Consider the following 56,961-nt stretch of genomic DNA (forward strand, 5'->3'; position numbering starts at 1 on the left):
ACTGCGATTCGATTGGCAGCCATTCCAACACCTTGACGGTGCCGCGGCGCCACAGGCCGACGCCGGGTTCGTGGTCCCAGGTCCGCGGCGGGGTCACCGAACCGTCGTCCCAGCGCAGCTTGCCGTCGGCGAGCCGCAATTGGTAGCTGTACGCGGGCGAGGTCTTGTCGCGGTAGCGCTGGGCCAGTTCGGCGGCGGTGTCGGCGTCCTCGAAGAACACGCCCATCTCGGTATTGAGGCTGACCGAGCGCGGATCCAGGTTGAACGAACCGACGAAGCCGGAAGCGCCGTCGACCACGAATGCCTTGGTGTGCAGGCTCGCGCCGCTGGACCCGAACAGGCTGCTGTCCTCCTGCGCGCCGCGCGGCATCAGCTCGTACAGCTTCACGCCCTCGCGCAGCAGCGGCACCCGGTAGGGCGCATAGCCGCTGTGCACGGCGGTCACGTCGGTGGCCGCCAGCGAATTGGTCAGCACGCCCACCTCCACGCCGCGCCGGCGCAGCCCGGCCAGCCACGCCACGCCGTCACGGCCGGGCACGAAGTACGGCGAGATCAGCCAGACCCGTTCGCGCGCCCCGGAGACCGCCGGCACCAGCCGGTTGATCAGCCAGCCGTCGCCGCCGTTGCCCTCGCCTTTCTCCGGCGGGTCGGAATGCACCTGGGTCGACGCGGGCCAGTGCAGCGGCATCTGCCCCTCGACGAAGGCGCGCACGCCGGGGGAGTTTTCCACCCGCTTCAGATACGGCGCGGCGCGGCGCGATCGCTGCGCCTTGTCCACGTCGGCGCGCAGTTCCGCCAGCGCGTTTTCGTCCGCGCGCGCCAGCGCATGCAGCGGGATCACCGAGCCGCTGTTCCAGAACGCGTCGAAAATCGCTTCGGTCTGCCGCACCGCCGGTCCCAGCAGGGCCGCGTCCAGATCCAGAAAATTGGTATCGGTGGCCGCGTCGAAATACTCGTCGCCGATATTGCGTCCCCCCACCACCGCAATCCGCCCATCGGCAATCCACGCCTTGTTGTGCATGCGCCGGTTGAGGCTGACGCCGCGCAGCAGCATTTCCATGCCGCGTCCCAGGAAGCCGGCCCGGTTGCGCGACGGATTGAACATCCGCACCTCGATGTTGGAATGCTGGTCCAGCGCCACCAGCAGCGAATCACGGCCATGCGCGTTCATGTCGTCCAGCAGCAGGCGCACGCGCACGCCGCGGTCGGCGGCGCGCAGCAGTTCGCGATCGAGCAGTTGTCCGGTGAGGTCGTCGTGCCAGATGTAGTACTGCAGATCCAGGCTGCGCCCCGCCGCCTGCGCGGTCAGCGCGCGGATCGCGAAGGCATCGAGGTTGTCCGACACCAGGCCAAGCCCGCTCCGATCCGGATGCGCTTCGGTCAGCGGCGCGATTGCGCGATCCAGCGCGGTGGCGTTGGCGGCGATCGGCAGGGCCTGCGTCGCCGGTCCGTGCACGCGCGCGGCGAACCGGCCGTAGCTGTAGAGCGACACCAGGCTGGCGATGACCAGCGTCAGCAGGATCAGGCCCAGCAGGCGAAGCTTGCGTGCCATCATGGGCTCCTCGGTGACATGCATCGATTCTACCGGGTGTGTCCTGACGGATGTGTTGGCGCCTCCCCGGCGGCCGGCCTCGCCGGTTCGCTGCCGCCACCGCAGGACCGCCCGCCAGGACGCCTGCGATATGCTGCGTGCGTCTTCGCCGGAGTTCTCCATGACGATCCCGCTGAACCGCTTCCTGTGCCTTCTGCTCGCGGCGGCCGCGTTGGCCCTGTCCGGCTGCGCCAGCACGCCGTCTTCCGACGGCACCACCTTCGTGGTGGTCCGGCATGCCGAGAAGGCCACCGACGATCCGGAGGATCCGCAACTGTCGGAGATTGGCCTGCGCCGCGCGCAGCGGCTGGCCGAGGTCCTGGCCGACGCGCCCGTGGTCGCGGTCTACGCGACCGAGTTCAAACGTACCCGCCAGACCGCCCAACCCACCGCGGATCGCCGGCATATTCCCGTCAACGCCTACTTTTCGCGTGGCCCCGCCGCCGAAAGCGCCGCCCGCTGGCGTCGCGATCACGATCACGGCACGGTGCTGATCGTCGGCCACAGCAATACCGTGCCGGATCTGGTGACCGCCCTCTCCGGCCAGCCGGCCGCGCCGATGCCGGACACCGAGTACGACCGCCTGACCCGCATCCACGTCGGCGCGGATGGCCGCGTGCGGGTCGAGATCGCGCGCTACTGACCGCGCGCGCCGCCTGCACGGAGCGCACAGGCGGCATCGGTTACCCTGCATCGATGAACGACGCGACCAACGTGTTCGGCGCGTGGGACGGCAGCGCCCGCCACGCCCGCCTGCTGCAGAAGGAACTCGCCCGCCAGGTCCGCCTGCGCGACGACTTTGATCCACCGCGTCACCTGGCGGGTTTCGATGTCGGTTTCGAGGATGGCGGCGCAACCACGCGCGCGGCGGTGGTGCTGCTCGATGCGCGCGATCTGCAGCCGATCGAAACCCATGTCGCGCGCGTACCGACGTCGATGCCCTACGTGCCGGGCCTGCTCAGTTTCCGCGAACTGCCGGCGTTGGTCGCGGCGCTGGCGATGCTGCGGCAGGCTCCGGATCTGGTGATGATCGACGGCCAGGGCATCGCCCACCCGCGCCGGCTCGGCATCGCCGCGCATTTCGGCGTGGCGACCGGCCTGCCCAGCATCGGAGTGGCGAAGAAACCGCTGTGCGGCCGCTTCGATCCGCCCGGCGATCGCGGCGGCGACCACACCCCCCTGATCGATGGCGGCGAACAGATCGGCTGGGCGCTGCGCAGCAAGCCGCGTTGCCTGCCGCTGATCGTCTCGCCCGGCCACCGCGTCTCGATGGCCGGTGCGCTCGACTGGACCCTGCACTGCCTGCGTGGTTACCGCCTGCCGGAACCCACGCGCCTGGCAGACCGGCTGGCGTCGCGGCGCGGCGACGTCCCGCTCGCGCCCGCCTCGCGATAGCCAGGTGGGTAGGAGCGGCCTCCGGCCGCGAGCTTTTCCGCTGAATTCGCGGGGGACACGTTCATGCCGTTCGTCCCCCTCTCATGGCGAACGAAGAGCTCGCGGCCGGAGGCCGCTCCTACCCCTTCCAGGTCGGGCGACGGGGATGGATGCGGGGCGATGCGTCCATCACGGAAACAATCCGTTGCCGCCGCCGGCCCTGCGCGCGTCATGACGCTGTGCCATCCTGCGCGCAGCCACCCACGGAGGACGCCATGACCCTCATCATTCCCCCCCGCACCCACGATCTGGGCGGATTCCAGGTCCGTCGCGCGGTGCCCAGCCTGCAGGCGCGCAGCGTCGGTCCGTTCGTGTTCGTGGACCACATGGGTCCGGCGACCTTCGACGAGGGCCGCGGCGTGGACGTGCGCCCGCACCCGCACATCGGTCTGGCCACGGTGACCTTCCTGTGGAGCGGCGCGATCAATCACAAGGACACATTGGGTTCGGAGCAGGTCATCCTGCCCGGCGACGTCAACTGGATGACCGCCGGCCGCGGCATCGCCCATTCCGAGCGCACGCCTTCCGACGTGCGCGCGCATCCGCATCCGCTGCACGGCATGCAGACCTGGGTCGCGCTGCCGAAGGCTTACGAGGAGGTCGCGCCCGAATTCCACCACCACAAGGCCGACACCCTGCCGCAGCGACGCCATGACGGCACCTGGCTGCGGGTGATCGCCGGCCGCGCCTATGGCGAGGAATCGCCGGTGCGGGTGTTCGCCGACACCTTCAACGTGGCCCTGGATCTGGAGCCCGACGCCGAGCACGCCATCGATGGCGGTCATGCCGAGCGTGCGCTGTACGTGCTGGAGGGCGACGCGCAGCTCGACGGCGCCGACATTCCCGATAAGCACCTGGTGGTGCTGGATCCCGGCACCCGGCCGGTGCTGCGCGCGAAGACACCGGTGAAGGCGCTGCTGCTTGGCGGCGAACCGCTCGACGCGCATCGGCACATCTGGTGGAACTTCGTCTCCAGTTCGAAGGAGCGGATCGAACAGGCCAAGGAGGATTGGCGCGAAGGAAAATTCGGCCAGGTGCCCGGCGAGACCGAGTTCATTCCCTTGCCCGATCATTAATCAAGAGTGATGGCTGTCACACTTTTTTGAGTTACCCAAGGCATACTGGGGCCGCACCCGCGCGATCCTCGTGCGCGTGCGGCCCGTCGGACGACGGTTCCATCCATTCCTTGGGGGATTACAGATGAGTCTTGGAAAGAAACTCGCGGCGGAGTTCCTGGGTACTTTCTGGCTGGTGCTGGGCGGTTGCGGAAGCGCCGTGCTGGCGGCCAAGTTCGGCGGTGACGCCAATCCACTCGGCATCGGATTCCTCGGCGTGGCGCTGGCCTTCGGCCTGACCGTGCTGACCGGCGCCTACGCGTTCGGCCACATCTCCGGCGGCCATTTCAATCCGGCGGTGAGTTTCGGCCTGTGGGCCGGTGGCCGCTTTTCGATCAAGGAGCTGGTGCCCTATATCGTCGCCCAGGTGCTGGGCGGCATCGCGGCCGGATTCATCCTGCTCCAGATCGCCGGCGGCGCCAGCGGCTTCGCGATTGATCCGAATGCAGCCGGCGCGTTCGCCAGCAATGGCTATGGCGCGATGTCGCCGGGCGGCTATTCGGTAGCGGCGGCGTTCCTGACCGAAGTGGTGCTGACCGCGTTCTTCCTGATCGTCATCATGGGTTCCACCCACGGCCGCGCCCCGGCGGGTTTCGCGCCCATCGCGATCGGCCTGGCCCTGACCCTGATCCACCTGATCAGCATCCCGGTCACCAACACCTCGGTGAATCCGGCCCGCTCCACCGGCGTGGCGCTGTTCGCCGGCCCGACCGCTATCAGCCAGTTGTGGCTGTTCTGGCTGGCGCCGATCCTCGGCGGCCTGCTCGGCGGCGTGATCTACAAAGCGATTGGCAAGGACTGACTTCGCCGCATCCGTTGCAAAAAAAGCCGGGCATTGCCCGGCTTTTTTTCTCCGTTCATCTCTTCCCTGTGGGAGCGACGTAAGTCGCGATGACCATCAGCCGCGGGATGGCGGGAAGTAAGGCTCCCTTCTTTCGGAACTCGATGCCGGAAACGGTTCGCGACTTACGTCGCTCCCACAGGCCGGCATCTCGGGATGCGATCAGAACCGCCCTTCCTGGAAGTCGACGAAGGCTTGCATGATTTCCTGCTTGCTGTTCATCACGAAGGGGCCATGCCGCACCACCGGTTCGCGCAGCGGGCGCCCGGCCACCAGGATGGCGCGGGCCGGCTGGTTGCCGGCGCGCAGGCTGAGTCCACTGCCACCGCCGAGCACGCCCATCTCATGGGTTTCCAGTGCGCGCGCATCCTCGCCCTCGCCCACCGTCAGCGCGCCCTCGAACGCATACACGAACGCGTTGTGGCCTTCGGGCAGCACGTAGTCCCATGCCTTGCCGGCGTCGAGCGCGATGTCGAGATAGACCGGATCGGTGGCCGGTTGCAAGATCGGACCTTCCACGTCGCCGACCCGGCCGGCGATCACCTTGATGCCCACGCCCGGTCCGGGCGAGGCGGTCGGAATGCGTTCCGGCGCGAATTCCTGGTACTTCGGCGCGGTCATCTTCTCGCGCGCCGGCAGGTTCACCCACAGTTGGAAACCGCGCATGCGCCCGGATTCCTGCTCGGGCATTTCCGAATGCACCAGGCCGCGGCCGGCGGTCATCCACTGCACCGAACCCGGCGTCAGCAGGCCCTCGTTGCCGTGGTTGTCGCGATGGCGCATGCGCCCGTCGAGCATGTAGGTGACGGTCTCGAAGCCGCGATGCGGATGTTCCGGGAAACCGGCGAGGTAGTCCTCGGCGCGATCGGTGCCGAACTCGTCCAGCAGCAGGAACGGATCCAGATCCGGCAGGTCCGGGCCGCCGATGACGCGGGTCAGCTTGACGCCGGCGCCATCGGAGGTGGCGCGACCGCGCACCTTGCGCAGGACGCGGGCGGGATGGATATCGACGGGGGTGTGCATGGTGACCTCCTGGGCAACGCCGGAAAGATGGCAGCGCGGCACCGGTTTCGGAATGCCGGCACCCGTAACCATCTGTTCCAGCCATGGAGCCGGTAGCCAAGGAGCCGACCCGCCCGGTAGGAGCGGCCTCCGGCCGCGAGCTTTCGGCGGAATGCCCGCACACGCGGTTCGTCCGCCTGGCACGATGAGAAAGAGCTCGCGGCCGGGGTCGCGCCTACCATTCGCGGCGATCAGGCCACGTAGACGGACTTGATGTTCATGAACTCGTGGATGCCGTGCTCGGCCAGTTCACGCCCGAAGCCCGAACGCTTGGTGCCGCCGAACGGCAGGCGCACGTCGCTGCGCACGATCGCGTTGACGAAGGCCGCGCCGACCTGCAACTGGCGCGCCACCCGATCGCCGCGATCGGCATTGCCGGTCCAGACGCTGCCGCCCAGGCCGAACGTGGTGTCGTTGGCGACCCGCACCGCTTCGGCCTCGTCGCGCACCCGCAGGATGCTGGCGACCGGGCCGAACAGTTCTTCCTCGTAGGCCGGCATGCCGGGCTTCACTCCATCCAGGATCGAAGCGGGATAACCGGCGTGCGAGGCATCCGGCTCGCAACCCAGCAGGGCCTTCGCACCCCTGGCGATGCTCGCCTGCACCTGGCGATGCAGTTCGTCGCGCAGATCCTGGCGCGCCATCGGCGCCAGCGTGGTAGCGTCGTCCTGCGGGTCGCCCAGGCGCAGTTTCGCCGCCGCTTCGCTGAAGCGCTGCACGAAGCGATCGGCGATCGCCTCGACCACGATGAAGCGCTTGGCGGCAATGCAGGTCTGCCCCGCATTGCCGAAGCGGGACGCAATCGCGCCGGCCACGGTCTTGTCCAGATCCGCGTCCTCCAGCACCACGAAAGCATCGCTGCCGCCCAGCTCCATCACGCACTTCTTGAGCTGCTGGCCGGCGTTTCCCGCCACCGAGCGGCCCGCGCGCTCGCTGCCGGTCAGGGTCACCGCGGCGACGCGAGGATCCCGGATGACCTCGGCGGCCTGGTCGTTGTCGATATGCAGCACGCCGAACACGCCGGCCGGAACGCCCGCGCCATGCAGCGCGTCGGCGATGACGTCGGCGCAGCCCGGCACATTGCTGGCGTGCTTGAGCACGGCGACATTGCCCGCCATCAGCGCCGGCGCCAGGAACCGGAACACCTGCCAGATCGGGAAGTTCCACGGCATCACCGCGAACACGCAGCCAATCGGTTCGTAGCGCACGTAACTGCGGCTGCCATCGGTGTTGATCGGATCGTCCCTCAGGTAATCGGCCGCATGGTTGGCGTAGTAGTCGCAGGCGCCGGCGCACTTGTCGATTTCGGCCAGGGCCTCCTTGCGCAGCTTGCCCATTTCGACGGTCATCACCCGCTGGATGTCGTCGCGACGGCGGCGCAGTTCCGAGCCGACCCGGCGCAGCAGTTCGCCACGCTCGGCCAGCGGACGCGCCGACCAGGCACGGAAGGCCGGCTGCGAGGCCGCAAGCACGGCCTCGACCGCGGCGGCGTCCATCAGCGGTTGGGAACGGTCGACCTTGCCGGTCGCGGGATTGACGATGTCTACCTTCATGACGATCTCTGGGTTCTCGGGCAGGTGCCCATTCTGGCGCCCGCCGCGTTAGCGCCGGGTGGGCCCGGTCAGCCGTTTTCCTGCAACGCCAGTTGCATGTCGCGCTGGCGGCGCTTCTCCTCGCGGTACATCAGCCACCAGCCGGCCAACGCCGCGAGCGAGACGATCGCGATCATCAGCGTCGCCAGCGCGTTGATCTTGGGACTCAGGCCCAGGCGCACGGAGGAGAACACCTTCATCGGCAGGGTGGTCGAACTGGGGCCGGCGACGAAGCTGGCGATCACCACGTCGTCCAGCGACAGGGTGAATGCCAGCAACCAGCCCGACACGAGCGCCGGCGCGATGATCGGCAGGGTGATCAGGAAGAACACCTTGAGCCGGTTCGCGCCCAGGTCCATCGCCGCCTCTTCCAGCGACTTGTCCAGTTCGGACAGGCGCGAGGAGATCACCACGGTGACGAAGGAGACGGTCAGGGTGACGTGGGCGATCCAGATCGCGATGACGCCCTTGGACGGCAGGCCAAGCAGTTCGCCCATCGAGACCAGCATCAGCAGAATCGACAGGCCGATGATCACTTCCGGCATCACCAGCGGCGCGGTGATCAGCGCGCCGAACAGGGTCTTGCCGGGGAAGCGTCGCATCCGGGTCATCACCAGCGCCGCCAGCGTGCCCAGCACCATCGCCGCGGTCGCGGTCCAGAACGCGATCTTCAGGCTGATCCAGGCCGCCTGCAGCATCTGTTGATCGCGGAACAGCTCGCCGTACCACTTCACCGAAAATCCCGACCAGACCGTGGCCAGGCGCGACTCGTTGAACGAGTACACCATCAGGATCAGGATCGGCAGGTACAGGAAGGCGAAACCGAAACCCAGCACCAGCCAGGTCAGGCTACGTTGGCGCAGGCGGCTCATGTCAGCCTCCCTTCCAGCTCGCGCTGCTGCACCCGGTTGAAGATCAGGATCGGGATCATCAGCAGGATCAGCATGACGATCGCCACCGCCGAGGCCGCCGGCCAGTCACGGTTGTTGAAGAACTCGTTCCACAGCACCCGGCCGATCATCAGCGTGTCCGGACCGCCCAGCAGTTCGGGGATGACGAATTCGCCCACCGCCGGAATCATCACCAGCATGCAGCCGGCGATGATGCCGGCGCGCGACAGCGGCAGGGTGATGGTGAAGAACGCCTTCCACGGCTTGGCGCCCAGATCGTAGGCCGCTTCCAGCAGGCGCTGGTCGTGCTTGACCAGGTTGGTGTAAAGCGGCAGCACCATGAACGGCAGGTAGGCGTAGACGATGCCGATGTAGGCGGCCATCGGCGTGTACAGGATCTGCAAGGGCTCGCTGATGATGCCCAGCTTCATCAGCAGGTTGTTGAGCAGGCCGTTGTTCTTGAGGATGCCGATCCAGGCGTAGATGCGGATCAGGAACGAGGTCCAGGACGGCAGCACCACCAGCATCATCGCGATGTTGCGGCTGGAGGGCGGCAGGCGCGCGATCACGTAGGCGATGGGATAGCCGATCAGCAGCGCGAAGAAGGTCGAGATGGCAGCGATCTGGATCGAGCTCAGGTAGGCCTGGATGTACTGGGAATCGGTGAACAGCGCCGCGTAGTTGCCCAGGTTGAGCTTGAGCGAGAGCGCCTCGTCCACGTATTCCAGGATCGGCGTGTACGGCGGCATGGCGATGGCCAGCCGCGAGAACGAGATCTTCAGGACGATCAGGAAGGGAATGGCGAAGAACAGCAACAGCCACAGGTAAGGGACCGAGATCACCGCCCAGCGCGGGCCCGGCGTGGCTTTCTTGATCAGGTCGCGGAGTTTCATGAGGTCAGCACCACCCCGTCGTTGTCGCCCCACCACACCCAGACCTCGTCGTTCCAGGTCAGGCCTTCGCTGGCCCAGCGCTGCACGTTGGCGAAGTTGGCCATGAACTTGTAGCCGCCCGGCAGGCGCACGTGATAGACCGAATGGCTGCCGAAGTAGGCGATGTCCTCGATCACGCCCTTGGCCTTGTTGTACTCCTGCGCCGGTTCCGCCTTGCCGATGCCCAGCTTCTCCGGGCGAACGGCGAACGAGACTTCCTGGCCCTCGAAGCCGGAGATGCCATGGCCCACGTAGACCGGCACCGGCAGTTGCGGGCTGCGGATGGTGACGTAGTCGGACTCGTCCTCCTCCACCACGCCATCGATCAGGTTGACCGAGCCGATGAACTCGGCGGCGAAGCGGCTGGTCGGTTGTTCGTAGATTTCGTCCGGTGTGCCGACCTGGCGGATCCAGCCCTGATCCATCAGGGCGATGCGGGTGGCCATGGTCATGGCCTCTTCCTGATCGTGGGTGACCATCACGCAGGTCACCCCGGATTTCTCGATGATGTTGACCAGTTCCAGTTGCATCTGCGAGCGCAGCTTCTTGTCCAGCGCGCCCATCGGCTCGTCCAGCAGCAGCAGCTTCGGCCCCTTGGCCAGCGACCGCGCCAGCGCCACGCGCTGTTGCTGGCCGCCGGAGAGCTGGTGCGATTTGCGCCTGGCCAGCTTGCCCAGCTGCACCAGCGCCAGCATTTCCTCGACCCGCTTCTTGATGGCCTCCCTGGACAGGCCGTCCTGCTTCAGGCCGAAGGCGATGTTCTGTTCCACGGTCATGTGCGGGAACAGCGCGTAGGACTGGAACATCATGTTGAGCGGCCGCTCGTAGGGCGGCAGGTCGTTGAGCAGTTGCCCGTCCAGGTAGATCTTGCCGGCCGTGGGCTTCTCGAACCCGGCCAGGCAGCGCAGCAACGTGGACTTGCCGCTGCCGGAACCGCCCAGCAGGGCGAAGATCTCGCCCTTGCGGATGGTCAGGTTGGTGTCGTCCACGGCGACGAAGCCGTCGAATTCCTTGCGCACGTCGACGATGCGCAGGTAGGCATCGACACCGGCCTTGGCGGTCGCGGTGTCCTTGCCGTTGCCGGGAGGTGGGTTGTCAGCCGCCATCGGGTTCCCCTGTACCGCGCCGTGCATGCGGCGCCGGTATTTTCTTGAAAATGGAAACGCTCCGGGGCGGGCGTCGTCGCCCGCCCCTTCGCATGGGTTACTTGCCGGTCTTCAGTTCCGTCCAGATCCGGGTGTACTGGCGATCCACTTCCGGCGGGAGCACCGCGAAGGTGAACAGCTTGGCTTCCACTTCCGGTGGCGGATACACGGTCGGATCCTCGACGATCGCCTTGTCCATCAGCGCCTTGGCCTTGGGAATGGCGTTGGGGTAATGGATGAAGTTGGAATTGTTGGCCATCACCTGCGGATCCAGCAGGTAGTTGATGAAGGCATAGGCGTTGTCCACGTGCTTGGCGTCCTTGGGGATGGCCAGCATGTCGAACCACTGCGGCGCGCCTTCCTTCGGGATGGCATAGGCGATCTTGATGCCGTTGCCGGCTTCCTCGGCGCGATCGCGCGCCTGGATGATGTCGCCGGACCAGCCCACCACCAGGCAGGTGTCGCCGTTGGCCATCGCGTCGATGTACTGCGAGGAGTGGAAGTTGGTGATGTAGGGGCGCACCGACTTCAGCAACGCGGCGGCCTTGTCGATGACCTTGGGATCGAAGCTGTTGGGGTCCTCGCCCAGGTAGTTCAGCGCCATCGGGATGATTTCCGACGGGGTGTCCAGCAGGGTCACGCCGCAGTCCTTGAGCTTGGACACGTTCTCCGGCTTGAACACGATATCCAGGCTGTTGGCGATGTCGGTGTTGCCGAACGCCGCCTTGACCTTGTCGATGTTGTAGCCGATGCCGGTGGTGCCCCACATGTACGGAATGGCGTACTGGTTGCCGGGATCCTGCCGCTCGATGCGCTTCATCAGCTCCGGGTCGAGGTTGGCGTAGTTGGGAATCCTGCTCTTGTCCAGCGGCATGAACACGCCCGCCTGGATCTGCCGGCCGAGGAAATTCAGGGTCGGCACCACGATGTCGTAGCCGCTGGAGCCGGCCAGCAGCTTGGTCTCGACCACCTCGTTGCTGTCGAACACGTCGTAGGTGACCTTGATCCCGCTCTGTTTCTCGAAATTCGGGATGGTGTCCTCGGCGATGTAGTCCGACCAGTTGTAGACGTTCACTTCCTTGGCCCCTTCGGCCTTGGCGGTGCCGGCCGCCCCCTTGTCGGCATCGGGCTTGCCGCCGCAGGCGGCCAGGGTGGTACAGAGGAGGACAGCGGTGGCCAGGATTCGCAGTTTCATCAAGCTCTCTCCAGAGTTGCGCCAGGCATGGCAGTGATGAGTGGTGCGTTCTTGCGGTTTGACTGCGGGCATTCCGGGGAATGCCCTGTTCGTGCCCGGGACCGAGGCCCCGGCAATCCCCCCCAAAGACCAGGGCCGCGCGAGGCGGCCCTGCTCCGGTTTACTTGCCCGTCTTCAGTTCCGTCCAGATCCGGGTGTACTGGCGGTCCACTTCCGGCGGCAGCACCGCGAAGGTGAACAGCTTGGCGTCGACCTCGGCCGGCGGATAGATGGTCGGATCGTTGGCGATCGACGGCTCGATCATCGGCTTGGACGCCGGCACCGCGTTCGGATAGGTCACGAAATTGGTGTTGGCCGCCGCCACCTTCGGGTCCAGCATGTTGTTGATGAAGGCATAGGCGTTGTCCACGTGCTTGGCATCCTTGGGAATGGCCATCATGTCGAACCACTGCGGCGCGCCTTCCTTCGGAATCGAGTAGCCGATGTGCACGCCGTTCTCCGCCTCGTCGGCGCGATCGCGTGCCTGGATGACGTCGCCCGACCAGCCCACCACCAGGCACACGTCGCCGTTGGCCAGGTCGTTGATGTAGGACGAGGAATGGAAGTTGCGGATGTAGGGACGGATGCCCTTCAGCAGCGCCGCGGCCTTGTCGATGACCTTGGGATCGAAGCTGTGCGGATCCTCGCCCAGGTAGTTCAGTGCGATCGGGATCAGCTCGGACGGGGTATCCAGCACGGTCACGCCGCAGTCCTTGAGCTTGGACAGGTTCTCCGGCTTGAACACCAGGTCCCAGCTGCCGGTGACGTCGGTGTTGCCGAACGCGGCCTTGACCTTGTCCTCGTTGTAACCGATGCCGCTGGTGCCCCACAGGTACGGCACCGCGTACTGGTTGCCCGGATCCTGCAGGGCGATGCGCTCCAGCAACTTGGGATCGACGTTCTTCAGGTTCGGGATCTTCGACTTGTCCAGCGGCAGGAACACGCCGGCCTGGATCTGCCGGCCAAGGAAGCTCAGCGAGGGCACCACCACGTCGTAGCCGCTGGAACCGGCCAGCAGCTTGGTTTCGACCATCTCGTCGCTGTCGAACACGTCATAGGTGACCTTGATCCCGGTCTGCTTCTCGAAGTTCGGGATGGTGTCCTCGGCGATGTAGTCCGACCAGTTGTAGACGTTGACGACCTTCTCATCGGCCGCCTTGGCCGCCTTCTTTTCCCCGTCCCCGCCGCCACCACAGGCCGCCAGGGCACCGGCCGCGGCCAGCGCAATCGTCAATGCTCGGAACTTCATGGGGCTTCTCCTGGAAGCAGAAAGGTGATGGCGGACATGATACGCCCCGCCACCCGCCTGGGAACCCGTTGACGGGCCGGCGTTCCCACCGTCAGCGGCCCAGCGCCTGGGCGGTGTCGTCCAACGCCTTCCAGGCCTTGTCGAACAGTTCGTCGACCTGATCGCGGGTGATCACCAGCGGCGGCGACAGCAACATCGCATCCCAGGTGGCGCGCAGGATCAAGCCGCGCTTGAGGGCGAAGTCGCGGCACATCACCCCGACCGAACCGCGATCCGGGAAGAACCCGCGCCCGCCCTTGTCCGGCACCAGTTCCAGCGCCCCGACCAGGCCGGCGATGCGCGCCTGCCCGACCAGCCGGTGTTCGCCCAGCTCGGCCCAGCGCTGCGCCAGATAAGGCGCGATCTCGCTCTTGGCCCGTTCGACGATCTTTTCTTCCTGCAGGATGCGGATGTTCTCCAGCGCCACCGCCGCGCACACCGGATGGCCGGAATAGGTGGCGCCATGCGCCAGCTCGCCGCCCTGCGCCTTGAGCACGTTCGCCACGCGGTCGTTGAACATCGCCGCGCCCAGCGGGATGTAGCCGGAGGTGATGCCCTTGGCCACCGGCATGATGTCCGGCTGGAAACCGAAGTATTGCGAGCCGAACCATTCGCCGGTGCGGCCGAAGCCGCAGATGACCTCGTCGGCGATCAGCAGCACGTCGTACTTGCGGCAGATGCGTTCGATTTCCGGCCAGTAGGTGCGCGGCGGGATGTATACGCCGATGGCGCCCATGATCGGTTCGCCGATGAAGGCGGCGACCCGTTCCGGCCCCAGCTCCAGGATCTTGTCTTCCAGCCGGCGCGCCGCGACCCGACCGTACTCGTCCTCGGACAGCTCGCCGCCGTCGGCGAACCAGAACGGCGGATCGATGTGGTGGATGTCCGGAATCGGCAGCCCGCCCTGCTTGTGCATGCCCTTCATGCCGCCCAGGCTGGCACCGGCCATGGTGGTGCCGTGGTAGCCGTCGTGGCGACCGATGAAGATGTTCTTGCGCGGCTGGTCCTGCACCGCCCAGAAGTGCCGCACCAGCCGCAGAATGGTGTCGTTGGCCTCGGAACCGGAATTGACGAAGAAGGAATGGTTGATGTCGCCCGGCGCCAGTTCGGCCAGCTTGGCCGCCAGTTCGATGGTCGGCTCGGTGGTGCACTGGAAGAAGCTGTTGTAGTACGCCAGTTGCGTCATCTGTTTCGACGCGACCTCGCCCAGTTCCTTGCGCCCGTAACCGATGTTGACGCACCACAGGCCGGCGAAGGCGTCGAGCAGTTGGTTGCCTTCGGCGTCCCATACATAACAGCCCTCGCCGCGGGTAAGGATGCGGGTGCCTTTCTTGGCCAGGGCGGCGTTGTCGTTGAAGGGGTGCAGGTGGTGTTCGGCGTCGAGTTTCTGGAGGGTGCGGATGTCGAGGTGTTCCATGGGGACTCCGGGACGGTGTTCTTGTGGGATCTGCGCTCAGGCGCATGCGGATGGTGAGCGGGCGCTGCCGCGCAGGATTGCTACCGACGATTCGTCATGGCGCGCTCGCCGCGGGGCGTCACTTTCTTTGCTTGTGCAAAGAAAGTAACCAAAGAAAGCACACCCCGGCCTTCGCGCCCCAACGGCTACGCCGTCGGGGTCCGTGTCGCCGGCGGGAATTTTGGGAAGGCACATCCCTGTGCCTGCCCAAAACGCCGCGCGTCGTGCGCGGCGCCCTTCGGGTTTACCCACCGTCGCCACCGCTGCGGAAGGGGCCCCCGGAGCAAAGGCAGGAGCACAAGCAAAGGCGGGCGAATGCTTGAACGCCACCGCTGTTGTCGTTGCTCCTGCTTTTGCTTCCCGGGCCCCCGTTAAGGCGTGGCAAGCGGGCCGGGTCAAACCCGCAGGGCGGCGCACAGGACGTGCGCCGTTTTCGGCAGGGGCAGGATGCCCCTTCCGAAAATTCCCGGAACGATTGCGAACCCTTCGCGAAGCGAAGGGCACGCCGCCAGGGGTGTGTTTCTTTTGGTTACTTTTCTTTGCACAAGCAAAGAAAAGTGACGCCCGCGGCAGCGCGTGCGCCGCAAGCGAACGGGCGCTCCGCCGCGCCAGCGCCCGGACATGCGTTCTACGGCAACCCAAAAAATCTCGCACCATGAACACTCAGACGTTCAACAACAGGAATTCCCGCTCCCACGAACTGATCACGCGGAAGAAGGTCTCGTACTCCTTGCGCTTCACCGACACATACGCCCGCACGAACCGCGGTCCCAGCATCTCCTGCAGCGGCTTGCACGCTTCCAGCCCGTCCAGCGCCTCGCCCAGCGAACGCGGCAGGTCGTAGCCGATTTCCTTGGCGCTGCCGGCGGTCGGCGCGGTCGGCTTGAGCTTCTCGCGGATGCCCAGCAGGCCGCAGGCCAGGGTCGCGGCCATCGCCAGGTAGGGATTGGCATCGGAACCGGCGAAGCGACTTTCCACCCGCATGTTCTCCGGAGTGTCCATCGGCACGCGCAGGCCGCAGGTACGGTTGTCGTAGCCCCACTGCACGTTGCTGGGCGAGACTTCGCCGAACATCAGCCGGCGGTAGGAATTGACGTTGGGCGCGAAGAACGCCATCGCCATCGGCACGTACTTCTGCAGGCCGGCCAGGTAGTGCCCGAACACCGGACTGAACTTGCCCGGATCCTTGCCGGTGAACACGTTGTGGCCCTTCTTCGCGTCCACCACGCTCTGGTGGATGTGCATCGCGCTGCCGGGCTCGTTCTCCATCGGCTTGGCCAGGAAGGTGGCGTAGACGCCGTGCCGCATCGCCGCCTCGCGCATGGTGCGCTTGAACAGGAACACCTGGTCGGCCAGCGCCATCGCCCCGGCATGGGTGAAGTTGACTTCCAGCTGGGCCGCGCCGGATTCGTGGATCAGCGTGTCCACGTCCAGCTCCATCGCTTCGCAGTAGTCGTACATCAGATCGAGGATCGGGTCGAACTCGTTGACCGCGTCGATCGAGTACGACTGGCGCGCGGTCTCCGGGCGCCCGGAGCGGCCGGCCGGCGGCAGCAGCGGGAAATCCGGGTCGGTGTTCTTCTGCACCAGGAAGAATTCAAGCTCCGGCGCGACCACCGGTCGCAGGCCGGCCTTTTCGTACTCGGCCAGCACCCGCCGCAGCACGTTGCGCGGCGCCAGTTCGTGCGGCTGTCCGGCCTTGGTGTAGCAGTCGTGGATGATCTGCGCGGTGGGATCGGCCGCCCACGGCACCATCCGCACCGTGTCCGGATCCGGGCGCAGCATCATGTCCGAATCCGACGGCGAGGTCAGTTCGTAATAGTCGTCCGGATAATCACCGGTGACGGTGGTGGCGAAGATGCCTTCCGGCAGGCGGGTGCCGTAGTCGTGCGAGAACTTGTCGGCGGGAATGATCTTGCCGCGCGCGTTGCCGGTGATGTCCGGCACCAGGCATTCGACCTCGGTGATGCGGCGTTCCTTCAGCCAGCGCCGCAGCGCGCTCTCTTCGGCCTGCTGCGGCGTGGTCTGTTTTCGGGAGTTCTTTTTCTGGCTCATGGGATTACGGTTCGGAGAGGGGAACGGGAAGGACGCAATCGCTTCACGCCGCGCGGGGCGGCGGGCGTTCCCGCGCGCGCCGTTCGGCGCGCTCCCGGCAGGCGGCTCCGAACGCCTGGAAGATCGACAGGTAGAACGGGTTTTCGGCGACCCGCCATTCCGGATGCCACTGCACGCCGAGCAGGAAGCCCGGGCCGGCGTGGCGGAAAGCTTCGATCAGCCCGTCCGGCGCGGTGGCTTCCACGATCAGATCACGGCCGAGCCGGCGCACGCCCTGTCCATGCAGCGAATTGACCTTCACCCGTTCCACGCCGGCCCAGTGCGCCAGCAGGCCGTCCGGCGCCAGCGCGACGTCGTGCGCGGGGCCGTACTGGACGTCGAGCGGATCGTCCGGGCGTTCGCGGTGATCCATGAAGCCCGGTTGCTCGTGCACCTTTTGGTACAGGCTGCCGCCCAGGGCGACGTTGACTTCCTGGAAGCCGCGGCAGATCGCCAGCAGCGGCACGCCCATGTCCATCGCCAGCGGAATCAACGCCAGGTTGGTGGCGTCGCGGCGCGGATCCAGCAGGTTGCCTTCGTAGCTGGATTCGTCGCTGTAGTGATGCGGTTCGATGTTGCTGACCGAGCCCGTCAGCAGGATGCCGTCGACGCCGCGCAGGAACTCGCGCAGCGGCAACGCCGGGTCCAGGGTGGGCAGCAGCACCGGCATCGCGCCGGCGCCGTCGACCACCGCGCGGATGTACTTCTCCCCGACCGCGAGGAAGGGATGCGCGCCGATTTGTTTGTGATCGGTCGGCAGGCCGACCAGCGGCTGGCTGGTCATGCAGGGGGCTCGGGATGGCTTGGAGCCACCTTAGCCCGGCCGTTTTATTTTTACAACACAGGGGGCGAATCAGCGCCCGTGCGCCCCGTAATGGTGCGCAGCAGCACCGGTTTCGGGCGTTTTCGGGGTATGAGGCCGCGAGTGTCGTTGAGTATTCTTGACAACGCACCTCCTCTGCTAAGCTGCCACCGGCCTTCCGGAGCGCCTGCATGAACCTCCCTTCCCACCCCGAATCGACTGCCGTCCCGGGCCTTCCCGAAGACGACGCCGCCACCCTGCGCGGCATCGACGGCTGCGAACTGATCGACCTCATCCTTCCCGACATGAACGGCCTGCTGCGCGGCAAGCGCATCACCCGCGACGCGCTGGACAAGGTCTACGCCGACGGGGTGTGCCTGCCGATGTCGCTGATCGCCACCGACATCACCGGCAACACGGTGGAGGAGACCGGACTGGGCTACGACATCGGCGACGAGGATCGCATCTGCCGGCCGGTGCCGGGTTCGCTGCGATCCGTGCCATGGGCACCGCGGCCGATGGCGCAACTGCTGCTGGCGATGGAGGACGCGGCCGGCGGCCTGTTCGAGGCCAATCCGCGCGAGGTGCTGCGGCGCGTGCTGGCGCGCTACGCCGCGCGCGGGCTCACGCCGGTGGTGGCGGTGGAACTGGAGTTCTACCTGTTCGAACAGCGCCCGGACGCCGACGGCCGTCCGGTGGCGTCGCGCAATCCGGCCACCGGCGCGCCCAACCGCAGCACGCAGGTCTACTACATGGAAGACCTCAACGATTACCGCGGCTTCACCGACGCGGTCGCCGCCGCCTGCCGCGCCCAGCGCATTCCCGCCGACACCGCCGTCGCCGAATACGCACCGGGCCAGTTCGAGATCAACCTCAAGCACCGCGACGACGCGTTGCTGGCCTGCGACGACGCCATCTACCTGAAGCGCGCGATCAAGGCGATCGCCCAGCAGCAGGGCGCGCTGGCCAGCTTCATGGCCAAGCCACTGGTCGATCAGGCCGGCAGCGGCATGCACATCCACGTCAGCGTGCTGGATGGCGAGGGCCGGAACGTGTTCGCCTCGCCGGTCGGACAGCCGGCCGACGCGCTGCGCCACGCCATCGGCGGCCTGCAGCGCAGCGCCGCCGACTGCCTGCTGCTGTTCGCTCCCAACGCCAACAGCTACCGGCGCTTCGTGCTCAACGCATTCGTGCCGCTCAATACCTGCTGGGGCTACAACAACCGCACCGTCGCCATGCGCATCCCGCACGGCGGCGAGGCCAACACACGTGTCGAACATCGCATCGCCGGCGCCGACGCCAACGTCTACCTGGTCACCGCCGCGGTGCTGGCGGGGATGCTGCACGGCATCGAGAACGGCTTCGACCCCGGCCCGCCGATCACCGGCAACGCCTACGAGCAGACCGAGAACCTGACCCCGTTCTGGCGCGACACCATCGACGATTTCCTCGCCAGCGGGTTCGTCGCCGAATGGTTCGGTACGTCGTTCCGGCACATCTACGGCCAGCAGAAGCTCAAGGAGATGCGCAGCTTCAATACCCAGGTCACCGACCTGGAGTACGACTGGTACCTGCGGTCGGTATGAGCCGGCGCGACACCGCCGCCTATCCGCCGTCCTGGTACGCGGCCAGCGCCGCGCCGCTGCCGCCGCAGCCGCGGCTGGAGGGCGAACTGCAGGCCGACGTGTGCATCCTCGGCGCGGGCTATACCGGCCTGTCGGCGGCGCTGGAGCTGGCCGAGGCCGGTTATCGCGTGATCGTGCTGGAAGCCGAGCGGATCGGCTGGGGCGCCAGTGGCCGCAACGGCGGCCAGGCGATCGTCGGCTATGGTTGCGAGCAGGACACCTTGGAACGACTGGTCGGGCGCGCCGACGCGCGCCGCCTGTTCGATTTCTCGCGCGAGGGCATGGCGCTGATGCGGGATCGCATCCATCGCCACGCCATCGCCTGCGACTGGCGCGACGGGCACACCAGCGTGCCCATCAAGCCGCGCCAGGAACAGGCGCTGAAGCGCTGGCAGGCGCACATGGCCGAGCACTACGACTACCCCATGGAATGGTGGGACCGCGAACAACTGCGCGCGCAACTGGCCAGCGATCGCTATCTCGGCGCCATCTACGATCCGCTCAGCGGCCATCTGCATCCGCTCGAATACGCCTTCGGGCTGGCCCGCGCGGCGCTGGCGGCGGGCGTGCGCATCTTCGAGCATTCGCGGGTCGTCCGGCTGGAACGTGGCGCCGCGCCGGTCCTGCATACCGACGCCGGGCGGGTCCGCTGCGAGTTCGCCGTGCTGGCCGGCAATGCCTGGCTGCGCGGCGTCGCGCCGGAACTGGAATCGCGGATCATGCCGGTCGGCACCTACATCGGCGCCACCGCGCCGCTGGGCGAGGCACGCGCCCGCGCCCTGATCCGCAATGACATGGCGGTGGCGGACGTGAACTGGGCGCTGGACTATTTCCGCCTGAGCCGCGATCACCGCCTGCTGTTCGGCGGCCGCGCCAGCTATTCCACCCTGCCCCCGCCCAACCTGCGCGGGACCATGGCGCGACGGATGCGGCGGGTCTTCCCGCAATTGGCCGATGTCGACATCGAGTACGTCTGGGGCGGCTACGTCGACATCTCGCTCAACCGCGCCCCGCACTGGGGCCGGCTGGCACCCAATGTCTATTTCGCCCAGGGATTCAGTGGCCACGGGGTGGCGTCCACCAGCCTGGCGGGCAAGGTCATCGCCGACGCCATCCGTGGCCAGGCCGAACGCCTGGACGCCTTCGCCCGTATTCCGCACCGCCCGTTCCCCGGCGGCCGCCTGCTGCGCACGCCGATGCTGGTGGCGGCGATGGCCTGGTACAAGCTGCGCGATGCGCTCTGGTAGGGATTTCCCGCCGGTTTGATCGGAATCAATGCCCGGTGGACGGGTCCTTCCTAGAGTATTTCCAGGCACGCACACCCCGGCGTGCGGGAAGTACCGACATGGCCCTACTCGTCTGGCAGGACGACCTCAACACCGGCGTGGACGTGATCGACGCCCAGCACCGCCGCATCGTCGAGATGATCAACCGCCTGCACATCGCCAACCGTTCGATGGAACGGATCGCGGTGGCCGAGGTGATCGAGGAACTGGTCGACTACACCCTCTCCCACTTCGCCTTCGAGGAGGAGCTGATGGAGGAGGCCGGCTATCCGTTCTCGGCCGCGCACAAGCGCGTGCATCAGTTGTTCGCCAAGCGCGTGGGCGAATACCGGATGCGCTTCGAAGCCGGCGACGACATCGGCGACGAGCTGCGTTCCATGCTCGCCCGCTGGCTGTACAACCACATCCGCAGCGACGACAAGGACTACGCCGACGCGGTGAAGCACCACCTCAACCTGTTCGCCCGCGAGCACCAGGAAGGCGGCTGGCTGGGCCGCACCCTCAAGCGGCTGTTCCGGTGAGGCGGCGTTTGCTCCGCTGACCGGCCAGCGGCTTCGGACGCAGCCCGCCGAGCAAGCTCGGCGTTACACGCCGGCCTCGCTCCACTGCGCCATGCCCGGCCAAACCACTCCCCTCAACGAGAACGCGGCATCAGCCAAAGCGCCAGCAAGGTGAGCACCGCGGCACCACACAGGTAATACCCCACGTAGGCCAGGCCGAACTGTTCGGCCAGCTTGGTCGCCACGTAGGGCGCCAGCGACGCGCCGAAGATACCGGCCAGGTTGAAGGCCAGCGACGCGCCGGTATAGCGCACCTCGGTGGGAAACATCTCCGCCAGGATGGTGCCGCACGGGCCGTAGGTCAGGCCCATGATGCCCAGGCCCAGGGCCAGGAACAGCAGTACGCCGCCGGCACTGCCGGAGGAGAACAGCGGCGCGAACGCCAGCCCGAACGCGAAAATCGCGACGCTGGCGAGCATCATCGCCCGCCGCCGTCCGCGTCGATCCGCATACAGTGCGGCCACCGGAATGCCGATGGCGAAGAACAGCACGCCGACCATCTGCAGCAACAGGAACTGCTCGCGCGAGTAGCCCAACCGCGAGGTGCCCCAGCTCAGCGCGAACACCGTCATCAGGTAGAACAGCACGAAGGTCGCCATCGCCGCGAAGGTACCGGCCAACAGCGCGCGTGGATGCTGCTTCAACACGGTGATCATCGGCAGGCGCACGCGCTCGTCGCGGTCCAGGGTCTTCTGGAAATCCGGTGTCTCGGTGATGCGCAGGCGTACCCACAGGCCGACGATCACCAACGCCGCGCTGGCCAGGAACGGGATGCGCCAGCCCCAGGCGAGGAACTGCGCGTCGGTCATCAATTCGGTCAGCAGCAGGAAGATGCCGGTCGAGCACAGGAAGCCAATCGGCGCGCCCAGTTGCGGGAACATGCCGTACCAGGCGCGCTTGCCCGGCGGCGCGTTCTCGGTGGCCAGCAGCACCGCGCCGCCCCATTCGCCGCCCAGCCCCAGGCCCTGGCCGAACCGGCACAGCGCCAATAGCAGCGGCGCGAAGATGCCGATGCTTGCGTAGGTCGGCAGCAGTCCGATGGCGACGGTAGACAGGCCCATCGTCAGCAGCGCGGCCACCAGCGTCGCCTTGCGGCCGATCCGGTCCCCGTAGTGGCCGAATATCGCCGAACCGACCGGTCGTGCGAAGAACGCCAGTGCGAAGGTCGCCAGCGATTGCAGCGTCGCCGCCCCGGCGTCGCCCTCGGGGAAGAACAGTTTCGGGAACACCAGCACCGCCGCGGTGGCGTAGATGTAGAAATCGAAGAACTCGATGGTGGTGCCGATTAGGCTGGCAAACAGGACGCGGCGGGGCGAGTTGCCCGGCAAGGCGGGATCGGCGACGGCGGTGGCGGTCATGGAGGCGTGGAAGGGGGTGACGGTCCGATTCTGGCAGATCCGGGTGGGGAGCAAAGGCAAATCCCCCTCGATCCCCCTTTTACAAAGGGGGAGGATCAGCGGTTCGATTGGCTTGCCTCTGGCGCAAAAGGCGAATCCTCCCCGGTCCCCTTTGCCGCTTTTGCCCCCTTTGAAAAAGGGGGCGGGCACCTGCGAAGCAGGCGACGGGGGAATGACCCGCCATTCGGCGGTTGTGAAGCGCTTGCTCTTGGCGCCATCCCACCGGGCCAGCAACATTCCTTCCCCGCATTCATGCGATCCTCGTCGCGTTCCCCTTCATGCAGGAGCCCGACCATGGATGAGGACCTGGACACCCTTTCGCGCGACGAACTGATCGCCGAAGTACGCCGCCTGCGCGCCGGCATCCGCGAGCACCGCGACAGCACCGGCCACGACCTGTGCTGGCACCATCCGGCGCTGTGGGGCCTGCTGCCTGAGAAAAGCGATCCGCAACCGGAGGTCCCCGACTGGCCGCAGTTCCTGCGCGGCTGCATCCGCTACCGGCAATCGCTGGATCGGCAACTGCCCGATGCCGCGCGCACGAATCGCCCGTTCACCCCCGACGAAGCCGACTTGTAGGAGCGACGTGAGTCGCGACCGTGGTCCGCGAAAATTTCCTTGTGGGAGCGACGTGAGTCGCGAAAGCCCGCGAATCTACCGTGTTCCGGAACAAAAGCATCGCGACTCACGTCGCTCCCACAGGGAAACATGTTTTTGGCCGTATCAATCCGCCAGATTGATCCAGGTCGCCTTGATCTCGGTGTACTTGTCGAAGGCGTGCAGCGATTTGTCGCGGCCGTTGCCGGACTGCTTGTAGCCGCCAAACGGTGCGGTCATGTCGCCACCGTCCCAATAGTTCACCCACACGCTGCCGGCGCGCAGCTTGCGGGCGACGCGGTGGGCGCGGGCGATGTCGCGGGTCCAGACGCCGGCGGCCAGGCCGTATTCGGTGTCGTTGGCCATGCGCAGCGCCTGCTCCTCGTTGTCGAAGGCGATCACCGACAGCACCGGGCCGAAGATTTCCTCGCGCGAGATGGTGTGCTCGTGGGCCACGCCGTCGAACACCGTGGGTTCGATGTAGCAGCCGCCGGACACCACCTCGGCGCGCCCGCCGCCCAGCACCAGCCTGGCGCCTTCGGCCACGCCCTTCTCGATATAGCCGAGCACGCGGTTGGTCTGGCTCTCGTCCACCATCGCGCCCATCGGCGCGCCGGGGTCCAGCGGATGACGCGGCTGCATCTTCCGTCCCGCCTCGACCACGCGGGCGACGAACTCGTCCTTGATCGCGCGCTCCACCAGCAGGCGCGAGGCGGCGGTGCAGACTTCGCCCTGGTTGTAGAAGATGCCGCCGGCCGCGGCCTCGGCCGCCTTGTCCAGATCCGGCGCGTCGGCGAACACGAGGTTCGGGCTCTTGCCGCCGCACTCCATGTAGGCGCGTTTCATGTTCGACAGGCCGGCGCACTGCAACAGGCGCTTGCCGACCGCGGTGGAGCCGGTGAACACCAGCCCGTCCACGTCCATGTGCAGCGCCAACGGTTCGCCCGCTTCCTTGCCGAAACCGGGCACCACATTGAATACGCCGGCGGGAATGCCCGCCTCCATCGCCAGTTCGGCCAGCCGGAGCACGCTCAGCGGCGATTTTTCCGAAGGCTTCAGCACGATCGAGTTGCCGGTCGCCAGCGCGGGCGCGAATTTCCACGCCGCCATCAGCATCGGGAAATTCCACGGCACGATCGCGCCGACCACGCCCAGCGGCTCGCGGGTCACCAGGCCCAGTTCGTCCGGGCCGGTCGCGGCGATTTCGCCGTACACCTTGTCCAGCGCCTCGCCGGTCCAGCTCACGCAGCGGATCGTCGCGGCCACGTCCACCTGGCGCGCATCGGTGACCGGCTTGCCCATGTCCAGCGATTCCAGCAGCGCCAGTTCATCGCCGTGCGTTTCGATCAGCCTGGCGAATTTCAGCAGCACCTTCTTGCGGTGGGTCGGTTTCGCGTTGGCCCAGGCGCCGGTCTCGAAACTGCGTCGCGCCGCCGCCACCGCGCGATCGATATCCTCGCTTCCGCCCTCGGCCACCTTCGCCAGCACCCGCCCGTCGATCGGACTGACGCAGTCGAAGGTCTTGCCGCTGGCCGCGTCCACGTAACGGCCGTCGATGAAGGCCTGGCTGCGGATGGACAGACCGGCGGCCATCGCCAGCCAGTCTTCGCGGGTGCGGGGTGCATTCATCGTCGGCTCCTGGGGGAAGGGGGTGCGATACCGTCGCCGCGCGGGCGACGGCGATGGAATCAGAACGTGGCGGGCGTGTTCGCGCTGACGATCACCGCATCGCCCTCGCCCACGTTGCGGAAACGGTGCGGCACCCGGCTCTCGAAGTAGTACGCCTCGCCGGGGCCGAGCACGCGGACCTGGTCGCCGACGGTCACCTCGACCTGCCCGGCGATGATCACCCCGCCCTCTTCGCCGTCGTGGCGCAGCATGGTCTCGCCGGTATCGGTGCCGGCCGGCATCACCTCGCGCAGGATGCACATCTGCCGCTGCGGGCGGTGCTGCCCGACCAGGAAGTAGTGCACGCCATTGCTGCCCACGTCCGGCAGATCCTCCACGCCGTAGAACGGGTTGTCCGGCAGGCCGGCTTCCAGGTCCAGGGTGAAGAAATCGGCCAGCGAGATCGGAATGCCGTCCAGCACCTTCTTCAGCGAGCTGACCGAGGGGCTGACCTTGTTCTGCTCGATCAGCGAGATGGTGCTGTTGGTGACGCCCACGCGCTTGGCCAGCTCGCGCTGGCTGAGGTGCTTGGATTTGCGGACCAGTTGCAGGCGGGCGCCGATGTCCATTTCCCGTGGGCGTACCGGTGGCGGATGTTGCGGATACTTTACACCCGGTGAGGAGGGCGTCAATTTGATTGGCCGCACGCGCTTTTGCCTTTGCTCCTGCCTTTCGGTCCCCCGTGAAGCCGGCAGGCCGGGCGGGCGAATACCCCGAAGGGGCGGCGCGCAGGACGCGCGCCGTTTCGGGCAGGCACAGGGATGTGCCTTCCCGAAATGCCCGCCTGGACTGCGAACCCGGCCCGCGCAGCGGGTCGGGCGGCGCCTGAGGGGGTGTGCTTTCTTTGGTTACTTTCTTTGCACAAGCAAAGAAAGTGACTCGCGCCCGCAGGCGCGAAAGCCGTTGCCTTTGCTTCAAGGGCTCCCGAACCGCCATCGGGGCTACCAACGGCAGTTGTAAAGTTTATTCAACGCGGTAAGCTGCGGCCCTACCCCCGCAGCCAGGAGCCGCCATGAGCGCCGACGCCCCCTCCTCCTCCCGCGCACTGGCGGATTTCTACGAGACCCAGGCCCTGCAGGCGCCGGAATCGCTCAATGCGTTCTGGATGCCGTTCACCGCCAACAAGCAGTTCAAGGCGGCGCCACGCCTGCTCGCCAGCGCCTCCGGCATGCATTACCGCTCGGTCGATGGCCGCGAGATTCTCGATGCCACTTCGGGTCTGTGGTGCTGCAACGCCGGCCACGCGCGGCCGCGCATCGTCGAGGCGGTGAAGAAGCAGATCGAGACGCTCGATTTCGCGCCCAATTTCTCGATGAGCTCGCCGCTGCCGTTCGTGCTGGCCGAGCGGCTGGCGGAGCTGACGCCGGGCGATCTCAACCATGTCTTCTACACCAACTCCGGATCCGAATCGGTCGACAGCGCGCTGAAGATCGCGCTGGCCTACCACCGTGCGCGTGGCGAGGGCCAGCGCACCCGCCTGATCGGGCGCGAGAAGGCCTATCACGGCGTTGGTTTCGGCGGCATCTCCGTCGGCGGCCTGCCGAACAACCGCAAGTGGTTCGGCAGCCTGCTGCCGGGCGTGGATCACCTGCGCCATACGCTGGACCTGGAGCGCAACGCGTTCTCGCGCGGACTGCCGCCGTTCGGCATCGAACTGGCCGAGGATCTGGAGCGGATGGTCGCCTTGCACGACGCCTCCACCATCGCCGCGGTGATCATCGAACCGATTTCCGGCTCGGCCGGGGTGATCATCCCCCCGGATGGCTACCTGCGCCGGATCCGCGAGATCTGCGACAAGTACGGCATCCTGCTGATCTTCGACGAGGTCATCACCGGCTTCGGCCGCCTGGGCCGCGCATTCGGCGCGCAGCGCTTCGACGTCACTCCCGACATCATCACCGCCGCCAAGGGCCTGACCAACGGCTGCGTACCGATGGGCGCCGTGTTCGTCTCGGAGAAGATCCACGACGTATTCACCCACGGTCCGGACAACGCCATCGACCTGTTCCATGGCTATACCTATTCCGGCCATCCGCTGGCCTGCGCCGCCGCGCTGGCGACGCTGGACACCTATGCGGAAGAGAACCTGTTCGAGCGCTCGCTGGAACTGGGCGACTACTGGGAAGACGCCATCCACGGCCTGCGCGGACTGCCCAACATCGCCGACATCCGCAACTTCGGCCTGGTCGGCGCCATCGAGATGGTGCCGCGGGCCGGCGCGCCGGGCGCCCGCGCCTACGACGTGTTCAACCGCGCCTTCCACGAGGGCAACCTGCTGACCCGGGTCACCGGCGACGTCATCGCGCTGTCGCCGCCGCTCATCGCCGAGCGCGGCCACATCGATCGCATCTTCGCCACCCTGGCCGATATCATCCGCACCACTGCCTGATCCCCTGCTCCAGTTCCCAGTTCCCGCTTCCCCACCACGCCCCGGCGCTCCCCACGCGCATCCATCCTCACGCAACGGAGAGAAACATGCTGATCGGCGTTCCCAAGGAAATAAAGAACCATGAGTACCGCATCGGCCTGACCCCGGCCGGTGCGCGCGAATTGATCGCCCATGGCCATCAGGTGATGGTGCAGAAGGACGGCGGCAAGGCGATCGGCCTGACCGACGAACAGTATGCGAAGGCGGGAGCGGAAATCGTCTCCGGCGCCGAGGAAATCTTCCGCCGCGCCGACATGATCATCAAGGTCAAAGAGCCGCAGCCGGTGGAGTGCGCAATGCTGCGGTCCGGCCAGGTCCTCTACACCTACCTGCACCTGGCACCGGATCCGGAACAGACCAAGGCGCTGGTCGCCTCGGGGGTCACCGCGATCGCCTACGAGACCGTCACCGACCACCGCGGCGGCCTGCCGCTGCTGGCGCCAATGAGCGAAGTGGCCGGGCGCATGTCGATCCAGGCCGGCGCGCATGCGCTGGAAAAGGCGCAGGGCGGATCCGGCATCCTGCTCGGCGGGGTACCGGGGGTGAAACCGGCGGAAGTGCTGGTCATCGGCGGCGGCGTGGTCGGATTGAACGCCGCGCGCATGGCGATGGGGCTGGGCGCGCACGTAACCATTCTGGATCGCTCCATCGATCGCCTGAAGTACATCGACGAGTTGTATGGCGATCGCCTGACCACCATCTACTCCACCCATGACGCGATCGAGGAGCGCCTGCCTTACACCGATCTGGTGATCGGCGCGGTGCTGATTCCCGGCGCGGCCGCGCCCAAGCTGGTATCGCGCTCGCAGCTGAAGCTGATGCGTCCGGGTTCGGTGCTGGTGGACGTGGCCATCGACCAGGGCGGCTGCTTCGAGACCAGCCATCCCACCACCCACCAGGATCCGACCTACGAAGTGGATGGCGTCATCCACTACTGCGTCGCCAACATGCCCGGCGGCGTCGCCCGCACCTCCACCTTCGCCCTCACCAACGCCACCCTGCCCTTCGCCGTGCAGCTGGCGAACAAGGGCGCGCGGCGCGCGTTGCTGGACGATCCCCACCTGCTCAACGGCCTGAACGTGTACGCCGGCACGGTGACGTACAAGGCGGTGGCCGAGGATCTCGGCTATCCCTATGTGCCGGCGGCGCAGGCGCTGGGCTGATCCGCTTCCCAAGACATCCCCCATGACCGAACTCCTGCACCATTTCATCAACGGACAGCCGGCGGCCGGCACCAACGGCCGCCATGGCGAGGTCTTCGATCCGGCCAGCGGACAGGTGTCGGCGCACGTGCCGCTGGCATCGGCGGCGGAAGTCGGCGCCGCGGTCCAGGCCGCGCAGGCGGTGTTCCCGGCCTGGAGCGCGGTCACCCCGCTCAACCGCGCGCGGGTGATGTTCCGGTTCAAGGAACTGCTGGAACGCCACGCCGACGAACTGGCGCTGCGCATCACCTACGAACACGGGAAAGTGCTGTCGGACGCGCGCGGCGAAGTGACCCGCGGACTGGAAGTGGTGGAGTTCGCCTGCGGCATTCCGCATCTGCTCAAGGGCGAGCATTCGATGAACGTCGGACGCGACGTGGATTCCTGGAGCGAGTACGCGCCACTGGGCGTGGTCGCCGGCATCACCCCGTTCAATTTCCCGGCGATGGTGCCGCTGTGGATGTTCCCGGTGGCGCTGGCCTGCGGCAACACTTTCGTGCTCAAGCCGTCCGAACGGGATCCGTCCGCCTCGCTGATGCTGGCCGAACTGCTGCGCCAGGCCGGCTTGCCGGATGGCGCGTTCAACGTGGTGCACGGCGACAAGGAAGCCGTCGATGCGCTGCTGGACGATCCGCGCGTGCAGGCGGTGAGTTTCGTCGGGTCCACCCCCATCGCCGAATACATCTACGCGCGCGGCAGCGCCAACGGCAAGCGGGTACAGGCACTGGGCGGCGCCAAGAACCACATGGTGGTGATGCCCGACGCCGACTTCGATGGCGCCGCCGCCGCCCTGCTGGGTGCCGGCTACGGATCCGCCGGCGAACGCTGCATGGCGATCTCGGTGGCGGTGTGCGTAGGCGATCACACCGCCGATGCGTTGCTCGAACGGCTGGCGCCGAAGGTCGCCGCGCTGAAGATTGGCCCGGGCGCCCAGGACACCGAGATGGGGCCGCTGGTCACCGGCGCGCACCGCGACAAGGTGCGCGGCTATGTCGATCTGGGGGTGGCCGAGGGGGCCACGCTGCTGGTGGACGGACGCGGGGTGACGGTGGAAGGCGCCGGCAACGGTTTCTTCCTCGGCGGTTGCCTGTTCGACCACGTCACCCCGGACATGCGCATCTACCGCGAGGAGATCTTCGGTCCGGTGCTGTGCGTGGTGCGAGTGCCGGATCTGGACACCGCGCTGCGGCTGGTCAATGAACACGAATATGGCAATGGCGTGGCGGTGTTCACCCGTGACGGCGGCGCGGCGCGCGAATTCGCCCATCAGGTGCAGGCCGGCATGGTCGGCATCAACGTGCCGATCCCGGTGCCGATGGCCTTCCACAGCTTCGGCGGCTGGAAGCGCTCGCTGTTCGGCCCGCTGCACGTGCACGGCCCGGACGGCGTGCGGTTCTACACCCGCCTGAAGACCATCACCGCCCGCTGGCCCGAAGAACCCCGCCACGCCGAATTCGTCATGCCGACGATGAAGTGAGCGTCAGTGCTCCTTACCAGCTGATTGTGGGAGCGACGTAAGTCGCGAGCTTTTCGCGATTTTCCCGGCTCCGTCATCGCGACTCACGTCGCTCCCACAAGGGGTACTTTGGCTGGCGTCACGTCTTCATCGCATTGACCCTGGCCGTGACCATTGGCCCAGCCGGAGCTAGCGTCGGCCCATCCTTCCGTTTGACTGTGGGAGCGACGTAAGTCGCGAGCTTTTCGCGATTTTCCCGGCTCCGTCATCGCGACTCACGTCGCTCCCACAAGGGGTACTTTGGCTGGCGTCACGTCTTCATCGCATTGACCCTGGCCGTGACCATTGGCCCAGCCGGAGCTAGCGTCGGCCCATCCTTCCGTTTGACTGTGGGAGCGACGTAAGTCGCGAGCTTTTCGCGATTTTCCCGGCTCCGTCATCGCGACTCACGTCGCTCCCACAAGGGGTACTTTGGCTGGCGTCACGTCTTCATCGCATTGACCCTGGCCGTGACCATTGGCCCAGCCGGAGCTAGCGTCGGCCCATCCTTCCGTTTGACTGTGGGAGCGACGTAAGTCGCGAGCTTTTCGCGATTTTCCCGGCTCCGTCATCGCGACTCACGTCGCTCCCACAAGGGGTACTTTGGCTGGCGTCACGTCTTCATCGCATTGACCCTGGCCGTGACCATTGGCCCAGCCGGAGCTAGCGTCGGCCCATCCTTCCGTTTGACTGTGGGAGCGACGTAAGTCGCGAGCTTTTCGCGTTTTCCCCGGCTCCGTCATCGCGACTCACGTCGCTCCCACAAGGGTACTTTGGCTGGCGTCACGTCTTCATCGCATTGACCCTGGCCGTGACCGTCGGCCTAGCCGGAGCGAGCGTTGGCGCATCCTTCCGTTTGACTGTGGGAGCGACGTAAGTCGCGAGCTTTTGTGCGTTTTTCCGGCTCCGTCATCGCGACTCACGTCGCTCCCACAAAGGCAAGAATGGTGGAGGTTACTTCTTCACGACATTGGCCTTGGCCGTGACCTTCTGGCCGGCGGTCAGCATGGCATTGGGGGCCAGGACGACCTGTTCGCCCGGCTTCAGGCCGGAGAGCACTTCGGCTTCGTTGCCCAGGTTGCGGCCCAGCACGACCTTGCGGAACTGCAGCAGCGCGTCGCCGCCGACCACCGCCACCTGCGCGCCGCCGGCGTCCTGCGTCACCGCCGAGACGGGCACCAGCACCGCTGGCACCGCGCGCGGCACCTTCAGGCCGATTTCGCCCAGCATGCCGGCGGGAATGCGCCCTTCCGGATTGGGCAGGCGCAATTCGATGCGCATCGCGCCGACGCTGCTGGAAATGTTCTGCGCGCTGCGCACCACTTCGACCTCGAACGCCTGATCGGCCAGTTCCAGGAAACGCATCTGCCCGGCCATGCCCGGACGCACCTGCAAGGCCGCGTTCTGCGGCACGTCGACCACGATGCGCAGCGGATCCAGCGCGTTGACCTCGAACATCGGCAAGGTCGCCGAGGCCGAATCGCCGACCACGCGATCACCGCGTTCGACATTGCGCGCCACCACCACGCCGTCGAACGGCGCACGCACCACCTGGAAGCCCTGGCGCTCGCGGGCACTGGACAGGCGCGCCTGCGCCGCCGAGGTGGCCGCACGCGCGGCGCTCAGGCTTGCCAGGCGTTCGCTGTGCAGTTCCCTGGAGATGGCGCCGGATCCGACCAGCACGTCGGCGCGATCGAAGTTGGCCTTCGCCAGCGCCTGGTTGGCCTGCGCCAGTTCCAGATCCGCGGCGGCCTCGCGCACCGCCTGATCGACTTCCGGGGTGGCGATCGTCGCCAGCACCTGGCCGGCTTTCACGTGATCGCCGAGGTCCACCCGGCGCTCGCTGACGAAACCGGTGGCAAGCGCATACAGCTTGGCCGACTCGCCGGCTTCGGCGCGCGCCGGCAGCCTCAACTCGGATTGCGGGTCCGCGGCCTTGGCCGGAGTGGTCAACACGTCCGGCACGGCGGTTGCGGGCTGGGTGGCGGCGGAGCTGCGGCCGCAGCCGCTGAGGGTGGCGATGCCGGCCACGACGGCGGCGGCCAGCAACAGGCCGGTAACGGGAACGGTCTTCATGGGGAGACTCCTGCACCGGCGGCGTCGCCGGTGGCGGTGGGGGAGGAAACATCGGAGACGTCGATGGCCCGCGCGGCTTCGGCGCGGCGCTTCTGCCGGCGGCCGACCACGGCCAGGATCGAAGGCACCAGCACCAGCGTGGCCGGGGTGCCGAACAGCAGGCCGCCAATCACCGCGCGGCCCAGCGGCGCGTTCTGCTCGCCGCCGTCGCCCAGTCCGATCGCCATCGGGATGATGCCCAGCACCATCGCGCTGGCGGTCATCAGCACCGGGCGCAGGCGCACGGCGGCGGATTCGTACGCGGCCAGTTCCGGATCGTGGCCGTCGGCGATCAGGCCACGCGCGAAGCTGGTCACCAGCACGCTGTTGGCGGTGGACACGCCGATCACCATCATCAGGCCCATCAGCGCGGGCACGCTCAGCGGCGTGCCGGTGACGAACAGACCGATCGCCGCGCCGGCGATCGCGACCGGCAGGCCGGACATCGCCACCAGCGGCTGGATCCACGACTGGAAGTTGATCACCAGCACCAGGAATACCAGTACCGCCGACATCAGCAGCCCGCCGGCCAGTTCGCCATAGGCGTTCTGCATCTCGCCGGCCTGGCCGGTGATCTCGATCCGGTTGCCCGGCTTCATCCGCGCCTGCACGTCGGCGGTGATGCGGGTCAGGCGCGAGTACACCGACCCCAGGTCAGTGCCCTGCACGTTCGCCAGCACGCTGACGGTCGGGGCAAGCGTGGTGCGGGCGATGCTGGCCGGCACGTTGCGCGGCGTGACGGTGGCGATATTGCGCAGCAGGACCGCCTGCCCTTCCCCGCCGATGCGCAGCGGCATGTTCAGCAGGGTCTCGGCGTCGGGCAGGCTGGCCGGCGGCGCCTGCACCTGCACGGTGTAGGCGATCGCGTTGACGGTGTCGGTCCAGTACACCGGCGTGACCGTGCCGGAGGTGCCGAGCACCGACAGCACCGCGCGGCTGGCCTGCTGCGCGTCCAGGCCCAGCTGGGCGGCGCGGGTGCGATCGATGTGCACGCGGTACTCGGGTAGGTCCAGGATCTGCCGCAGCGCCACGTCGACCGCGCCCGGCTCCTGGCGCAGGCGGCTTTCCACTTCCCGCGCCAGCGCCAGGTTGCCGGGCACGTCGCGCCCGATCAGGCGCACCTCGAAGGCGGCGGCGGCCGAGCCGGCCAGGGTCCGGCTGGTGGCGTCCGGCGGACGCTCGAATACCTTCACGTCGGGGAAGCGCTCGGCCATGCGCTGGCGGATCTGGGCCAGGTAGTCGCGGGTCGGCGCATGCGGCGAGCGCAGCTGCAGCATCAGCTCGGCCTCGAACGATCCGACCACCGCGCTGTCCACCAGCGACAGGTTGATCGCGTCCGGCACGCCGATCTGTTCGTACACGGTCTGCAATTCCCCGGCCGGGATGATCCGCCGGATCTCGCGCTGGATTTCGGTCAGCCGCTGGGTGGTCTGCTCCAGCCGCGTGCCCGAGGGCATGCGCACCTGCAGGCGCAGCTGGCCGGCATCGACCTGCGGGAAGTACTCGCGTCCCAGCAGCGCGCCGGCGCCCACGCCCACCGCGATCACCAGCAGCGCGGCGATCGCCAGCACGCCACCGTGATGGCCCAGCCGCACCAGCAGCGCGTGATGGCGGTCGCGCAGCGCGTCCAGGGTGTGCTCGACCCTGTGGTTGATGCCCAGCAGCAGTTTTTCCGGCGCCCAGCGCGGGTTTTCGCGGCTGCGGATGTCGGCCGGCAGCAGCAGGTAGCACAACACCGGGATCAAGGTGCGCGAGAGCAGGAACGAGGCAATCATCGCGAAGATCACCGCCAGCGCCAGCGGGGTGAACACCCACGCCGACAGGCCGGTCATCAGCAGGATCGGCGTCAGCACGATGCAGATGGAGACCGTGGAGACGAATTCGGGGAACACCACCTCGCGGGCGCTGTCCAGGATCGCCGTGCGCACGTCCTTGCCCAGGGCGATGTTGCGGTTGGTGTTCTCCACGTCCACCACCGCGTTGTCGACCAGGATGCCGATCGCCAGCGCCAGGCCGCCGAGGGTCATCACGTTGAAGGTGTAGCCCAGCAGGTCCAGCATCGCCACGCTGGCCAGCAGCGCCAGCGGGATGGCCGACAGCACGATCAGGCTGGAACGCCAGGAGCCGATGAACACCAGCACCACCAGCGCCACCAGCAGGCCGACCAGCACCGCCTCGTGCTGGATGGAGGCGATGGCATTGTCGACGAACACCGACTGATCGAAGATCGGCGCGATGCGCATGCCCGGCGGCGCCGAGGCCTCGATTTCCGGCAGCCGCTCGCGCACCGCGCGCACGATTTCCACCGCCGAGGCGCCGCCCAGCTTGATCAGCGCCACGGACACCGCGCTGGAGCCGTCCATCCGCGCCACGTTGGTCTGCAACGCACCGCCGTCACGCACCGAGGCGACGTCGCGCACGTACAGCACGACGCCGTTGCGGGTGGCGACCGGCAGGTCGAGGAATTCCTGCACCGAAGCCGGACTGGCGTCGAGCGAGATCTGCAGTTCGCGCGCACCCTCGCGGATGGAACCGGACGGCAGGGTCGGGCTGCCGCGCTCCAGCGCGCCGGTGATGTCGGAAGGCGTCAGGCCGTAGGTCTGCAAGGCGGACGGATTCAGGTCGACCATCACCTGCCGCGCGGCGCCGCCGTAGGGCAGCGTCATGCGGATGCCGGGAATGGTCTGGATCTGCGAGCGCAGTTGCAGGCGCGCGTAGTCGTACAGCTGCGCCTCGGTCAGCGAGTCCGACGACAGCACCAGTTGCAGCACCGGCGTGCTGGACACGTTGTTGCGCACCACCAGCGGCGGCGAAGTGCCCGGCGGCATGCGCCGCAGGATGGTCTGCGACACCGCGGTGATCTGGCCCAGCGCGCGGTCCAGGCTGACGTTGGGCTGGAAATCGATGCGGATGATGCTGGCGCCGTTGATGGTTTCCGAGCGCACTTCCTTCAGGTCATCCACGGTGTTGAGGATGGCCGCCTCGGAGAAGGTGGTGATCTTGGCGGCCATGTCCGCGGCCGACAGGCCGTTGTAGGTCCAGACCAGGTTGATGGACGGAATGCCGACCTCGGGCAGGATGTCGGTCGGCATGCGCCGGGCCGACAGGGTGCCGAACAGCAGGATCAGGATGGCGAGCACCCCGATGGTATAGCGACGGTTGAGCGCGTACTGGACGATCCACATGGGGCGTGCTTCCAACGGCGGGGGAAGCCGGTACGCGGGCGGCGCCGCTGGCGAGCGGGCACCGACCCGCATCGCGAGGCGCGCGGGCGCCTCATCCGGTGGGGGGCCTTTACGTTAGTCGGCTCATCGGCGCACTGGTTAGTACATTGCTGTCCAATGCTTGCCTATTTCTGCAAAACCGCCGCCCGGGCTTTGCACCGCCGCGCCGGGTTCCGAATAATCGGCCTACCCCCACCCCCACGCATCGCCATGAGCGCCAATACTTCCGCGGATACCCTCGCCCAGCGCGCGACCTGCGCGGCGAAGGCCGAACTGGCGGATCGGATTGCCCAATTGGCAACCTCCGACGGCAGCCACGCCACCGTCATCCCGCAACTGCACCTGATGCGGCGCAATTCGCCGACGCCGTGCATTCCCACGGTCTACGAACCGCGCCTGTGCATCGTCGCCCAGGGCAGCAAGGAATCGACCCTGGCCGGGCAGACCTACCGCTATGACCCGCTCAACTACCTGGTGGTGTCGGTGACCCTGCCGATGATCGGCCAGGTCATCGAAGCCACGCCGGAGAAGCCCTACCTGTCGCTGCGCCTGGACATCGACCCGGCGGTGATCGCCTCGCTGATGCTGGACGCCGGCCCGCAACCCACATCCAACCGCCTGGACCCCGGACTCTACGCCGCCAAGGTGACGACCCCGTTACTGGACGCGGTACTGCGGCTGATGCGCCTGCTCGACACCCCGGCGGATCTGCCGGTGCTGGCGCCGCTGGCGATCCGCGAGATCTTCTACCGCGTGCTGGTCGGCGACCTCGGCCACAGCCTGCGCGAGATCGCCGCCGCCGACACCCGCTCGCACCGCATCTCGCGCGCGGTCGCGCACCTGCGCCAGCGCTTCCTGCATCCGCTCAACATCGAGGAACTGGCGCAGTCCGTGCACATGAGCACCTCGTCGCTGCATCACCAGTTCAAGGCGGTCACCACGCTCTCGCCGCTGCAATTCCAGAAACAGCTGCGCCTGCACGAGGCGCGCCGGCTGATGCTGGCCGACGGCATCGACGCGGTCGCCGCCGCGCATCGGGTCGGCTACGAAAGCCCTTCGCAGTTCAGCCGCGAATACAAGCGCCTGTTCGGCGCGCCGCCGCGTTCGGAGATCGGGCAGGTCCGCTTCAACGCGCGCCAGGTCTGAGGTTTCAGGCGCCGGCCTTTTTCCGCAGTTTGGCGGGCCGGGTCATCCGGATCCAGGTCGGCGCGTGATCGCTGGGCTTGGGCAGCCCGCGCACCCAGCGGTCCACGCCCGCCTCCTTCAGGCGCATGGCGGCCGGCGGATTCAGCAGCAGGTGATCGATGCGCAGTCCGGCGTCGCGCTCCCAGTGCTGGCGGAAATAGTCCCAGAACGTATAGACGCGCTTCTCCGGATGCCGCTCGCGAAGCGCGTCGACCCAGCCCGTCTTCAGCAGCTTCGCGTAGCGCTCCCGGCTTTCCGGTTGCAGCAACGCGTCCTTTCGCCAGGAACGCGGGTTGTAGATGTCCTCGTCGGTGGGCACCACGTTGTAGTCGCCGGCCATCACCACCGGCTGTTCCAGCGCGTACAGCTTGCGCGCGTGGCGGATGAAGCGATCGAACCACTTGAGCTTGTAGTCGAACTTCGGCCCCGGTTGTGGATTTCCATTGGGCAGGTACAGGCAGGCCACGCGCAGGTCGAAGGCATCGACTTCCAGATAGCGCGCGTGGCTGTCGCCGGGATCGCCCGGCAGGCTGCGGCGCACCTCCGTGGACGCTTCGCCGCGGGTCAGCACCGCCACGCCATTCCAGGAGCGCTGGCCCACCCAGCGCGCGTGATAACCCTCCGCTTCCAGTTCCGCGCGTGGGAAGCCTTCGTCCACCGCCTTTAGTTCCTGCAGGCAGGCCACGTCTGGTGTCTCCCGCCGCAGCCATGCGATCAGATGCGGCAGGCGGGTGCGGATGCCGTTGACGTTGAATGTCGCCACGGCCAGCGTGCGTCGCCGGTTCATGGCCATCGATGGCCTTCTTTCGGCAGGTCGTCGCGCTGCTGGCGCAGCACGCAGAAGCGGTGTCCGGTCGGCGCCTGCATCACCCACCAGTCCCGGACCTGCGCGACCCGCCGCGCGCCGAGCGCTTCCAGCCGGCGCACTTCCGCTTCCACATCGGTCGATTCGATGTCCAGGTGGACGCGGCTGGGATGCCGGACCGCCTGCAACAGGATGCCCGGCTGGCCCGGCGCGGTGTCGAGCTGTCGATAATGGCCATCGTTCGGATCCGGCAGGCGCCGCCATGGCTGGCCCAGCGCGCCGGACCAGAACCCGGCCGCGGCATCCAGTTCCGGCTGCCGGCAATCGATGACCAGTTGTGCCAGGCGGCTGCGGTGCATGCCCTACTCTCCATGCGGGTGTGCTTCCAACCTAGGGTCGGCACCATCACGGACGGGTGAAAAGCGCGCGCCTTCACGTGCCGCTGGCATCGCCCGAACGATGCTGCGGGCAGATGCCACCGGAGACACCGCTTGGTTTCGCGCCTTTCCACTCCGCCCGCGCCCGCCGCGCTGCTGATCATCGACATGATCAACTTGTTCGACTTTCCGGGCGGTGCGGCCCTGGCGCGCCAGGCCCGGCCGCTGGCGCGTCGCCTGCAGGCGCTCAAGCAGCGCTTCCACCAGGCTGGCGCGCCGGTCGTCTACGTCAACGACAATTTCATGCACTGGCAGGCCGACTTCAAGGAACTCGTCGCGATCTGCGCGCATCCGCGCGCGCCCGGCGCCGAAATCGCCGAACGCCTGCGCCCGGGACCCGAGGACTACTACGTCCTCAAGCCCAAGCATTCGGCCTTCCTGTGCACCCCATTGGCGCTTTTGCTGGCGAAACTGGGCGTGCGCCGGCTGGTGCTCACCGGCATCGCCGCCGACGCCTGCATCCTGGCGACCGCGATGGATGCGCATGCGCGCGAATACGCGCTGGAAATTCCCCGTGACGGCGTGGCCTCGCGCACCCCGCGCCTGCGTGATCTCGCGCTGGCGACCCTGCAGGGAGCCGCAGGCATCGGCATCAGCCGGGTGTCGCGCGTCCGGCCCTGAGGGCGGGCCACATCACTCCGGGACGTAGCCGGTCAGCAGCGCTCGCTCCCATTCCGGTCGCCCGCGTTTGCGCGCCAGCCGGGCCATCGCGAGGTGGTCATAGGGCAAGGCGATGTGCTCCACCTGCCAACCGTGCGCGCCCTTCTCCAGGATCGCGTAGCGCGCATCCGGTGAACCGTTTTCGACCACATAGGGCACAGGATGATCGTCGCGATACGCCTGCAGGCCGACGCTACCGGGATTGAACAGCAGTTGCCCGGCCGGCGTACGCAGCGCGCGCGGCACGTGGGTGTGCCCGCACGCAATGACGGGAGCGGTTTCGCCCGCCAGGCGTCGAACCACTTCCTCCGCCGAGGCCATCCGCGTCCCCGGCCCCACCACCGTTTCCAGCAAGTGTTCGCAATCGCTGCGCGGGGTTCCGTGGCACAGCAACAACTCGTCGTCCACGCGCACGCAGGACTCCAGCGAGCGCAACCAGTCCAGTTCCGCCTCGCCCAGTTGCGAGGCCGCGTGGCGATCCGATTCCCCGCCCCGCCCGTCACGCAGCAGTTCCAGGATCTGGCGCTCGTGGTTGCCGGCCAGCGACAGCCAGCCGGAATCCATCAGGAAGCGGGCGGTCTCGCGCGGCAGCAGCGGCCCGGACAGGTTGTCGCCCAGGTTGACCACCCGCGCCATGTCACGGCGGCGGATGTCCGCCGCCACCGCCTCCAGTGCGGCGATGTTGCCATGGATGTCGGAGACGACGGCGATGCGGGCCATGCGGACACCAGCGTGTCGGGAGGCCGGTGAATCTAGCAGAATGCTGCGCCGCGGACGGTGCGATACTGCGACGCCACCGTCCGCGGACCGGTCCCGCTCGTCCGCCGCCGGGAACACGGACATGACCGCCGCTGGAGAACATCATGAGCATCGAAGTGCGTGGCGTGTGCGCCTTGCTGCAGGTTTTCGACATGCCGACCTCGGTCCGCTTCTATCGCGACGTGCTGGGGTTCGAGATCGTCCAGACCTCGGCACGCGAGGGCGACCGGTTCGACTGGGGATTGCTGCGGCTGGGCGAGGCGGAGCTGATGCTGAACACGGCATACGAGGCGGATGACCGGCCGGCATCGCCGGATCCTGCACGCCTGTCGCAGCATCGCGACGTCTGCCTCTACTTCGGTTGCCCCGATCCGGACGCGGCCTACCGGCAGTTGCGGGAGCGCGGTGTCGACGTGGAGCCCCCCAAGGTGGCGCCGTATGGGATGAAGCAGTTGTACGTCAGCGATCCGGATGGCTTCCTGCTGTGTTTCCAGTGGCCGGCGGAATAAGCCGTCCCTGTTGCCGCAGCCATGATCGGCATCGCCCGGCGGTTGTCCTGATCGTCGACATTCGATCATCGTGCACTCGGCAGATGATCGATGCCGTCCAAACTGTCCATTCACCGGCAACGCTGATACTGTTTCCGCCCACAAAAAATCACCGTTCCCGGAAGAGGTTCCATGTTCAGCCACGTTACCGTCGGTGTCAGCGATCTGGATGCCGCGGCCGCGTTCTACGACGCGATCCTGTTGCCGCTGGGTTTGCGGCAGCGTGAAGTGATACCGGATGGTGGCCCCGCGGCCCGCTGCTGGATCAAGCCGGGCCAGGCATTGCCCCGGTTCTATGCCTATCAACCGTTCGATCGGCAGCCCGCCAGCGCAGGCAACGGCAGCATGCTGGCATTCCTCGCCGGTGATGAGCAGCAGGTGCGGCAGGCTTATGCCGCCGGCCTGCTGGCGGGTGGCAGAAGTGAAGGCGAGCCCGGTGAGCGCCCGCACTACGGCAAAGGCTATTTCGGCGCCTACCTGCGCGATCCCGATGGCAACAAGATCCATCTGGTCCATCGTGGGGATCTGGCGTGATGAAGTGTTCGGTCTACATCGCCGCCAGCGTGGACGGCTACATTGCCGGAGCGGATGGCGATATCGATTGGCTGCTGCGCCCCGAATACGCCGTCTCCCTGCTCAACGGGCTCAGCTACGAAGCCTTCATCGCCGATGTCGACGTCCTGGTGATGGGACGTCATACCTACGACAAGGTCCGCACCTTACCAGAGTGGCCCTATGGCGCCCTGCCGGTCGTCGTGCTGTCGTCGCGACCGCCTGACACCTCCGCCGGCCAGCCCGCCGACGTGCGATGGATGAGCGGTTCACCGGAAGAAATCACCCGGCGACTGGCCGAAGAAGGATGCCGCCATCTATATATCGACGGCGGCAACACCGTGCAACGCTTCCTGCGGGCCAGACTGATCGATGAGCTGACCATCACCCGCGTCCCACTGCTGCTGGGCAATGGCATACCGCTGTTCGGTGCCGATGTCCCCGAACAAAACCTGCGCCTGATCGCGGCAACGCATTCCGAAAATGGTTTCGTCCAGGAACGCTACGCCGTTCAGCACCCGCGGTAGCGCGCCGTCCTCAAGCGCTTTGCGCGCCGCAAGGCAATGGAGGCTCCCTTTCTTCGCATCGCCTTGCCGTAGTGGCCCGGACATGCCTGTCGCGCGGAATGGCTACTCCGATGCGAGAGGTTCCGGTGATGCCACCAGGGCGCCTGTGTCCGGCCCGGCCCACACGCTGTCACGCGGACCGAAGCGCGCGCGCCGTCGTGCATGCAGCGCCATCAGCATCAGCGCGCCGGCTCCCAGCAACGCGATGCCATCCACCCATGGCAGAACGCCCGGCGGGAACCACGCGCCCCCCAGATGCCAACGACCGGCCAGACTGCTGAGCGGAATCAGCAGGGTGGTCGCCGCGGCGAACAGCGCCAGTTCCGACGACGCGCGACCGGCGCCACGCAGGAACGCCCATCCGATCGTCCCCAGGAACACCGCGTAGTAGACGATGCGATGCCACAGCGCCGGATCCTCGACGCGCCCCGGCAGCCATTTGGCCGCGGCGAGCGTGGCGGAGATGCCGGCCACGCAACCCAGCGCCACGCCCACGGTCAGGCAGGCCATCACCCGGCTCGAACGGCGCTGCGCGACGATACCCTGGCCACGTTCCTTCCTGCGCCGCGACTCCAGCCAAAGCACGTTGCCGGTGTAGAACAGCATCGCCCCGGCCAGGCCCAGCAGGAAATAGGCCCAACGCACGGGCAGGCCACCGAAGTTGCCGAAGTGCAGGCTGAAGAAGCTGGCGATCGCGGTCTCGTAGCCCGCATGGCGCCCGGGAATGTCGTCGCGGTGCAGTTCACCGGTATAGGGATTGGCGCCGACCAGGGTGGAGATGCGGCCACGGATCGGATGGCGCGGATCCACGCCCTCCAGCCGCGCCTGGGTCACCCCGCCACGGCTCTGGTAGTTCACCGCCAGCACCTCGAAGCCCGGCGCCTGCAACCCCGCCTGCCGTACCAGCTCGGCCGGCGCCAGTACCTGTGCGCCGGGTGGCCGTTCCGGAGGCGGCTCCCTGCCCCATTCGATCGCGGTCGGATACACCGCCCGTTCCTGCAGATCGTAGAACTGGTCGTGGAAGGCGAACACCACGGCGGTGAGCGCCATCACGATGTGGAATGGCAGACTCAGGATACCCAGCGCGTTGTGCGCGTCCAGCCACATGCGCTTGAGGTTGTGGCCAATGCGCAGCGCGAACAGATCCTTGACCAGGGTCGGCAGCAGGACGATCACGCCGGACACCAACGCCACGCAGTACAGCAGCGCGATGACGCCCATGATCGGCATCGCCACTTCGTGCGGGAACGGCAGGCCGACCTGCTGGTGCAGAACGTCGATCCATTCGGCGACTTCGGCCCTCTCCAGCGCCTGGGTCCGCAGATGGCCGTCGCCATCCAGCGACGCGGCGAAGCTGGCGACCTCGCCACGGCGCTCGCCTCGCACGTGCCACAGCATCCGCGCCGGCATGTCCGGGGTGGGCGTGACGCGGATTTCGTAGTCGCGCGCGGCTTCCGGATGCGCGGCGACGGTGGCGGCGATGAGTTCGGGCGCCCGTTCCAGCGGCACGGCGGGCGCGAGTTGGCTCGGTGGACTGGCCCAGCGCTCGATCGGTTTTTCGAACATGGTCAGCGCGCCGGCATAGAACGCGATGAACAGGCACAGCCCACTGAGGATGCCCACCCAGATATGGACGTCCTTGTAGACCTTGATGATGTCGTTGCGGATGCGCATGCGAAAAACCGGTGGAAGGAGTCAACCCAGCAGCCCGCGGCTGGCATGCAGCAGGCCGAACGCCAGCGCGTTGGCCAGTGACAGCCACAGCCACGCGCGCAACGGGGTGCGGAACAGGAACACGAAACCCAGCACGACCGTCCAGATAGGCGCCATCAGCCACATGTTGAATTGCAGCTTGCCCGGCCCGCCGGCGATGCCGCCCGGTCCCCACCAGGCAAACAGGCCCGACAGCGCCAGCGCCAAACCGAAGCCCAGCAGCAGGCCCGCGCAACTCTTGCCCAGCCAATGCCGGCTCTGCAGTTTCGGCGCGGCCCGGCTCATCGCGCCGCCCTCTTGCGGTTGCGCGCGCGCCATGCGCCGAGGAACGGCATCAGCGACCACACCAGCATCAGCAGGGTCAGCCAAGTGAACGTGGCGGCGAGCGCGCCCAGCAATTGCAACAGCGCCAGCAGCGAGATCAGCAGGCACAGGCCGCCCGGCCAGCCGCGCGCACGCGCCGGCCACGGCCCGGCGGCGCGCCACGCCTGTTGCGGCGAGGCCAGGTAAAGCAGCGCGGCACCGGCGATGCCGGTGCCCGCGGCCAATGCGATCAGGATGGAATTCATGGCGGCGCCATGCCTGCGAACGCGGGCAGGAACAATGGCAATGACGCGCCCAGCGTCTGTCCGTGCGAAAGACCCGGCAGCGGGACGTAGCGCGCTTCCACGCCACGCGCCCGTTGCCGCTCCACCAGATCCTTCGCCGCGCCCGGTGGTACCGCGTCGCGTGCGCGCCGCATCGGGGCGTGATCCGGTCGGTCGGCGTTTGCGGGTCGGGGTTCGGCTTCGATGGCCCCCACCCCAACCCTCCCCCGCACGCGGGGGAGGGAGCTGTCTTCGTCGTTTGCGGGTCGGGGTTCGGCTTCGGTGACCCCCACCCCGGCCCTCCCCCGCACGCGGGGGAGGGAGCTGTCTTCGTCGTTTGCGGGTCGGGGTTCGGCTTCGGTGGCCCCCGCCCCGGCCCTCCCCCGCAGGCGGGGGAGGGAGTCATTGGGCATCCCGCTTTCGCCCCTTCCCCCACTTGCGGGGGAAGGCTGGGATGGGGGCGCCTTTCCCGAAGCGGCATCAGCGCCGTTCTCACCCGCCGCCAACCACAACGTCACAGCCGTGGCGGATGCAGCATTGCCGGCCTCCTTCAACAGATACCCCTCCCCCCACCACAACGAAGGATCCACCGCCGCATAGGTGGCAAACGCATCCGGCCGCGAGAACAGCGCATGCAACACGAACACGCCGCCGTAGGAATGTCCCCAGATCGCCTGCCGCGCATCGTCCAGTGGCACCACCTGGCGCACGCGCTCGCGCGCGGCGCCGGTGAGGAGGTCGAGGAAACCGTCGGCGCCACCGTTGCGCCGCCCCAACGGATCGACCTGCGCGGCCTCCCCGCCAGGCAGGCGCGGGGTGTAATCATGCGCGCGCGCCGCGCTGTCGATGCGCAGATCGTTGTCGTGGGCGACGAACACCAGCAGCGGCGGCGAAGGTGCCTTCGCCAATGCCTGCAACAGGGTTGCCGGCGTCTCCATCAGCGCCGCGTTGCCGTCCAGCAGCCAGACCGCCGGATAGCCCGTCGCGGGTGGCGGCGCCAGCGGAATCGCGAGGTTGAACCGGTATCCCTGCCCGCCTGCTTCGGCTGGCAGGATGACGCGTTCGAAGCGGTATCCCGGCGCGCCCGTATCGGCGACGGTGGTACCGATGCGCCGGCTCAGGTCCGGCTGCGCGACCACAGGCATCGCCGTCGCCAGCAACACGGCCGCGATGAGGACAAGCAGCGCCCTCACCAGCTGAACCTCGCCGTCGCCGTCACCGTGCGGCCACTGCCGTAGTAGCAGGAAGAGACGCCCCCGCAGGTCGACACGTACAGTTTGTCCGACAGGTTGCTGACGTTGAGGCTGAACTGCGTATGCACGCCACCGAGATCGCCCAGGTCGTAGCGCAGGGCCGCATCGAACAGCGTGTAGGCGGGAATCCGGTACACGTTGGCGCTGTCGCCGTAGCTTTCGCCGTTGTAGCGCACGCCCGCCGCCAGGCTCAGTCCGCCCAGCGCACCGCCCTGGAAGGTGTAATCCGCCCACAGCGAGGCGGTGTAGTCCGGCACCATCGCGATCTGCTTGCCCTGGTAGAGATCGCTGCGGGTCATTTCCGAGTCCATCCGGGTCGCCGCGCCGATCACGCTGAAGCCTTCCAGCGGGGTGATGCGGCCTTCCAGTTCGATGCCGCGCACGCGTCCCTCGCCATCCTGGATGGAACAGCGATCCTGGCCGGTGGCACCGCAGTTGCTGTGCGCGGTATCCGGATCCTGGGTCAGCACGTTCTGCTGGCGCAGGTCGTACACCGACAACGTCACCAGGCCATCGAAACCGGCGGGCTGGTACTTCAGGCCCGCCTCCCACTGTTTTCCGGTGATCGGATCGAATGGCGTGCGGGTGAAACTCTGCAACACGCTGGTGGTGGACGGCTGGAACGACTCGGCGTAGCTCACGTACGGCGTGAGTCCGTTGTCGAACAGGTACACCACGCCGGCACGGCCGGTGAAAGCCTCGGCGTCCAGCTGCGTGCGCGTCCACGGACCGGTAACGCCGGTGGCCACGGTGTGGGTGGCGGTCGCGGTGTCGTCCTTGGTCCAGTCGTAGCGGCCACCGAGAGTGAAGCGCCAGTTGTCCAGCGCGATCTGGTCCTGCAGGTACACGCCGGTCTGGCGGTTGATGCCACGCGACAGGCTGATGCTGCGGGTGACCGGGACGTAACCGGTGTAGACCGGACGGAAGATGTCGATCGGCGCGGGATTGGTCATCGCTCCACGCTGGGCGTCCCAATCGGCCTTCTGCCAGTCCATGCCCAGCAGCAGCGTGTGCGAGGCCGCGCCGGTGTCGAACTTGCCCTGCAGGCGGGTATCGACGGTATCACCATCCGAGTCGCCCGTGCCCCAGGTCGCGCGCCGGTTCTGGGTACGGCCATCGGGATTGAGGCCGCCACTGGTGACTACCGTGCGGAACAGCGAGTCCACATGCGTGCGCCGCGCGCTCTGGCCCACCGTCCAGTTCGCGTTGAAGGCGTGCTCGAACAGCCAGCCGGCGGTCCAGATGGTGCGATCAAAGGTGTTCCAGTCCGGTTCGCCGATGAAGGTGGTGTTCTTCATCCGGCCATAGCGGGTCGGTCGCAGGGTGCCGTCCATTGGCAGGAACTGGTAGGTCGAACCGCCGTCGTCCTTCTGATAGAGCCCCAGCAGGGTCAGGCGGGTGCGCTCGGCAATCTGCCAGCTGTAGCTGGGTGCGAGGAAGCCATGCTTCTGTTCGGTGTGCTTGATCTGTGTGTCGCCGTCGCGATACAGGCCGACCAGGCGGAACAGATGCGCATCGCCCTGCTTGCCCGCGCCGACGTCGAACGCGGCGCTGGCCTGGCCGTGACCATCCACGCCGATGCGCAGCTGCTGCTCCGCATCCGGCCGCGGCGTCTTGCTGACCTGGTTGACCATGCCGCCCGGGGCGACCTGGCCATACATCACCGCGGACGGCCCCTTCAACACTTCCACCCGTTCCAGGTTCCAGCTGTCGAACATGGTCCGGTTCCACTGCCCGCCCTGCGGCGCGCGCATCCCGTCGAGGGTGACGTTGTTGCTCCAGCTGCCGGCATCGAAGCCGCGGATGCGGAAATCGTCGACGCGATTGTCGATACCGGTGCTTTCCAGGCTGACACCGGCCACGTAGCGCATGGCGTCGTTGAGGTTCTGCACGCCGCGCGCATCCAGTTCCTCGCGCGCGATCACCGACACCGACTGCGGCGTCTCGGCGATGGTGGTATCGGTCTTGGTCGCGCCTTGCGCGTGGGAAGTGGTCCGGTAGGCGTTGACCCGGACGGTATCGAGCGTGGTGGGCGCGGGGGCGTCCGCCTCGCCCGCCGACGGCAACGTGGTCTGCGCCGTGGCGGCGCCGGACAATGCCAGAAGCGAGGCGAGGGGGAGGGAAAGCGGGGTGCGCGCGAAAGCGCGCCGTTGCATGCTGGACACGGAACCAACCTGGAATGAAGAGGTTGGCTGACTGCGTCCGCAGCGGCTATTGGGGCAATTCTACCTTGATGAGAATGATTCGCAATTGATTTGAGTCAAGCCGGCGCTCGGTTGTGGCGGGAAAGCCTGTCCCCCGTCGTCCCGGCGAACGCCGGGCCCCATTTTTTCGCGCGAGTGGGAACCACTGGAATACCGCGGCATCACGCAAAGAGCGATTCCAGCATTTGCTGGAGTGACGAGGACTGGGATTTGGCCCCTCAGACCGCCCGCAGCATCAGGAACAGGCGGACGCTGTAGTACCCGTCCTGCGCCGCCCAACCTGCTGACGCCAATGCCTGTTCGCCCACATCCCACGGCTCGCTGTCGCGCAAGGCCTCGACGGTGAACGCACCATTGAGATTGCAGAAGAAAAACCGGAACCAGTGCGTATGCCCCGCCAGCGGCTCGGCGCGGATGGCAGCTTCCAGCCGCGCGAACAGCCCGTCAGGTATCGGCGGCTGCATGCCCGCCGAACCACGCGTGCCGAAGTTGCCGATGTGCGCGGCGTAGTCCCTGTCGCCGATTGACCAGGTCTCCACCGTCACCTGCTCCTCATCCACCTGACCCCAGAGCGCCGACAGCAACACATGGAAGGAATTGCGGGTGAAATTGGCCAATCCGTCATTGAGTCCATCCTCGCCCTCGCCGATACCGGCGAAGTTCTCCTCGACGATGGTCTTGTCCGGCAGCACCACGTGCACGTCCAGTCGTCCGGTCGTTTCGCCTGGATGCCAGACCGCGCGCATCGCCGGCAGCTCGCCGTTCGGCGCGATCCAGTCGCCCTCCACCACATGGGCGATGCCATGGCCGTCGAACAGTTGGGACAGCGCTTCGGTAACGGTGGAGGTAATCATCAAGGCTTCACTTCATTTCCAGCCGCCATCATCGCGGCTACCACCCGTTCCGCCAAGCACCCCAAACTACACATCCGAACCCTTCCCCCGCTTGCGGGGGAAGGTGCCCGAAGGGCGGATGGGGGCACGCGACGCCATGAAGCGGAGCTGGCTCGGCCACCACCCAAGCCACAAACGCCGAGCAAGCTCGGCGCTACACCGCCCCACCATCCTCCTTCCGCCGGCTGAAAACCAATACGCCCTCGCCCACCGTGACCTGCAATTCATCGCCCACGGCGAATCCGCATTGCTCCAACCATCGCCCCGACAGCCGCAACATCGGCACCGCACGTCCCACCAACTGCTCGCCCCGACGCTCGTCGTAGTATTGGTAACCCACCGTGCAGCGCCGGGGAATGCGGAATCGCGGACGCGGCGTTGGTGTTTCCGGCGCAGTACGGAGTTCGGTGATAGCTGGCGATGCGGCCTTCGCCGGTCCGGGCGACTTTGACCGGCCAACGCAACGTTCGGCGGCGGAGTCGGGAGCGCTCGACACGGACACTGCAACCTTGCGGGTCCGCGTGTTCTTCTGTTGGGGAGACATCATGTCTGGATTCCTTGTGGAGTGAAGAATCCGCCGCTCCCGCTGCTAAACGAAGGCGACGGACGGTGCGCGGTTAGCAGACCGGTCCACAAGAACCGGCAGACCTTGCGGTCTCCGCGCACCGCCCGCCATGAAACGGGCATGCCCATGCACCGATATTCGGGCACAAGAAAAGCGCCGATCATCGGAGATGGGCGCTGGTGCGCCTTGTGGTTGCGGGCTGCTAAACCCGTCTGCCGGATTGATGGCAGCATTGCGATGTTGCGACGACACACAGCGAAGATCAAGCACATAGAGCGGAGTTGCTCCGCCCCCTGGCAAACGTCACGCGGTCCCTTCCCCCGCTTGCGGGGGAAGGTGCCCGAAGGGCGGATGGGGGCACGCGACGCCATGAAGCGGAGCCTGCTCGGCCACCATCCAAGACAAGAATGCCGAGCAAGCTCGGCGCTACCTCATACCAGGATGGCGTTCGTCTCCAGCCAATTGACGCAGGCTTCGACCTGCTCCTCCCACCCGATCCAATCGTCCTCCGACTCACCGCGATACACCGCCACCGCATGTCGCAGGACCGGGTGATGTTCACCAGGCAGATGCGCGAGGACATGTTCGGCCGCGACGTCCTTGGCGACAATCCCGCCCGTCCGCAACGTTACCCACATGCGCGCCAGCGTGAGCAGCGCGTGCTTCTCTTCGCCGCGCCAGTTGCGCGCCACCTCCGGCATCATCGCGAGGATGGCATCGCGGATGTCCGCATATGGAATCGCCGGCAGCAGATCGGCTGCCGGCGGTCCGTGCAAGGCGACGCCCTTGGCACGCGCCTGAGTCAGCAACAGAGCAATATCGGGATCTGGTTCGGCCGCGGGGACCTCGCCTGCTTCCAGCACGGTCCGCAGCCATTCGCCGAACTGCAATTCGCGCCGGGCCGGAGCGCGCCACGGCTGGATATCGTTCAGGACCAGGAAAGTCACTTCCAGCGGACGAACCTGCTCCCTCACCGGATACGCGGAGAAGGCCAGCAGCTTCCGCATCAACGGGCCGCGTTCGGCATCGGCCAATGGCCGTCGCAGGATCGCCAGCAAATCGATATCGCTCTGCGCGCGCAAACCGCCTTCGACAAAGGAGCCGTAAAGATAGATGGCCAGCAGGTTGTCCCCCAGTCCTTCCCGCAACGCATCGATGGCGTCGCGGGCCTGGGTGGGCACGTTGATGGCATGGATTGTCTGCAGAGAATTCACGACGTCAGGCTAGCCAGGTCTCGCCGATGCCGTTTGCCGCGAGCCGCCCACCATGAGGCCAGGCCCGCGCCCAGCGTCCAGGCCAGCAGGGTCTTGCCGCCGACCGGCAGACTGCCGATGGCCGCCAGCGCGACGACACAGGTCGCGACGAACGCCAGCAAGGCTGCGGGGATGTGCATGGACGCCATCCGAAGCGCGATTCCATGGATTACCAGGGCAACCAAACACGCGCCGGGTCCAAACACCACGAAAACATCCCATAGCCCCGTGGGAAATCCGCGCGGCATGGCGATCGCGGCGGTGCGGGCCAACGCATGTATGGAAACCTGGCAGGTCACGAACGCGGATGCGATTCCGATTGCCACGCCAAGCAATGCATTCCTCATGGCTGCTCCTGTCCTTCGCGCGGGGCCGATGAGGAAACATACCATCCGGCCCGTCATTTCCACGGACCTGCCGCATCCGGCTCTTCCGCGGCGATACGGAAGAAGGCGCTTCGGCGAGACACCACCGATACCGGCACGCCCTCCACGGACAGGCTCGGGCTGAACATCGGAGCGCCGTGATTTTTTCCGTCCCGGCGCGAATCACGGTCGTACCTTCACCCGGAATCGCCTCCATGCCATCCGTCGTCCACCCGCCGGACCGCTGATCCGCCCAGCGGCCGCGTGCCGCGTCATTCCCTGTTTCCACGCGTGCTCCTGCCGTCCCACGGCGGGCCGGGGACGCGCATGTCCCAAAAAAGGAATCCTGCCATGTCTTCCTCTTCACTTCCCGCTTCCCCCGCCGACGGCGAGCGCCTGCATGGCCTGGACGCACTGCGCGGACTCGCGCTGCTGCTGGGCCTGGTGGTCCACGCCAGCATGGCTTTCATGCCGGGCGCGAAGGCGTTCTGGATCGCCCACGATCCGGATCCTTCCGCCTGGATCGGCCTGGGCTTCTACATCCCGCACATGTTCCGGATGGTGCTGTTCTTCCTGCTGGCCGGCTTCTTCGGCCGGCTGGCTTGCGAACGATTGGGAACCGGCGGTTTCATCCGCGATCGCGGCAGGCGCGTCACCCTGGTCCTGCTGGCCGGCTGGCCGCTGGTGATGACCGGCATCGTGTCGGCGCTGGCGCTGGGCGCGATGCTGGACAACGGCGGCACCCTGCCGCCGTCGCCGCCTCCGCCACCGCTCACGCCGGAGACGTTTCCGCTGACCCATTTGTGGTTCCTGTATGTGCTGACGCTTTGCTACGCGGTGCTGCTGGCGCTGCGCGCCGTCATCGGCCGCCTGTCGTTCTCGCCGGTCCTGCTGCGATGGGGCGACGCGGTCACCCGCGTGCTGGCATCCCGTGCCGGATCGGCGTTGCTGGCCCTGCCGCTGGCGATCGCATTGGCGACCACGGCGAAGTGGTACGCGTTCTTCGGCATTCCCACTCCGGATCAATCGCTGTATCCCCCGCTGGCCGCGTGCGTCGCCTTCGGCAGCGCATTCCTGTTCGGCTGGTGGCTGCATCGCGGGCACGATCTGCTGCCCGGACTGGCGCGACACTGGCGAACGCAGCTCGTCATCGCGGCGGCATGCACGCTGTTCTGCCTGGCACTACTGGGAGGCCAGGTGGTGCTGGTCCCCGCCGCGCGGGAGCCGCGCACCTGGCTATATGCGGCGCTTTACGCGCTGGGCGCGTGGAGCTGGACCTTCGGCCTCACCGGCGCGGCGCTGCGGGCATTCGCGCAGGCACATCCCTTCCGTCGCTATCTGGCCGACGCGTCCTACTGGATCTACCTGGCACACATCCCGGTGGTGATGGCCCTGCAGGTGCTGATCGTGCGCGTGCCCGGCCCGGCCGGCTTGAAGTTCATCGCCGTCCTGCTGATCGCGCTGGCATTGCTGCTGGGCAGCTACGGGCTGTTCGTCCGCACCACCCGGCTGGGCGGCTGGATCAACGGGCGTCGGCATCCGCGCCGCTGGTCGTGACGGGTAATTCGTGGACGAATCCGCCCCACACTGTCGCGGGATGCCGGTTTCCTCGCGCGCTCCGTTGGCGCGTCAGGTCAACGCGGTCATCACCGCGGCCCGATAGGCGGGCCGTGCCTTCAGACGCTCATACCAGGCGGACAGATGCGGCGTGGCCGCGCGCTCAATCGGCATCTCGAACCATGCATAGATGAAACTGCCCAGCGGGATGTCGCCCATGCCGAAACGCTCGCCGGAAAGGTAAGGCTGTCCGGCCAGCGCCTGCTCGGGAATCCGCAGCAGTTCGTCGATTTCGTGGATGGCGGCATGGATCGCATTCCAGTCCTGCTGCTCGGGCGGGGTGCGCAGGACACCCCAGAACACGGTGCGGAACGGTCCGGCGAAGGTGGAGGTGGTCCAGTCCATCCATTTGTCCGCGACCGCCCGCGCCATCGGATCCGTCGCATACAGATCCGCGGTGCCGTACCGCGCCATCAGGTAGCGGACGATGGCGTTGGATTCCCAAAGGACGAAATCGCCATCCTCAATCATCGGCACCCGGCCATTGGGATTTTTCCGCCGGTACTCCGGACCATCCACAACGCCGAACGCGCCGCCGGCATTGATGGATTCATGGGCCAGGCCCAGTTCCCGCGCCGCCCACAACACCTTGCGGACGTTGGAGGAATTGATGCGGCCCCAGATCTTCAGCATGTCGCGGGTTCCTTCGGCAGAGATGGGCGGCGGATGTCCGACGCCCGGTTTGTCGGGCACGCAGTATAGCGACGGCCTGATGATCTCTTCGTTCTGTTTCGTCAGCCGCGCAGTGTTTCCGCCGCCACTTCGCGCAGTGCATCGCTGATTTGCCTGAGCGTGGTGGACCGCACCGCCGCGTGCTGCCAGTACAGCGGCACGTCGATCCAGCGTGACGGGTCGATATTGACGATCGCCTTCGCTTTCAACGCGGGCGCGGCCATGGAGGCCGGTGCCAGGCACCAGCCCAGGCCGAGCGCGGCGGCGTCCACGAAACCTGTGGACGTGGGAAGGTAATGCGTGGGTGGGGCGATGCGCGCGCGGGTGATGCGGCGGACGAAGCGCGCCTGCAGCTCGTCCTTGCGGTTGTAGACCACCATCGGCGCCCGCGCGAGCGAGGCGGCGTCCACGCCCGACGGGAAATGCCGCGCGGCAAAGTCTGGCGAGGCGATCGCGCAGTAGCGCATGGTGCCCAGTGGATGCACGTTGCAGCCCTGCAGCGCGCGTGCCTCGGCGGTGACGGCGCCCAGTACGGTGCCGTCGCGCAGCAGTTCCAGGGTGTGATCCTGATCGTCCACGCGCACATCGAACAGGTAGCCGTGGCGCTGGTGCAGGCGTGCCAGCGCGACGATGAACCACGTTTCCAGCGAATCGTCGTTCACCGCGATGGCGATCGAGCGCGTGGCTGGCGCCGCGCTGGTCTCGGGCAGGAAGTCCGCCAGCGCCTCGGCTTCCAGCGCCTGCATCGGCCGGACGCGCCGCAGCAGTTTTTCCCCGGCGGGCGTGGGCCGGCATGGCGCCTGGCGCACGACGATGACCTGGCCGAGGCGGTCTTCCAGCGCCTTGATCCGCTGCGAGATGGCCGAAGGCGTGACCGAGAGGCGGCGTGCCGCGGCTTCGAAGCTGCCTTCTTCCAGTACGGCGGCGAAGGCGGCCAGTTGGGGATGGATGAGGTCCATGGACGATGGCCTTGATTAGATTTGCTTCATTACGTGAAGTAAAAACAGTTTGCCTTAATCCAGCGGGCGCGACAGGCTCCCTTCCCGCCCAATGGAACACCACCATGCTGTTTGCCCCCGCCTCCGCCGGATTCGTTGCCGGCGCCGGCCTGATCATCGCCATCGGCGCGCAGAACGCCTTCGTGCTGCGCCAGGGCCTGCAACGCCGGCATGTCGGCCTGGTCGTACTGACCTGCATGTTCGGCGACATCCTGCTGATCGCCTGCGGCGTGGCCGGCATCGGCGCGCTGGTGCGGCGGTGGCCGGCGTTGCTGGAAGCGCTTCGCTACGGCGGCGCCGCGTTCCTGGGCGTCTACGGATGGCTGGCGGCGCGGCGCGCCTGGCACGGCACGGGTTCACTCTCGCCTTCTACCGGCGCGGAAGCCGACTGGCGCCGGGTGTGGCTGGCCTGCTTGGCCTTCACCTTCCTCAATCCACACGTCTACCTGGACACGATGGTGCTGCTGGGCAGCCTGTCCACCCGCTACGCGGGAGCGGCACGGACCGCGTTCGCGGTGGGCGCCTGCCTCGCCAGTGTGGCGTGGTTCTCGACCCTCGGCTACGGCGCACGCCTGTTGCTGCCGGTGTTCCGCAATCCGGTGGCCTGGCGGGTGCTGGATGCGCTCATGGCGGTGTTCATGGGCGCGCTGTGCCTGCTGTTGTTGCTGCGGCCGCTGGACTGAGTTCCGGCTTGCGAGCCCGCTATCGCGCGCCCCGCTCCCGTACCCGGTTCCGTCCCTCGGCCTTGGCCTGGTAGAGCGCCTCGTCCGCCTCGGTCAGCACTTCGTGCGCGCGTCCGCCCTGCACCGCCGCGATGAATCCCACGCCGATGCTCACGGTGACCCGCCCTTCGGGCGTGGGAGACGGCAGCGCAAGTTGTTCGATGGCCTCACGCATGGCCGTGGCAACGTTCAGCGCGCCCGCCCGGCTGATCGACGGCAGCAGCGCGGCGAACTCCTCGCCGCCATAGCGCGCCACCGTATCGGACGACCGCGAGGCGCAGCCCGCCAGCGCATGCGCGACCGCCTGGAGGATGCGATCCCCTTCCGGATGCCCGTAGGTGTCGTTGAGCTGCTTGAAATGGTCGATGTCGATCAGCAGCAGCGCCAGCGAATCGCCCGAGCGCATCGAGCGCCGCCACTCGCGCTCCATGGTTTCCTCGAAGTGGCGGCGATTGGGAATCCGGGTCAGTCCGTCGATGCGCGAGAGCGCGTCGAAGTAGTCGCGTTCCTCGTAGGTCTGGATTTGCAGGAGAACCCCGCGGATGCCTGCACCCAGCGTCGCCAGCACGAAGCCCACGGTGCCCAGCAGGGGCTGCGCCTGCACCACCAGCGCGGAAATCAGCATCAGCGTCAGCGGCAGGAACAGATGGCTGCCGGCCCGCGCCAGGTGGCTGCGGCGCGGCGGATAGACGCGGATGGGTTCCTCTTCCGGAACCTTCCACGCCAGCACCGCCAGCCACAGGAAGGGAAGCGGGATGATCAGATCGGCCCAGTGGCCGAAATCGACATCGGCGAAGAAGTGGTTGATCGCCACCGCGACCAGCAGGTAGGCGATCGCGAAACACGACAGCGCGCGGAAAAACGCGCGGGCGCGGGATGCGGTGGCAGTCACCAGCCGGGTCACCGCGAATACGGCGATGAACAGGTTCTCCAGGTCCAGCATCATCCGCAGATCCAGGAAACCGGCGCTGCCGACGTCCTGATCCGTCGCCAGCGCCGCGGTGCGCATTGCGTACAGCACGCCCAGCGCGAGCGCCAGCACCGCGTCGATCAGCCGCAGGTACCAGGCTTCCCTGCCAACGCTGGCAATCGCGAATGTCAGCGGCACTCCGTAAAGCACGTACAGCAGCAGGCTCGCGGTGCCGGCGGCCGGGCTGCCGGTGCGGACCTGCCACATCGCCATGAACATGCCTGACGCCCATAGCAGCATGGCGACCCCGACGGCCGGCCAGCTCTGGTCCCACCAGCGCGTTCGCCACATCCGCGCCACGCAACTCGCCGCCGCGATCGTCGGCGCGGCCACCAGGAATGGAAACGACGCCATCGGCGCCGCGGCCGACAGACCGATCGCGCACGCATGCGCCGCGACATACAGCATCATGATCAGGTAGGCCATGTCGGCGCCGGTATCCTTTCTCCCCCCGTCATCGCCACTAAAAATTGATCTTCGTGATGCCGGGGTCAAGAGGGGGCGCCGGCAAGCGGACCGGAGCGCCATGTCGTTCAGGTCCACGGGGAAATGACGCTATCCGGATTCCCCTTCGGGCGCCAAGCGTAATGCTGCCCGTCATTCCTCCCCTTGCTCCTGCTGCCGCCAAGGGCACCTGGCACGCATCGGGCCGTCCGGGGATATCAATGATGTTCTTCCGCCATATCGAAAGGCGGCGCCCCGTGGTCTACCCACCCTCGCTGCCGCCTGCCCCTCCACCGGCCACGATATGCGAACGCACTTCTTTCAGGGAAGAGAAAAACGGATTCGGCTCCATGAGCACGATCTCGTCAAGTGCCTCGGCAAGATCCGCATGATGACCCGGCGACGCCTTGATCAGGCGATAGCTGCCATTTCCGACCCAGAACAGTCCCTGCACGTTCGGCACAGTGAACTCGGGCTCAAGCGGCGCCCCATCTACGTCCCAGAAGACCCAGACGCCAGCCTCCACATCGAGTCCTTCGCACCGCGCAACGGCTTCCGCCTCGCTGGCGAAAACGAACAGGCAGCGTTCTTCCGTTTCAGCAACGAATATCACGACTTGCGCCAGAACACAGGCGAGTGCGCTTCGTAGCTGGCGCGTTTCACCTCGGAAAGTTCAATCATCCGTGGGAGGTCCTGTAGTCCCGCACTCCGTATTGCCACCGTGTTTTCCTCGAACAGGACAAGAGCCGACGACGCGAAATACTACGTCAGTCGAATTCATGCGTCTTCTGGAAGGAACGCGCATCCCGCACACGACTTGCGCTCCCTGGCTCCGTGCTATCGCGGCGGCGGCTCACCCGCTGGCACCGCAAGTCGCCGCGCCTTGTCGCGCAGTGCGTCCGCCTTGTCCATCTCGCCCTTGGCTGCGTGGGCTTCCGCCAGGCTGTCCCAGACATTGGCCGACCCGGGAAACAGGACGGTATTCAGTTCGAACACGCGCAATGCCGCGTCCACGCCCAGGTTCTCGCGCACGGCGTAGCCGGTGGTGTTGACGAGTCGTTCCAGTTCAGCCGCGTCGAGGACGCCGCCTGCGCGAATCGTCCGGGCCTGCGCCTGCACATCTCCCTCGACGGGGGCCTGCAACGCATACGTCACCAGCCTTTCCGACAACGCCTCCGCCGTGAACCGTTCCGGCGCCGTCGCCGCCATTGCGCTGTCCACCGGCACGCGCGACCAGACATTCCGGGTACTGCCATTGGTCAGATAGGCGAAGACATGGACGTCTTCGTCCAGCGAATCCTTGAACACGATGCGGACCCGCACGCGGGCGCCACCGTCATGGCCGACCTGCCGGTAGCCGTCGCTCTCGCCGTACTCCCAGCCGGCGGCGAACCAGCCGCGCTTTCCGCCGGACAGCGTGCGCGGCTGCCAGAGGCGGCGCAGTGTCGCCTTGCCCACCAATTCACCCGAGGTCATCGCCCGCAGGAAACGGCCCAGGTCGTCCAGCGTCAGATACAGGCCGGCATGGCCGTAGGCATAGGCGGGCCAGGCCAGATCCTGTTCCTGTTGCAGGCGACCTTCCTTGCCGATGTAGCTCGTCACCACGCCTCGAGGGGGCAATCCGGCCGGACCCAGCCAGGTGTGGCGCATGCCGAGTCTGCCGAGGATGCGCGTCTCCACGATCCGCGGATACGGCTTCCGGTAGCGGGCTTCCAGCAGCGCGGCCAGCACCAGATAGTTGGTCTGCGTGTAGCGCGTGTCGGTGCCGGGAGCGAACTGCATCGGCCTGTCCGCCAGCGACGTGAACACACCCGCCAGATCCGGGGCGAACACCGTGTCCGCCGCCGCGCCGGCACCGTTCCGGTTGTCGAAGTATTCCGGCACGCCGGAGGTGTGATCGAGGAAATCCCGCACGGCAATGGTCCGCCAGGCCGCCGGCAGTCCGGGCAGGTAGGTGCTTGCCGGCGTATCCGGATCCACCTGCCCCTTCTCGACCAGTTGCATGATCAGCGTGCTGGTGAACAGCTTGGCCAGTGAATAGGCGGGAAAGACATCGCCGCTCGCGACCCGTCGGCGCGTTTTCACGTCGGCCTCGCCGTCCACGCCCCGGAACACCACCT

General features: G+C 67.1%; 51 protein-coding genes (1 of these 51 only partly in view). 18 read left to right on the plus strand and 33 right to left on the minus strand.

Translation table 11 applies throughout. From position 1 onward, the window contains the following. Window positions 1-1,555: phospholipase D family protein (locus IQ458_RS11670; RefSeq protein WP_203322910.1), on the minus strand; the 1,555-nt coding region annotated here is incomplete at its 3' end. 157 nt (window positions 1,556-1,712) lie between these two features. Here IQ458_RS11670 and IQ458_RS11675 point away from each other — a divergent pair. The 4 genes from IQ458_RS11675 to aqpZ all read left to right on the plus strand — a co-directional run bounded on the left by IQ458_RS11675 (window position 1,713) and on the right by aqpZ (window position 4,942). After that, window positions 1,713-2,234, plus strand: a complete 522-nt coding sequence (locus tag IQ458_RS11675) for a SixA phosphatase family protein (RefSeq protein WP_192199436.1) — start codon at window positions 1,713-1,715, stop codon at window positions 2,232-2,234. Window positions 2,235-2,287: 53 nt separating this feature from the next. After that, window positions 2,288-2,986: a deoxyribonuclease V gene (gene nfi / locus IQ458_RS11680; RefSeq protein ID WP_203322911.1), complete on the plus strand. Its 699-nt coding sequence runs from the start codon at window positions 2,288-2,290 to the stop codon at window positions 2,984-2,986. A gap of 254 nt (window positions 2,987-3,240) precedes the next feature. Then, a complete protein-coding gene (locus tag IQ458_RS11685) occupies window positions 3,241-4,101 on the plus strand; it encodes a pirin family protein (RefSeq protein WP_183637819.1) in 861 nt (286 codons plus the stop codon). Between the two features lie 124 nt (window positions 4,102-4,225). After that, the gene (gene aqpZ / locus IQ458_RS11690; RefSeq protein WP_183637822.1) at window positions 4,226-4,942 is read left to right on the plus strand and encodes an aquaporin Z; all 717 of its coding nucleotides are present in this window, start codon (window positions 4,226-4,228) and stop codon (window positions 4,940-4,942) included. 201 nt (window positions 4,943-5,143) lie between these two features. On the opposite strand, the gene IQ458_RS11695 is transcribed toward aqpZ, so the two are convergent. From IQ458_RS11695 to IQ458_RS11740, 10 genes are all read right to left on the minus strand, one after another. Beyond that, the gene (locus IQ458_RS11695; protein WP_203322912.1) at window positions 5,144-6,004 is read right to left on the minus strand and encodes a pirin family protein; all 861 of its coding nucleotides are present in this window, start codon (window positions 6,002-6,004) and stop codon (window positions 5,144-5,146) included. A gap of 230 nt (window positions 6,005-6,234) precedes the next feature. Next, complete coding sequence (locus IQ458_RS11700; RefSeq protein ID WP_203322913.1) at window positions 6,235-7,596, minus strand: NAD-dependent succinate-semialdehyde dehydrogenase; 1,362 nt, start codon at window positions 7,594-7,596, stop codon at window positions 6,235-6,237. A gap of 68 nt (window positions 7,597-7,664) precedes the next feature. Continuing rightward, window positions 7,665-8,507 (minus strand): ABC transporter permease subunit, encoded by an 843-nt coding sequence (locus IQ458_RS11705; RefSeq protein ID WP_183637831.1) that lies wholly within the window; start codon window positions 8,505-8,507, stop codon window positions 7,665-7,667. Then, window positions 8,504-9,418: an ABC transporter permease subunit gene (locus IQ458_RS11710; protein ID WP_183637834.1), complete on the minus strand. Its 915-nt coding sequence runs from the start codon at window positions 9,416-9,418 to the stop codon at window positions 8,504-8,506. The genes IQ458_RS11705 and IQ458_RS11710 overlap by 4 nt, the downstream gene beginning before the upstream one ends. Continuing rightward, entirely contained in the window at window positions 9,415-10,563 is a 1,149-nt protein-coding gene (locus IQ458_RS11715; protein ID WP_203322914.1) for an ABC transporter ATP-binding protein, read from the minus strand. The genes IQ458_RS11710 and IQ458_RS11715 overlap by 4 nt, the downstream gene beginning before the upstream one ends. A gap of 97 nt (window positions 10,564-10,660) precedes the next feature. Further along, window positions 10,661-11,797 (minus strand): polyamine ABC transporter substrate-binding protein, encoded by a 1,137-nt coding sequence (locus IQ458_RS11720; RefSeq protein WP_192199431.1) that lies wholly within the window; start codon window positions 11,795-11,797, stop codon window positions 10,661-10,663. 160 nt (window positions 11,798-11,957) lie between these two features. Next, window positions 11,958-13,085, minus strand: coding sequence for a polyamine ABC transporter substrate-binding protein (locus IQ458_RS11725; protein WP_203322915.1), 1,128 nt, complete (start codon window positions 13,083-13,085; stop codon window positions 11,958-11,960). Window positions 13,086-13,176: 91 nt separating this feature from the next. Next, a complete protein-coding gene (locus IQ458_RS11730) occupies window positions 13,177-14,541 on the minus strand; it encodes an aspartate aminotransferase family protein (RefSeq protein WP_183637845.1) in 1,365 nt (454 codons plus the stop codon). A gap of 702 nt (window positions 14,542-15,243) precedes the next feature. Then, window positions 15,244-16,635: a glutamine synthetase family protein gene (locus tag IQ458_RS11735; protein WP_192199428.1), complete on the minus strand. Its 1,392-nt coding sequence runs from the start codon at window positions 16,633-16,635 to the stop codon at window positions 15,244-15,246. 43 nt (window positions 16,636-16,678) lie between these two features. Continuing rightward, entirely contained in the window at window positions 16,679-17,458 is a 780-nt protein-coding gene (locus IQ458_RS11740) for a gamma-glutamyl-gamma-aminobutyrate hydrolase family protein (RefSeq protein WP_183637851.1), read from the minus strand. Between the two features lie 209 nt (window positions 17,459-17,667). On the opposite strand from IQ458_RS11740, the gene IQ458_RS11745 reads away from it, so the two are divergent. The 3 genes from IQ458_RS11745 (at window position 17,668) to IQ458_RS11755 (ending at window position 20,908) form a co-directional block, all read left to right on the plus strand. After that, window positions 17,668-19,062 carry a glutamine synthetase family protein gene (locus IQ458_RS11745; RefSeq protein ID WP_203322916.1) on the plus strand — a complete coding sequence of 465 codons (1,395 nt, stop codon included), beginning with the start codon at window positions 17,668-17,670 and terminating at the stop codon, window positions 19,060-19,062. Continuing rightward, a complete protein-coding gene (locus tag IQ458_RS11750) occupies window positions 19,059-20,348 on the plus strand; it encodes an NAD(P)/FAD-dependent oxidoreductase (protein ID WP_203322917.1) in 1,290 nt (429 codons plus the stop codon). Before IQ458_RS11745 ends, IQ458_RS11750 begins: the two co-directional genes overlap by 4 nt. A 98-nt stretch (window positions 20,349-20,446) precedes the next feature. Next, the gene (locus tag IQ458_RS11755; protein WP_141456210.1) at window positions 20,447-20,908 is read left to right on the plus strand and encodes a bacteriohemerythrin; all 462 of its coding nucleotides are present in this window, start codon (window positions 20,447-20,449) and stop codon (window positions 20,906-20,908) included. 113 nt (window positions 20,909-21,021) lie between these two features. Here the strand turns inward: IQ458_RS11755 and IQ458_RS11760 are convergent, their stop codons facing one another. Then, window positions 21,022-22,305: an MFS transporter gene (locus IQ458_RS11760; protein WP_183637860.1), complete on the minus strand. Its 1,284-nt coding sequence runs from the start codon at window positions 22,303-22,305 to the stop codon at window positions 21,022-21,024. A gap of 333 nt (window positions 22,306-22,638) precedes the next feature. Between IQ458_RS11760 and IQ458_RS11765 the strand changes: the two genes are divergently transcribed. Then, window positions 22,639-22,923: a hypothetical protein gene (locus IQ458_RS11765; RefSeq protein WP_203322918.1), complete on the plus strand. Its 285-nt coding sequence runs from the start codon at window positions 22,639-22,641 to the stop codon at window positions 22,921-22,923. Between the two features lie 144 nt (window positions 22,924-23,067). On the opposite strand, the gene IQ458_RS11770 is transcribed toward IQ458_RS11765, so the two are convergent. Beyond that, the gene (locus IQ458_RS11770) at window positions 23,068-24,570 is read right to left on the minus strand and encodes an aldehyde dehydrogenase (RefSeq protein ID WP_203322919.1); all 1,503 of its coding nucleotides are present in this window, start codon (window positions 24,568-24,570) and stop codon (window positions 23,068-23,070) included. A 59-nt stretch (window positions 24,571-24,629) separates the two neighbouring features. Continuing rightward, window positions 24,630-25,178, minus strand: a complete 549-nt coding sequence (locus IQ458_RS11775; protein ID WP_183637868.1) for a cupin domain-containing protein — start codon at window positions 25,176-25,178, stop codon at window positions 24,630-24,632. 443 nt (window positions 25,179-25,621) lie between these two features. Here IQ458_RS11775 and aptA point away from each other — a divergent pair, with 443 nt between their 5' ends. The 3 genes from aptA (at window position 25,622) to IQ458_RS11790 (ending at window position 29,716) form a co-directional block, all read left to right on the plus strand. Beyond that, window positions 25,622-26,998 carry an omega-aminotransferase AptA gene (aptA, locus tag IQ458_RS11780; protein ID WP_183637871.1) on the plus strand — a complete coding sequence of 459 codons (1,377 nt, stop codon included), beginning with the start codon at window positions 25,622-25,624 and terminating at the stop codon, window positions 26,996-26,998. Window positions 26,999-27,084: 86 nt separating this feature from the next. Then, window positions 27,085-28,200 carry an alanine dehydrogenase gene (gene ald, locus IQ458_RS11785; RefSeq protein WP_183637874.1) on the plus strand — a complete coding sequence of 372 codons (1,116 nt, stop codon included), beginning with the start codon at window positions 27,085-27,087 and terminating at the stop codon, window positions 28,198-28,200. A 22-nt stretch (window positions 28,201-28,222) separates the two neighbouring features. Beyond that, window positions 28,223-29,716 (plus strand): CoA-acylating methylmalonate-semialdehyde dehydrogenase, encoded by a 1,494-nt coding sequence (locus IQ458_RS11790; RefSeq protein ID WP_203322920.1) that lies wholly within the window; start codon window positions 28,223-28,225, stop codon window positions 29,714-29,716. A gap of 972 nt (window positions 29,717-30,688) precedes the next feature. Here IQ458_RS11790 and IQ458_RS11795 read toward each other — a convergent pair. Beyond that, window positions 30,689-31,810: an efflux RND transporter periplasmic adaptor subunit gene (locus IQ458_RS11795; RefSeq protein WP_203322921.1), complete on the minus strand. Its 1,122-nt coding sequence runs from the start codon at window positions 31,808-31,810 to the stop codon at window positions 30,689-30,691. Continuing rightward, on the minus strand, window positions 31,807-35,034 hold the full coding sequence (locus IQ458_RS11800) for an efflux RND transporter permease subunit (protein ID WP_203322922.1): 3,228 nt from the start codon (window positions 35,032-35,034) through the stop codon (window positions 31,807-31,809). Before IQ458_RS11800 ends, IQ458_RS11795 begins: the two co-directional genes overlap by 4 nt. A gap of 249 nt (window positions 35,035-35,283) precedes the next feature. Here IQ458_RS11800 and IQ458_RS11805 point away from each other — a divergent pair, with 249 nt between their 5' ends. Further along, window positions 35,284-36,219: an AraC family transcriptional regulator gene (locus IQ458_RS11805; protein WP_183637886.1), complete on the plus strand. Its 936-nt coding sequence runs from the start codon at window positions 35,284-35,286 to the stop codon at window positions 36,217-36,219. A 4-nt stretch (window positions 36,220-36,223) separates the two neighbouring features. Here IQ458_RS11805 and xth read toward each other — a convergent pair whose 3' ends face one another. Continuing rightward, the gene (gene xth, locus IQ458_RS11810) at window positions 36,224-37,045 is read right to left on the minus strand and encodes an exodeoxyribonuclease III (protein WP_203322923.1); all 822 of its coding nucleotides are present in this window, start codon (window positions 37,043-37,045) and stop codon (window positions 36,224-36,226) included. Then, window positions 37,042-37,422: a VOC family protein gene (locus tag IQ458_RS11815; RefSeq protein ID WP_203322924.1), complete on the minus strand. Its 381-nt coding sequence runs from the start codon at window positions 37,420-37,422 to the stop codon at window positions 37,042-37,044. The genes xth and IQ458_RS11815 overlap by 4 nt, the downstream gene beginning before the upstream one ends. A gap of 132 nt (window positions 37,423-37,554) precedes the next feature. Here IQ458_RS11815 and IQ458_RS11820 point away from each other — a divergent pair, with 132 nt between their 5' ends. After that, window positions 37,555-38,121: a cysteine hydrolase family protein gene (locus tag IQ458_RS11820; protein WP_225562522.1), complete on the plus strand. Its 567-nt coding sequence runs from the start codon at window positions 37,555-37,557 to the stop codon at window positions 38,119-38,121. 12 nt (window positions 38,122-38,133) lie between these two features. On the opposite strand, the gene IQ458_RS11825 is transcribed toward IQ458_RS11820, so the two are convergent. Continuing rightward, the gene (locus IQ458_RS11825) at window positions 38,134-38,880 is read right to left on the minus strand and encodes a metallophosphoesterase family protein (protein ID WP_203322925.1); all 747 of its coding nucleotides are present in this window, start codon (window positions 38,878-38,880) and stop codon (window positions 38,134-38,136) included. Window positions 38,881-39,023: 143 nt separating this feature from the next. Here IQ458_RS11825 and IQ458_RS11830 point away from each other — a divergent pair, with 143 nt between their 5' ends. From IQ458_RS11830 to IQ458_RS11840, 3 genes are all read left to right on the plus strand, one after another. Beyond that, window positions 39,024-39,428: a VOC family protein gene (locus tag IQ458_RS11830; protein ID WP_203322926.1), complete on the plus strand. Its 405-nt coding sequence runs from the start codon at window positions 39,024-39,026 to the stop codon at window positions 39,426-39,428. A gap of 171 nt (window positions 39,429-39,599) precedes the next feature. Then, window positions 39,600-40,001: a VOC family protein gene (locus tag IQ458_RS11835; RefSeq protein WP_192199417.1), complete on the plus strand. Its 402-nt coding sequence runs from the start codon at window positions 39,600-39,602 to the stop codon at window positions 39,999-40,001. Next, window positions 40,001-40,546, plus strand: coding sequence for a dihydrofolate reductase family protein (locus IQ458_RS11840; RefSeq protein WP_203322927.1), 546 nt, complete (start codon window positions 40,001-40,003; stop codon window positions 40,544-40,546). Before IQ458_RS11835 ends, IQ458_RS11840 begins: the two co-directional genes overlap by 1 nt. Window positions 40,547-40,648: 102 nt before the next feature. Here IQ458_RS11840 and IQ458_RS11845 read toward each other — a convergent pair whose 3' ends face one another. The 9 genes from IQ458_RS11845 to IQ458_RS11885 all read right to left on the minus strand — a co-directional run bounded on the left by IQ458_RS11845 (window position 40,649) and on the right by IQ458_RS11885 (window position 49,400). Beyond that, window positions 40,649-42,259 carry a PepSY-associated TM helix domain-containing protein gene (locus tag IQ458_RS11845; protein ID WP_203322928.1) on the minus strand — a complete coding sequence of 537 codons (1,611 nt, stop codon included), beginning with the start codon at window positions 42,257-42,259 and terminating at the stop codon, window positions 40,649-40,651. A 21-nt stretch (window positions 42,260-42,280) separates the two neighbouring features. Continuing rightward, complete coding sequence (locus IQ458_RS11850; protein WP_235996796.1) at window positions 42,281-42,583, minus strand: hypothetical protein; 303 nt, start codon at window positions 42,581-42,583, stop codon at window positions 42,281-42,283. Further along, complete coding sequence (locus IQ458_RS11855) at window positions 42,580-42,867, minus strand: hypothetical protein (RefSeq protein ID WP_203322929.1); 288 nt, start codon at window positions 42,865-42,867, stop codon at window positions 42,580-42,582. Before IQ458_RS11855 ends, IQ458_RS11850 begins: the two co-directional genes overlap by 4 nt. Further along, the gene (locus IQ458_RS11860; RefSeq protein ID WP_203322930.1) at window positions 42,864-44,078 is read right to left on the minus strand and encodes an alpha/beta hydrolase-fold protein; all 1,215 of its coding nucleotides are present in this window, start codon (window positions 44,076-44,078) and stop codon (window positions 42,864-42,866) included. The genes IQ458_RS11855 and IQ458_RS11860 overlap by 4 nt, the downstream gene beginning before the upstream one ends. Continuing rightward, window positions 44,075-46,294, minus strand: coding sequence for a TonB-dependent siderophore receptor (locus IQ458_RS11865; protein WP_203322931.1), 2,220 nt, complete (start codon window positions 46,292-46,294; stop codon window positions 44,075-44,077). The genes IQ458_RS11860 and IQ458_RS11865 overlap by 4 nt, the downstream gene beginning before the upstream one ends. Window positions 46,295-46,560: 266 nt before the next feature. After that, entirely contained in the window at window positions 46,561-47,196 is a 636-nt protein-coding gene (locus IQ458_RS11870; protein ID WP_183637917.1) for a DUF6348 family protein, read from the minus strand. Window positions 47,197-47,389: 193 nt separating this feature from the next. Then, window positions 47,390-47,782: a SymE family type I addiction module toxin gene (locus tag IQ458_RS19595; protein ID WP_235996797.1), complete on the minus strand. Its 393-nt coding sequence runs from the start codon at window positions 47,780-47,782 to the stop codon at window positions 47,390-47,392. A gap of 449 nt (window positions 47,783-48,231) precedes the next feature. Then, window positions 48,232-49,014 (minus strand): aminoglycoside adenylyltransferase family protein, encoded by a 783-nt coding sequence (locus IQ458_RS11880; RefSeq protein WP_203322932.1) that lies wholly within the window; start codon window positions 49,012-49,014, stop codon window positions 48,232-48,234. After that, complete coding sequence (locus IQ458_RS11885; protein ID WP_203322933.1) at window positions 49,011-49,400, minus strand: hypothetical protein; 390 nt, start codon at window positions 49,398-49,400, stop codon at window positions 49,011-49,013. Before IQ458_RS11885 ends, IQ458_RS11880 begins: the two co-directional genes overlap by 4 nt. A gap of 369 nt (window positions 49,401-49,769) precedes the next feature. Between IQ458_RS11885 and IQ458_RS11890 the strand changes: the two genes are divergently transcribed. Continuing rightward, complete coding sequence (locus tag IQ458_RS11890) at window positions 49,770-50,975, plus strand: acyltransferase family protein (protein WP_203322934.1); 1,206 nt, start codon at window positions 49,770-49,772, stop codon at window positions 50,973-50,975. 72 nt (window positions 50,976-51,047) lie between these two features. On the opposite strand, the gene IQ458_RS11895 is transcribed toward IQ458_RS11890, so the two are convergent. After that, on the minus strand, window positions 51,048-51,668 hold the full coding sequence (locus IQ458_RS11895) for a glutathione S-transferase family protein (RefSeq protein ID WP_183637923.1): 621 nt from the start codon (window positions 51,666-51,668) through the stop codon (window positions 51,048-51,050). 101 nt (window positions 51,669-51,769) lie between these two features. Next, complete coding sequence (locus IQ458_RS11900) at window positions 51,770-52,666, minus strand: LysR family transcriptional regulator ArgP (RefSeq protein ID WP_203322935.1); 897 nt, start codon at window positions 52,664-52,666, stop codon at window positions 51,770-51,772. Window positions 52,667-52,770: 104 nt separating this feature from the next. On the opposite strand from IQ458_RS11900, the gene IQ458_RS11905 reads away from it, so the two are divergent. Continuing rightward, complete coding sequence (locus IQ458_RS11905) at window positions 52,771-53,388, plus strand: LysE/ArgO family amino acid transporter (protein ID WP_183637929.1); 618 nt, start codon at window positions 52,771-52,773, stop codon at window positions 53,386-53,388. Window positions 53,389-53,407: 19 nt separating this feature from the next. Here IQ458_RS11905 and IQ458_RS11910 read toward each other — a convergent pair whose 3' ends face one another. From IQ458_RS11910 to IQ458_RS11920, 3 genes are all read right to left on the minus strand, one after another. Beyond that, window positions 53,408-54,823 carry a GGDEF domain-containing protein gene (locus tag IQ458_RS11910; RefSeq protein WP_203322936.1) on the minus strand — a complete coding sequence of 472 codons (1,416 nt, stop codon included), beginning with the start codon at window positions 54,821-54,823 and terminating at the stop codon, window positions 53,408-53,410. A 280-nt stretch (window positions 54,824-55,103) separates the two neighbouring features. Beyond that, complete coding sequence (locus IQ458_RS11915) at window positions 55,104-55,454, minus strand: hypothetical protein (protein WP_203322937.1); 351 nt, start codon at window positions 55,452-55,454, stop codon at window positions 55,104-55,106. 224 nt (window positions 55,455-55,678) lie between these two features. Next, window positions 55,679-56,961, minus strand: the 3' portion of a protein-coding gene (locus IQ458_RS11920) for a serine hydrolase domain-containing protein (RefSeq protein WP_203322938.1). Its footprint extends 172 nt past the window's final position; 1,283 of the gene's 1,455 nt are visible here — the last part of the coding sequence; its start codon lies off the right edge, out of view; the stop codon is at window positions 55,679-55,681.

Source organism: Pseudoxanthomonas beigongshangi (genome assembly GCF_016820515.1).
Classification (GTDB): domain Bacteria; phylum Pseudomonadota; class Gammaproteobacteria; order Xanthomonadales; family Xanthomonadaceae; genus Pseudoxanthomonas_A; species Pseudoxanthomonas_A beigongshangi.

Coding starts and splice junctions, on each gene's coding strand:
- IQ458_RS11675 (WP_192199436.1), top strand. CDS start 1,713: ATGACGATCCCGCTGAACCGCTTCCTGTGCCTTCTGCTCGCGGCGGCC.
- nfi (WP_203322911.1), top strand. CDS start 2,288: ATGAACGACGCGACCAACGTGTTCGGCGCGTGGGACGGCAGCGCCCGC.
- IQ458_RS11685 (WP_183637819.1), top strand. CDS start 3,241: ATGACCCTCATCATTCCCCCCCGCACCCACGATCTGGGCGGATTCCAG.
- aqpZ (WP_183637822.1), top strand. CDS start 4,226: ATGAGTCTTGGAAAGAAACTCGCGGCGGAGTTCCTGGGTACTTTCTGG.
- IQ458_RS11695 (WP_203322912.1), bottom strand. CDS start 6,004: ATGCACACCCCCGTCGATATCCATCCCGCCCGCGTCCTGCGCAAGGTG.
- IQ458_RS11700 (WP_203322913.1), bottom strand. CDS start 7,596: ATGAAGGTAGACATCGTCAATCCCGCGACCGGCAAGGTCGACCGTTCC.
- IQ458_RS11705 (WP_183637831.1), bottom strand. CDS start 8,507: ATGAGCCGCCTGCGCCAACGTAGCCTGACCTGGCTGGTGCTGGGTTTC.
- IQ458_RS11710 (WP_183637834.1), bottom strand. CDS start 9,418: ATGAAACTCCGCGACCTGATCAAGAAAGCCACGCCGGGCCCGCGCTGG.
- IQ458_RS11715 (WP_203322914.1), bottom strand. CDS start 10,563: ATGGCGGCTGACAACCCACCTCCCGGCAACGGCAAGGACACCGCGACC.
- IQ458_RS11720 (WP_192199431.1), bottom strand. CDS start 11,797: ATGAAACTGCGAATCCTGGCCACCGCTGTCCTCCTCTGTACCACCCTG.
- IQ458_RS11725 (WP_203322915.1), bottom strand. CDS start 13,085: ATGAAGTTCCGAGCATTGACGATTGCGCTGGCCGCGGCCGGTGCCCTG.
- IQ458_RS11730 (WP_183637845.1), bottom strand. CDS start 14,541: ATGGAACACCTCGACATCCGCACCCTCCAGAAACTCGACGCCGAACAC.
- IQ458_RS11735 (WP_192199428.1), bottom strand. CDS start 16,635: ATGAGCCAGAAAAAGAACTCCCGAAAACAGACCACGCCGCAGCAGGCC.
- IQ458_RS11740 (WP_183637851.1), bottom strand. CDS start 17,458: ATGACCAGCCAGCCGCTGGTCGGCCTGCCGACCGATCACAAACAAATC.
- IQ458_RS11745 (WP_203322916.1), top strand. CDS start 17,668: ATGAACCTCCCTTCCCACCCCGAATCGACTGCCGTCCCGGGCCTTCCC.
- IQ458_RS11750 (WP_203322917.1), top strand. CDS start 19,059: ATGAGCCGGCGCGACACCGCCGCCTATCCGCCGTCCTGGTACGCGGCC.
- IQ458_RS11755 (WP_141456210.1), top strand. CDS start 20,447: ATGGCCCTACTCGTCTGGCAGGACGACCTCAACACCGGCGTGGACGTG.
- IQ458_RS11760 (WP_183637860.1), bottom strand. CDS start 22,305: ATGACCGCCACCGCCGTCGCCGATCCCGCCTTGCCGGGCAACTCGCCC.
- IQ458_RS11765 (WP_203322918.1), top strand. CDS start 22,639: ATGGATGAGGACCTGGACACCCTTTCGCGCGACGAACTGATCGCCGAA.
- IQ458_RS11770 (WP_203322919.1), bottom strand. CDS start 24,570: ATGAATGCACCCCGCACCCGCGAAGACTGGCTGGCGATGGCCGCCGGT.
- IQ458_RS11775 (WP_183637868.1), bottom strand. CDS start 25,178: ATGGACATCGGCGCCCGCCTGCAACTGGTCCGCAAATCCAAGCACCTC.
- aptA (WP_183637871.1), top strand. CDS start 25,622: ATGAGCGCCGACGCCCCCTCCTCCTCCCGCGCACTGGCGGATTTCTAC.
- ald (WP_183637874.1), top strand. CDS start 27,085: ATGCTGATCGGCGTTCCCAAGGAAATAAAGAACCATGAGTACCGCATC.
- IQ458_RS11790 (WP_203322920.1), top strand. CDS start 28,223: ATGACCGAACTCCTGCACCATTTCATCAACGGACAGCCGGCGGCCGGC.
- IQ458_RS11795 (WP_203322921.1), bottom strand. CDS start 31,810: ATGAAGACCGTTCCCGTTACCGGCCTGTTGCTGGCCGCCGCCGTCGTG.
- IQ458_RS11800 (WP_203322922.1), bottom strand. CDS start 35,034: ATGTGGATCGTCCAGTACGCGCTCAACCGTCGCTATACCATCGGGGTG.
- IQ458_RS11805 (WP_183637886.1), top strand. CDS start 35,284: ATGAGCGCCAATACTTCCGCGGATACCCTCGCCCAGCGCGCGACCTGC.
- xth (WP_203322923.1), bottom strand. CDS start 37,045: ATGAACCGGCGACGCACGCTGGCCGTGGCGACATTCAACGTCAACGGC.
- IQ458_RS11815 (WP_203322924.1), bottom strand. CDS start 37,422: ATGCACCGCAGCCGCCTGGCACAACTGGTCATCGATTGCCGGCAGCCG.
- IQ458_RS11825 (WP_203322925.1), bottom strand. CDS start 38,880: ATGGCCCGCATCGCCGTCGTCTCCGACATCCATGGCAACATCGCCGCA.
- IQ458_RS11830 (WP_203322926.1), top strand. CDS start 39,024: ATGAGCATCGAAGTGCGTGGCGTGTGCGCCTTGCTGCAGGTTTTCGAC.
- IQ458_RS11835 (WP_192199417.1), top strand. CDS start 39,600: ATGTTCAGCCACGTTACCGTCGGTGTCAGCGATCTGGATGCCGCGGCC.
- IQ458_RS11840 (WP_203322927.1), top strand. CDS start 40,001: ATGAAGTGTTCGGTCTACATCGCCGCCAGCGTGGACGGCTACATTGCC.
- IQ458_RS11845 (WP_203322928.1), bottom strand. CDS start 42,259: ATGCGCATCCGCAACGACATCATCAAGGTCTACAAGGACGTCCATATC.
- IQ458_RS11850 (WP_235996796.1), bottom strand. CDS start 42,583: ATGAGCCGGGCCGCGCCGAAACTGCAGAGCCGGCATTGGCTGGGCAAG.
- IQ458_RS11855 (WP_203322929.1), bottom strand. CDS start 42,867: ATGAATTCCATCCTGATCGCATTGGCCGCGGGCACCGGCATCGCCGGT.
- IQ458_RS11865 (WP_203322931.1), bottom strand. CDS start 46,294: ATGCAACGGCGCGCTTTCGCGCGCACCCCGCTTTCCCTCCCCCTCGCC.
- IQ458_RS11870 (WP_183637917.1), bottom strand. CDS start 47,196: ATGATTACCTCCACCGTTACCGAAGCGCTGTCCCAACTGTTCGACGGC.
- IQ458_RS19595 (WP_235996797.1), bottom strand. CDS start 47,782: ATGATGTCTCCCCAACAGAAGAACACGCGGACCCGCAAGGTTGCAGTG.
- IQ458_RS11885 (WP_203322933.1), bottom strand. CDS start 49,400: ATGAGGAATGCATTGCTTGGCGTGGCAATCGGAATCGCATCCGCGTTC.
- IQ458_RS11890 (WP_203322934.1), top strand. CDS start 49,770: ATGTCTTCCTCTTCACTTCCCGCTTCCCCCGCCGACGGCGAGCGCCTG.
- IQ458_RS11895 (WP_183637923.1), bottom strand. CDS start 51,668: ATGCTGAAGATCTGGGGCCGCATCAATTCCTCCAACGTCCGCAAGGTG.
- IQ458_RS11900 (WP_203322935.1), bottom strand. CDS start 52,666: ATGGACCTCATCCATCCCCAACTGGCCGCCTTCGCCGCCGTACTGGAA.
- IQ458_RS11905 (WP_183637929.1), top strand. CDS start 52,771: ATGCTGTTTGCCCCCGCCTCCGCCGGATTCGTTGCCGGCGCCGGCCTG.
- IQ458_RS11910 (WP_203322936.1), bottom strand. CDS start 54,823: ATGGCCTACCTGATCATGATGCTGTATGTCGCGGCGCATGCGTGCGCG.